This is a genomic window from Sanguibacter sp. 25GB23B1 (assembly GCF_040012415.1).
Classification (GTDB): Bacteria; Actinomycetota; Actinomycetes; order Actinomycetales; family Cellulomonadaceae; genus Sanguibacter.
Genome location: NZ_JBDYKL010000032.1, coordinates 1 through 56083 on the forward strand (window position 1 = coordinate 1; position 56083 = coordinate 56083).

General features: G+C 71.9%; 53 protein-coding genes and 1 riboswitch (1 of these 54 cut by a window edge). Of the genes, 25 read left to right on the forward strand and 28 right to left on the reverse strand.

Annotated features, from left to right (window positions below; translation table 11 throughout):
- Positions 1 to 119: 119 nt before the first annotated feature.
- From arsB to ABKW26_RS15680, 3 genes are read left to right on the forward strand one after another with little or no spacing between them, the layout of a single operon-like run.
- Complete coding sequence (gene arsB, locus ABKW26_RS15670; RefSeq protein ID WP_348594823.1) at positions 120 to 1223, forward strand: ACR3 family arsenite efflux transporter; 1104 nt, start codon at positions 120 to 122, stop codon at positions 1221 to 1223.
- Between the two features lie 9 nt (positions 1224 to 1232).
- Positions 1233 to 2279 (forward strand): metalloregulator ArsR/SmtB family transcription factor, encoded by a 1047-nt coding sequence (locus ABKW26_RS15675; protein WP_348594824.1) that lies wholly within the window; start codon positions 1233 to 1235, stop codon positions 2277 to 2279.
- Positions 2276 to 2728, forward strand: coding sequence for an arsenate reductase ArsC (locus ABKW26_RS15680; RefSeq protein ID WP_348594826.1), 453 nt, complete (start codon positions 2276 to 2278; stop codon positions 2726 to 2728). Before ABKW26_RS15675 ends, ABKW26_RS15680 begins: the two co-directional genes overlap by 4 nt.
- A gap of 55 nt (positions 2729 to 2783) precedes the next feature.
- Here ABKW26_RS15680 and ABKW26_RS15685 read toward each other — a convergent pair whose 3' ends face one another.
- Complete coding sequence (locus tag ABKW26_RS15685; protein ID WP_348594828.1) at positions 2784 to 4169, reverse strand: FAD-dependent oxidoreductase; 1386 nt, start codon at positions 4167 to 4169, stop codon at positions 2784 to 2786.
- 87 nt (positions 4170 to 4256) lie between these two features.
- On the opposite strand from ABKW26_RS15685, the gene ABKW26_RS15690 reads away from it, so the two are divergent.
- On the forward strand, positions 4257 to 4979 hold the full coding sequence (locus ABKW26_RS15690) for a metalloregulator ArsR/SmtB family transcription factor (protein ID WP_348594830.1): 723 nt from the start codon (positions 4257 to 4259) through the stop codon (positions 4977 to 4979).
- 12 nt (positions 4980 to 4991) lie between these two features.
- Here ABKW26_RS15690 and ABKW26_RS15695 read toward each other — a convergent pair whose 3' ends face one another.
- The 6 genes from ABKW26_RS15695 to ABKW26_RS15720 form a co-directional block, all read right to left on the reverse strand.
- A complete protein-coding gene (locus ABKW26_RS15695) occupies positions 4992 to 6773 on the reverse strand; it encodes a SpoIIE family protein phosphatase (protein WP_348594831.1) in 1782 nt (593 codons plus the stop codon).
- 75 nt (positions 6774 to 6848) lie between these two features.
- The gene (narI, locus tag ABKW26_RS15700) at positions 6849 to 7595 is read right to left on the reverse strand and encodes a respiratory nitrate reductase subunit gamma (protein WP_348594833.1); all 747 of its coding nucleotides are present in this window, start codon (positions 7593 to 7595) and stop codon (positions 6849 to 6851) included.
- On the reverse strand, positions 7595 to 8302 hold the full coding sequence (gene narJ, locus ABKW26_RS15705) for a nitrate reductase molybdenum cofactor assembly chaperone (RefSeq protein WP_348594835.1): 708 nt from the start codon (positions 8300 to 8302) through the stop codon (positions 7595 to 7597). Before narJ ends, narI begins: the two co-directional genes overlap by 1 nt.
- On the reverse strand, positions 8302 to 9966 hold the full coding sequence (narH, locus tag ABKW26_RS15710) for a nitrate reductase subunit beta (RefSeq protein ID WP_348594836.1): 1665 nt from the start codon (positions 9964 to 9966) through the stop codon (positions 8302 to 8304). Before narH ends, narJ begins: the two co-directional genes overlap by 1 nt.
- A complete protein-coding gene (locus tag ABKW26_RS15715; RefSeq protein WP_348594838.1) occupies positions 9966 to 13721 on the reverse strand; it encodes a nitrate reductase subunit alpha in 3756 nt (1251 codons plus the stop codon). Before ABKW26_RS15715 ends, narH begins: the two co-directional genes overlap by 1 nt.
- Before the next feature lie 56 nt (positions 13722 to 13777).
- Positions 13778 to 15127 carry a nitrate/nitrite transporter gene (locus tag ABKW26_RS15720; protein WP_348594839.1) on the reverse strand — a complete coding sequence of 450 codons (1350 nt, stop codon included), beginning with the start codon at positions 15125 to 15127 and terminating at the stop codon, positions 13778 to 13780.
- Between the two features lie 176 nt (positions 15128 to 15303).
- Here ABKW26_RS15720 and ABKW26_RS15725 point away from each other — a divergent pair, with 176 nt between their 5' ends.
- Genes ABKW26_RS15725 through ABKW26_RS15740 form a run of 4 tightly spaced genes read left to right on the forward strand, consistent with a single transcriptional unit; the run spans position 15304 to position 19468 of the window.
- Entirely contained in the window at positions 15304 to 16116 is an 813-nt protein-coding gene (locus ABKW26_RS15725) for a CPBP family glutamic-type intramembrane protease (RefSeq protein WP_348594841.1), read from the forward strand.
- Between the two features lie 40 nt (positions 16117 to 16156).
- The gene (locus tag ABKW26_RS15730; protein WP_348594843.1) at positions 16157 to 16624 is read left to right on the forward strand and encodes a helix-turn-helix transcriptional regulator; all 468 of its coding nucleotides are present in this window, start codon (positions 16157 to 16159) and stop codon (positions 16622 to 16624) included.
- A 5-nt stretch (positions 16625 to 16629) separates the two neighbouring features.
- Positions 16630 to 17040 (forward strand): VOC family protein, encoded by a 411-nt coding sequence (locus tag ABKW26_RS15735; protein ID WP_348594844.1) that lies wholly within the window; start codon positions 16630 to 16632, stop codon positions 17038 to 17040.
- Positions 17041 to 17062: 22 nt separating this feature from the next.
- Positions 17063 to 19468: an excinuclease ABC subunit UvrA gene (locus ABKW26_RS15740; protein WP_348594846.1), complete on the forward strand. Its 2406-nt coding sequence runs from the start codon at positions 17063 to 17065 to the stop codon at positions 19466 to 19468.
- 148 nt (positions 19469 to 19616) lie between these two features.
- Here ABKW26_RS15740 and ABKW26_RS15745 read toward each other — a convergent pair whose 3' ends face one another.
- From ABKW26_RS15745 to ABKW26_RS15760, 4 genes are read right to left on the reverse strand one after another with little or no spacing between them, the layout of a single operon-like run.
- Positions 19617 to 19871: a DUF6457 domain-containing protein gene (locus ABKW26_RS15745; protein WP_348594847.1), complete on the reverse strand. Its 255-nt coding sequence runs from the start codon at positions 19869 to 19871 to the stop codon at positions 19617 to 19619.
- Complete coding sequence (locus ABKW26_RS15750; protein ID WP_348594849.1) at positions 19868 to 20665, reverse strand: NTP transferase domain-containing protein; 798 nt, start codon at positions 20663 to 20665, stop codon at positions 19868 to 19870. The genes ABKW26_RS15745 and ABKW26_RS15750 overlap by 4 nt, the downstream gene beginning before the upstream one ends.
- 7 nt (positions 20666 to 20672) lie before the next feature.
- Complete coding sequence (gene glp, locus ABKW26_RS15755) at positions 20673 to 21905, reverse strand: gephyrin-like molybdotransferase Glp (protein WP_348594850.1); 1233 nt, start codon at positions 21903 to 21905, stop codon at positions 20673 to 20675.
- Positions 21906 to 21949: 44 nt separating this feature from the next.
- Complete coding sequence (locus ABKW26_RS15760; protein ID WP_348594852.1) at positions 21950 to 22642, reverse strand: helix-turn-helix domain-containing protein; 693 nt, start codon at positions 22640 to 22642, stop codon at positions 21950 to 21952.
- Positions 22643 to 22740: 98 nt separating this feature from the next.
- On the opposite strand from ABKW26_RS15760, the gene ABKW26_RS15765 reads away from it, so the two are divergent.
- From ABKW26_RS15765 to ABKW26_RS15775, 3 genes are all read left to right on the forward strand, one after another.
- Positions 22741 to 23412: a maleylpyruvate isomerase family mycothiol-dependent enzyme gene (locus tag ABKW26_RS15765; protein WP_348594853.1), complete on the forward strand. Its 672-nt coding sequence runs from the start codon at positions 22741 to 22743 to the stop codon at positions 23410 to 23412.
- On the forward strand, positions 23409 to 24077 hold the full coding sequence (locus tag ABKW26_RS15770) for a maleylpyruvate isomerase family mycothiol-dependent enzyme (protein ID WP_348594855.1): 669 nt from the start codon (positions 23409 to 23411) through the stop codon (positions 24075 to 24077). The genes ABKW26_RS15765 and ABKW26_RS15770 overlap by 4 nt, the downstream gene beginning before the upstream one ends.
- A 91-nt stretch (positions 24078 to 24168) precedes the next feature.
- A complete protein-coding gene (locus ABKW26_RS15775; protein WP_348594856.1) occupies positions 24169 to 25182 on the forward strand; it encodes a VOC family protein in 1014 nt (337 codons plus the stop codon).
- Positions 25183 to 25201: 19 nt separating this feature from the next.
- On the opposite strand, the gene ABKW26_RS15780 is transcribed toward ABKW26_RS15775, so the two are convergent.
- The 4 genes from ABKW26_RS15780 to ABKW26_RS15795 form a co-directional block, all read right to left on the reverse strand.
- Positions 25202 to 26215, reverse strand: coding sequence for a LacI family DNA-binding transcriptional regulator (locus ABKW26_RS15780; protein ID WP_348594858.1), 1014 nt, complete (start codon positions 26213 to 26215; stop codon positions 25202 to 25204).
- Between the two features lie 93 nt (positions 26216 to 26308).
- Positions 26309 to 27211, reverse strand: a complete 903-nt coding sequence (locus ABKW26_RS15785) for a carbohydrate ABC transporter permease (RefSeq protein WP_348594859.1) — start codon at positions 27209 to 27211, stop codon at positions 26309 to 26311.
- Position 27212: 1 nt separating this feature from the next.
- The gene (locus ABKW26_RS15790; protein WP_348594861.1) at positions 27213 to 28142 is read right to left on the reverse strand and encodes a sugar ABC transporter permease; all 930 of its coding nucleotides are present in this window, start codon (positions 28140 to 28142) and stop codon (positions 27213 to 27215) included.
- A 97-nt stretch (positions 28143 to 28239) separates the two neighbouring features.
- Entirely contained in the window at positions 28240 to 29553 is a 1314-nt protein-coding gene (locus ABKW26_RS15795) for an extracellular solute-binding protein (RefSeq protein ID WP_348594862.1), read from the reverse strand.
- A gap of 321 nt (positions 29554 to 29874) precedes the next feature.
- Between ABKW26_RS15795 and ABKW26_RS15800 the strand changes: the two genes are divergently transcribed.
- Together ABKW26_RS15800 and ABKW26_RS15805 are read left to right on the forward strand one after the other, a co-directional pair.
- The gene (locus ABKW26_RS15800) at positions 29875 to 32004 is read left to right on the forward strand and encodes a beta-galactosidase (RefSeq protein WP_348594863.1); all 2130 of its coding nucleotides are present in this window, start codon (positions 29875 to 29877) and stop codon (positions 32002 to 32004) included.
- Between the two features lie 89 nt (positions 32005 to 32093).
- Entirely contained in the window at positions 32094 to 32738 is a 645-nt protein-coding gene (locus ABKW26_RS15805; protein ID WP_348594865.1) for a hypothetical protein, read from the forward strand.
- Between the two features lie 67 nt (positions 32739 to 32805).
- Here the strand turns inward: ABKW26_RS15805 and ABKW26_RS15810 are convergent, their stop codons facing one another.
- Both ABKW26_RS15810 and ABKW26_RS15815 read right to left on the reverse strand, forming a co-directional pair.
- Positions 32806 to 34332: a serine hydrolase gene (locus ABKW26_RS15810; RefSeq protein ID WP_348594867.1), complete on the reverse strand. Its 1527-nt coding sequence runs from the start codon at positions 34330 to 34332 to the stop codon at positions 32806 to 32808.
- 123 nt (positions 34333 to 34455) lie between these two features.
- Positions 34456 to 35892, reverse strand: coding sequence for a serine hydrolase (locus ABKW26_RS15815; protein ID WP_348594868.1), 1437 nt, complete (start codon positions 35890 to 35892; stop codon positions 34456 to 34458).
- 161 nt (positions 35893 to 36053) lie between these two features.
- Between ABKW26_RS15815 and ABKW26_RS15820 the strand changes: the two genes are divergently transcribed.
- Positions 36054 to 36620 carry a hypothetical protein gene (locus tag ABKW26_RS15820; RefSeq protein WP_348594869.1) on the forward strand — a complete coding sequence of 189 codons (567 nt, stop codon included), beginning with the start codon at positions 36054 to 36056 and terminating at the stop codon, positions 36618 to 36620.
- Between the two features lie 59 nt (positions 36621 to 36679).
- Here ABKW26_RS15820 and ABKW26_RS15825 read toward each other — a convergent pair whose 3' ends face one another.
- The 5 genes from ABKW26_RS15825 to ABKW26_RS15845 all read right to left on the reverse strand — a co-directional run bounded on the left by ABKW26_RS15825 (position 36680) and on the right by ABKW26_RS15845 (position 39100).
- The gene (locus ABKW26_RS15825) at positions 36680 to 37096 is read right to left on the reverse strand and encodes a YbaB/EbfC family nucleoid-associated protein (protein ID WP_348594870.1); all 417 of its coding nucleotides are present in this window, start codon (positions 37094 to 37096) and stop codon (positions 36680 to 36682) included.
- A gap of 4 nt (positions 37097 to 37100) precedes the next feature.
- Entirely contained in the window at positions 37101 to 38021 is a 921-nt protein-coding gene (locus tag ABKW26_RS15830) for a hypothetical protein (protein WP_348594871.1), read from the reverse strand.
- A complete protein-coding gene (locus tag ABKW26_RS15835) occupies positions 38018 to 38341 on the reverse strand; it encodes a type VII secretion target (RefSeq protein ID WP_348594872.1) in 324 nt (107 codons plus the stop codon). Before ABKW26_RS15835 ends, ABKW26_RS15830 begins: the two co-directional genes overlap by 4 nt.
- Entirely contained in the window at positions 38338 to 38709 is a 372-nt protein-coding gene (locus tag ABKW26_RS15840; RefSeq protein WP_348594874.1) for a YbaB/EbfC family nucleoid-associated protein, read from the reverse strand. The genes ABKW26_RS15835 and ABKW26_RS15840 overlap by 4 nt, the downstream gene beginning before the upstream one ends.
- Before the next feature lie 130 nt (positions 38710 to 38839).
- Positions 38840 to 39100 carry a DUF4235 domain-containing protein gene (locus tag ABKW26_RS15845; protein WP_348594875.1) on the reverse strand — a complete coding sequence of 87 codons (261 nt, stop codon included), beginning with the start codon at positions 39098 to 39100 and terminating at the stop codon, positions 38840 to 38842.
- Between the two features lie 78 nt (positions 39101 to 39178).
- Positions 39179 to 39283: riboswitch (TPP riboswitch) on the forward strand.
- A gap of 56 nt (positions 39284 to 39339) precedes the next feature.
- Between ABKW26_RS15845 and ABKW26_RS15850 the strand changes: the two genes are divergently transcribed.
- The 4 genes from ABKW26_RS15850 to ABKW26_RS15865 all read left to right on the forward strand — a co-directional run bounded on the left by ABKW26_RS15850 (position 39340) and on the right by ABKW26_RS15865 (position 43874).
- Complete coding sequence (locus ABKW26_RS15850) at positions 39340 to 40452, forward strand: thiamine ABC transporter substrate-binding protein (RefSeq protein ID WP_348594876.1); 1113 nt, start codon at positions 39340 to 39342, stop codon at positions 40450 to 40452.
- 4 nt (positions 40453 to 40456) lie between these two features.
- A complete protein-coding gene (locus tag ABKW26_RS15855; protein WP_348594878.1) occupies positions 40457 to 42232 on the forward strand; it encodes an iron ABC transporter permease in 1776 nt (591 codons plus the stop codon).
- Positions 42232 to 43311, forward strand: coding sequence for an ABC transporter ATP-binding protein (locus tag ABKW26_RS15860; protein ID WP_348594880.1), 1080 nt, complete (start codon positions 42232 to 42234; stop codon positions 43309 to 43311). Before ABKW26_RS15855 ends, ABKW26_RS15860 begins: the two co-directional genes overlap by 1 nt.
- Positions 43312 to 43394: 83 nt before the next feature.
- Positions 43395 to 43874 (forward strand): TetR family transcriptional regulator C-terminal domain-containing protein, encoded by a 480-nt coding sequence (locus tag ABKW26_RS15865; RefSeq protein ID WP_348594882.1) that lies wholly within the window; start codon positions 43395 to 43397, stop codon positions 43872 to 43874.
- A gap of 61 nt (positions 43875 to 43935) precedes the next feature.
- On the opposite strand, the gene ABKW26_RS15870 is transcribed toward ABKW26_RS15865, so the two are convergent.
- Positions 43936 to 44760: an HNH endonuclease family protein gene (locus tag ABKW26_RS15870; RefSeq protein ID WP_348594884.1), complete on the reverse strand. Its 825-nt coding sequence runs from the start codon at positions 44758 to 44760 to the stop codon at positions 43936 to 43938.
- A 122-nt stretch (positions 44761 to 44882) separates the two neighbouring features.
- On the opposite strand from ABKW26_RS15870, the gene ABKW26_RS15875 reads away from it, so the two are divergent.
- A complete protein-coding gene (locus ABKW26_RS15875) occupies positions 44883 to 45167 on the forward strand; it encodes an acylphosphatase (protein ID WP_348594886.1) in 285 nt (94 codons plus the stop codon).
- A 104-nt stretch (positions 45168 to 45271) separates the two neighbouring features.
- The gene (locus tag ABKW26_RS15880; protein ID WP_348594887.1) at positions 45272 to 46051 is read left to right on the forward strand and encodes a hypothetical protein; all 780 of its coding nucleotides are present in this window, start codon (positions 45272 to 45274) and stop codon (positions 46049 to 46051) included.
- 28 nt (positions 46052 to 46079) lie between these two features.
- Here ABKW26_RS15880 and ABKW26_RS15885 read toward each other — a convergent pair whose 3' ends face one another.
- From ABKW26_RS15885 to ABKW26_RS15905, 5 genes are all read right to left on the reverse strand, one after another.
- Positions 46080 to 47114, reverse strand: coding sequence for a bile acid:sodium symporter family protein (locus tag ABKW26_RS15885; protein ID WP_348594888.1), 1035 nt, complete (start codon positions 47112 to 47114; stop codon positions 46080 to 46082).
- Positions 47111 to 47935, reverse strand: a complete 825-nt coding sequence (locus ABKW26_RS15890; RefSeq protein WP_348594890.1) for an isochorismatase family cysteine hydrolase — start codon at positions 47933 to 47935, stop codon at positions 47111 to 47113. Before ABKW26_RS15890 ends, ABKW26_RS15885 begins: the two co-directional genes overlap by 4 nt.
- Positions 47932 to 49650 (reverse strand): amidase, encoded by a 1719-nt coding sequence (locus tag ABKW26_RS15895; RefSeq protein WP_348594892.1) that lies wholly within the window; start codon positions 49648 to 49650, stop codon positions 47932 to 47934. The genes ABKW26_RS15890 and ABKW26_RS15895 overlap by 4 nt, the downstream gene beginning before the upstream one ends.
- A gap of 78 nt (positions 49651 to 49728) precedes the next feature.
- On the reverse strand, positions 49729 to 50355 hold the full coding sequence (locus ABKW26_RS15900; RefSeq protein WP_348594894.1) for a pyridoxamine 5'-phosphate oxidase family protein: 627 nt from the start codon (positions 50353 to 50355) through the stop codon (positions 49729 to 49731).
- Positions 50352 to 51011 (reverse strand): XRE family transcriptional regulator, encoded by a 660-nt coding sequence (locus ABKW26_RS15905; RefSeq protein ID WP_348594895.1) that lies wholly within the window; start codon positions 51009 to 51011, stop codon positions 50352 to 50354. The genes ABKW26_RS15900 and ABKW26_RS15905 overlap by 4 nt, the downstream gene beginning before the upstream one ends.
- A 202-nt stretch (positions 51012 to 51213) precedes the next feature.
- On the opposite strand from ABKW26_RS15905, the gene ABKW26_RS15910 reads away from it, so the two are divergent.
- The 5 genes from ABKW26_RS15910 to ABKW26_RS15930 form a co-directional block, all read left to right on the forward strand.
- Positions 51214 to 52203 carry an MBL fold metallo-hydrolase gene (locus tag ABKW26_RS15910; RefSeq protein WP_348594897.1) on the forward strand — a complete coding sequence of 330 codons (990 nt, stop codon included), beginning with the start codon at positions 51214 to 51216 and terminating at the stop codon, positions 52201 to 52203.
- Positions 52200 to 53615 (forward strand): amidohydrolase family protein, encoded by a 1416-nt coding sequence (locus ABKW26_RS15915; protein ID WP_348594899.1) that lies wholly within the window; start codon positions 52200 to 52202, stop codon positions 53613 to 53615. The genes ABKW26_RS15910 and ABKW26_RS15915 overlap by 4 nt, the downstream gene beginning before the upstream one ends.
- 5 nt (positions 53616 to 53620) lie before the next feature.
- A complete protein-coding gene (locus ABKW26_RS15920) occupies positions 53621 to 54403 on the forward strand; it encodes an ABC transporter ATP-binding protein (RefSeq protein ID WP_348594900.1) in 783 nt (260 codons plus the stop codon).
- Positions 54400 to 55308, forward strand: a complete 909-nt coding sequence (locus ABKW26_RS15925) for an ABC transporter permease (protein ID WP_348594901.1) — start codon at positions 54400 to 54402, stop codon at positions 55306 to 55308. The genes ABKW26_RS15920 and ABKW26_RS15925 overlap by 4 nt, the downstream gene beginning before the upstream one ends.
- Before the next feature lie 163 nt (positions 55309 to 55471).
- Positions 55472 to 56083, forward strand: partial view of a hypothetical protein gene (locus tag ABKW26_RS15930; protein ID WP_348594902.1) — the 5' portion only. 570 nt of this gene lie beyond the right edge of the window; 612 of the gene's 1182 nt are visible here — the first part of the coding sequence; it begins with the start codon at positions 55472 to 55474; its stop codon lies beyond the right edge, outside the window.

Here is a 56083-nt window from a genome sequence, read left to right on the forward strand (position 1 = left end):
CAGGCCATCACCGCCGCCGGATCCGGCTGCGCCGCGGCCATCGACGCCCAGAACTACCTCGGCGACCTCGTCCACGAAGCCGCCTCACCCACCCACATCGTCGACGCCCTGGAGGCACTGTGAGCACCACGACCGAGGCGCCCGCGGGCACGACGCCCGCACGCCTGTCGACCCTCGACCGCTGGCTCCCCCTGTGGATCGGGCTCGCGATGGTCGCGGGACTGGTGCTCGGCAACCTCGTCCCCGCGCTGTCCGACGCGCTATCCGCGATGGAGGTCGGCGGGATCTCCGTGCCGATCGGCATCGGCCTGCTCGTCATGATGTACCCGGTGCTGGCGAAGGTCCGCTACGACCGCGTCTCCGCCGTCACGGGGGACAAGCGCCTCCTCGTGAGCTCGCTCCTGCTCAACTGGCTCGTCGGCCCCGCGCTCATGTTCGCGCTCGCCTGGATCTTCCTGCCCGACCTCCCCGAGTACCGCACCGGGCTCATCGTCGTCGGCCTCGCCCGCTGCATCGCCATGGTCGTCATCTGGAACGACCTCGCGTGCGGCGACCGCGAGGCGGCCGCCGTCCTCGTCGCGATCAACTCGGTGTTCCAGGTCGTCGCGTTCTCCCTGCTCGGGTACTTCTACCTCACGGTCCTGCCCGGCTGGCTCGGCCTCGACACGCAGGGGCTCGACGTCTCCATGGGGCAGATCGCGCTCAACGTGCTCGTGTTCCTCGGGGTACCGCTCGCTGCCGGCTTCGCGTCCCGCTGGATCGGTGAGCGTGCCAAGGGCCGCGACTGGTACGAGGAGACGTTCGTCCCGCGCATCGGCCCGTGGGCGCTCTACGGACTGCTCTTCACGATCGTCCTGCTCTTCGCCCTCCAGGGCGAGGCAGTGACGTCCGCTCCGCTCGACGTGGTCCGCATCTCGGTACCGCTGCTCGTGTACTTCGGCCTCATGTGGGGCATCGGCATGGTCACGGGACGGTCGATCGGCCTCGGGTACGCCCGGTCGACGACCCTCGCCTTCACGGCCGCCGGCAACAACTTCGAGCTCGCCATCGCTGTCGCGATCGGCACGTTCGGCGCGACCTCGGGGCAGGCTCTTGCCGGCGTCGTGGGTCCGCTCATCGAGGTCCCGGTCCTCGTCGGCCTCGTGTACGTCTCGCTGTGGATGGGGCGCCGGTGGTTCGCCGGAGACCCCACCGCGCCGCCGGTCCGCGGCGGAACCCTCTAGGAGGTTGTCATGACCACCATCGACACAGACTGCGCCCCGGCCCCCGAGGCGCACACCATGGGGATCGACGCCGCAGAGCGCGTCGGCTCCACCCTCAAGGCGCTGGCCGAGCCGGTGCGCCTGAGGATGCTCTCGCTCATCACGACGTCGGCGACGGGCGAGGCGTGCGTGTGCGACATCACCGCGATCACGGAGATCTCGCAGCCCACGGTCTCCCACCACCTCAAGGTCCTCAAGGACGTCGGGGTGCTCACCTCCGAGCGGCGGGGGACGTGGGTGTACTACCGGGTGGCGCCGGCGCTCCGCGGCGCCGTCTCCACGCTGCTCGAGGCGTTCGCCCCGGCGACGCTCGACGCGGGTCGCAGCGAGCACGCCCCGACCTGCCTCACCGACGTCGACCACGCGCTCACCCGCATGGCCGACGAGCTGGCGGAGCGCTTCCCCGGTCTCGGCCACGACGCCGTGCTGCGGACGGTCCGGGAGTCGTACACGGCCCTCGCGCGACGCTCGACCGTGCGGACCCACCTCGTCGTCACGACGGAGCGGTTCGCCCGGCAGCGCCTGGCCGACCTGACCCGCACGGCGGCAGCAGCCGCGGGTGCCGCCGGCTCGACCGGCACCACCGACCACCGTCCTCAGGTCCTCTTCGTCTGCGTCGCCAACGCCGGCCGGTCCCAGCTCGCTGCGGCCCTGCTGCACAGCTACGCCGGGGACGCCGTCGTCGTCCGATCGGCCGGCTCCGCCCCGGTGGGCGAGGTGCACGCCGGGGTCCGACCCGCGCTCGACGCGCTCGGCGCTCCGGACGCGTTCCCGAAGCCGCTCACCGACGACGCCGTCCGCGCCGCGGACGTCGTCGTGACGATGGGCTGCGGAGACGCGTGCCCCATCCTGCCCGGGAAGCGCTACGAGGACTGGGTCGTCGGAGACCCCGCCCTCGCCTCGCCGGAGGGTGTCGACGCGATCCGCGACGAGCTCGACCGGCGGGTGCGCGGCCTCTTGGCCGAGATCCTTCCGTCCTTCACCCCAGCACCGACCCACACCCAGGAGAACTCATGACCACGACCGAGACGACCACCGAGCAGACCCGGCCGAGCGCCCTCTTCGTCTGCGTCCACAACGCCGGCCGCTCCCAGATGGCCGCGGGGTTCCTCCGTGAGCTCTCGGGCGGCACCGTCGAGGTCCGTTCGGCCGGTTCCATGCCGGCCGACCAGATCAACCCGACCGCCGTCGAGGCCATGCTCGAGGTCGGTATCGACATCCGCACCGAGTCCCCCAAGGTCCTCACCACGGAGGCCGTCCAGGCGTCCGACGCCGTCATCACCATGGGCTGCGGCGACGTGTGCCCGATCTTCCCCGGCAAGCGCTACGAGGACTGGCAGCTCGACGACCCGGCCGGCCAGGGCATCGAGTCCGTGCGCCCGATCCGCGACGAGATCCACCAGCGCGTCCTCGCCCTGCTCGACCAGCTCGGCGTGGCAGCGGTCCCGCTGCGTACCGACGCCTGATCCTGCGAGCGGCGTCTGATCCTGTGCTCGGAGACCAGGCGCCGCTCGCACCCGTCTAGGAGTCGCCCGACCGCCCGTGGCTCACCCCGGTCGCGAAGCCCAGGGCGGGTGCACCGACGCCCAGCGTGACGAGCTGGGGCTCGCTCGAGGTGCCGCAGCACGCGGACCCGCTCCCGTCCTCGGCGACGTCGGTCGAGCACACTCCCGTCGCGGGAAGGTCGAGGTGGACGACGTCGGCGGCTGCGCGGTCTCCGGCGAGGGCGGCGGCGATCGACCGCACCTGCTCGTAGCCGGTGGCGAGGAGGAAGGTGGGGGCTCGGCCGTAGCTCTTCATCCCGGCGATGTAGAAGCCGGCGTCGGGGTGCGCCAGGAGCGCTTCTCCGTGCGGCGGAACGGTCCCGCAGGAGTGGAGGTCCGGGTCGATGAGCTCGGCGAGGCCGCGCGCACACTCGAGCGCGGGGTCGAGGTCGAGCCGGATCTCCCGGGTGATGTCGAGGTCGGGTCGGAACCCGGTCGCGTTGACGATCCGGGAGACCGTGAGGTCGAGGGTGTCGTCGCGAGACCGGCCGAGCACCCGGACGCCGTCGGCGCTCGGGACGACCTGCTCGATGGAGGCCCAGCGGACGAGCGTGACGAGCCCGGACTCCGTCGCATCCTTGAGGCGTGTGCCCAGGAGTCCGCGTGCGGGGAGCTCGTCGTCGGTGCCGCCGCCGAAGAGGCGGCGGGCGGAGCCACCGCGGATGGCCCAGGTGATCTGGGTGCCGGGTGCGCTCTCTGCGAGCTCGACGAGCGCCAGCAGGCTGTTGGCGGCGGAGTGGCCCATGCCGACCACGAGGGTGTGGCGACCGGCGAAGTCGGCGCGGTCCGCCCCGAGCACGTCGGGGAGCGGCCCGGCGAGGGTGTGGGTGGCGTCCGCTTCGCCAGGGGCGGGGAGGCCGCCGACGCCGAGGGGGTTGGAGTGCCCCCAGGTGCCGGACGTGTCGATGACGGCGCGGGCCAGCACGTCCTCGACCGCACCGTCGGTCAGGACGCGCACGCGGTAGGGCTTGCGGTCGCGACCCAGCGAGCGGGTCTTGTCCGCACCGTCGCGGGTGATGCCGAGGACGCGGGCCCCGGTCCGGAGGCGGGGTGCGATCGCGGCGGTCTCGGAGAGCGGGCGGAGGTACTGGGTGACGAGCTCGGTGCCGGTCGGGAGCGCCTCCGGGTCGGGGCTGACCCATCCGGTGGGCTCGAGGAGGCGCTGCGCGGCCGCGTCCAGGTCGTAGCGCCACGGGGAGAAGAGGCGGACGTGGCCCCAGGCCGACACGGCGGACCCGGCGTGGTCGCCCTGCTCGAGGACGAGGGGTTCGAGGCCGCGCTCGAGGAGGTGGGCGGCAGCCGCCAGGCCGACCGGGCCGGCTCCGACGACGACGACGGGGAGGGGGGTGGGCGGCTGGTTCATGGGTGCTCCGGTTCTCAGCGGGCGGGCGCGGTGCGGTCGATCAGGCCGGCTGGATCGAAAATAACCGATCCATGCGACGATTGTTGCATGACCGACGATCTGAGCACCATGTGCTGCGCCCCGGCTGTGCGGGACTCCCTCGATGCGCACGAGGCCGAGCGGATCGCCGCGGGGTACCGCGCTCTCGGCGACGCGACACGGCTCCGCCTCCTCGCCCTCGTCTCGGCCGGCGAGGACGGGACGGCGTGCGTGTGCGACCTCACCGGACCGGTGGGTCTCAGCCAGGCGACGGTGAGCCACCACCTGAAGATCCTCGTCGACGCCGGCCTCCTCACGCGGGAGAGGCGCGGGACCTGGTCGTACTACTCCGTCGTCGCGACGCACCTCGACGCGCTGGGACGCCAGCTCCTCAGCGTGCCGACGCCGACCGTCCTGTTCGTGTGCGTCCACAACGCCGGGCGCTCCCAGCTCGCGGCCGCACTGGCCAGCGCCTACGCGGGAGACTCCGTCCGGGTGCTCTCGGCCGGCACCGACCCGGACGACGCCGTCTCCGGGACGGTCCTCGAGTCGCTCGCGGAGCTGGACATCGACCACAGCGCGGCCGTCCCGACGAGGATCACCGCCGAGATGGTCGCCCGCGCCGACGTGGTCGTCGCGCTCAAGCCCGACCTCGACCTGCCGGGCGACCCCCAGGTCGAGACCTGGCCGCTCCCTGATCCGGCCGGCTGGGACGTCGACGGCATCCGGCCCCTCCGCGACTACATCGACGGCCAGGTCCGGGAGCTCGTCGACCGCCTCCGGGCGCGCTGAACCCGGCCGGGCTCAGGAGTAGCCGGACTCCGCCGTCGGGTCCGGTGGGGCCGTGTCGGGCACGACCGTCTCGCCGGCCTCCGCGGGCCGCGGGCGGTCCTGGCGGTGGAGCCGCACGGCGACGATCGCGATGTCGTCCTGTCGCTCGGGCGGCAGCATCCTCAGGAGCATCTCGTCGCAGAGCTCCTCGAGCCCGAGCTCGGCGACGCTCTCCAGCGCGGCGACGAGCGCCGCCTGCCCGTCGCGCATCGACCGGTCACGTCGTTCGACGAGGCCGTCCGTGTAGAGGAAGACGGTCGCGCCGGCCTCGAGGTCCACCGTGGACTCCGTGCGCTGCGTGGTGAGCGTGATCCCCAGCAGGAGGTTCATCGTGTCCGCGACGAGCGGTGTCACCGACCCGTCCGTGTGGATGACCATCGGCGGTGGGTGGCCTGCGTTCGACCACCGCACGGTCCGTTCCCCGCGCTCGACCTGCTCCTCGGTCTGCTCGATCCGGGCCACCACGGTGGTGGCGACCACCTCCGACTGGAGCGTCTCGAGGGTCGCGTCGATCTCGCGGAGCAGGTCGGCGGGTGACGCGCCCGTCGCGACGGCGATGCCACGCAGCATCGACCGGATCTCGCCCATCTTCGCCGCCGCCGCGATGTCGTGACCGACCACGTCACCGATGACGAGGACCGTCTCGCCGGTGCGCTGCAGGAACGCGTCGTACCAGTCGCCGCCCACCTGGGCGGCCTCGGTCGCAGGCACGTAGCGGACGGCGATCTGCAGGTGGTCCGGCTGGACGGTCGCGGTGAGGAGCGAGCGCTGCAGCCCCTCGGCTAGCTGGCGCTGCTGGCGGTACAGCCGCATGTTGTCGAGCGCGAGCCCCGCCCGTGTCGAGACCTCCTGCGCCACGACGAGGTCGTCCGGGCTCAGCGCGCTGCGCCCCGGCCCGTTGAAGAGCGTCACGAGGCCCATCGTCCGGCCGCGACCCTCGAGAGCGAGGACCGCGCCGCTCTCGGGCGCCAGCTCGTCGAGGATGTCCCGCGCCTCGCCGGGATTGAGGACGGCCCGGATCGCCTCGGTCGCACCGCTGGGGATGTGCGTCACCCCGCCGTGCTGCAGCGCGTGCGCCACGAAGGACCCTGGGGTGAGCGCCGCCAGGCGCAGCGTCGAGTAGCGCGTGACGAGCGGGAGGGCGGCGGGGTCCACGTGCGCGCACCCGAGGTCCCGCAGGCGCTTCGGGTCGCCGTCCTCGTCCTCGACGAGCGTCACCACGCACCAGTCGGCGAGCGCCGGGACGAGCACACGGGCGAGCCCCGCGAGGGCCTGCTCGGCATCGAGCGTCTCGGCCAGGCAGGAGCCGACCTCGGACAGCAGGGCGTCGCGCCGGGCGTTGTGCTCGGCGGCCTGCTCCGTCTTGCGCCGCTGCGTGATGTCCTGGAAGTACACGCCGAGGCCGTCAGGACCGGGCCACGCATGCACCTCGTACGTCATGTCGAGCGGGGGCGGATAGTGCGCCTCGAAGGTGACCGGGGTACCCGTGCTCATCGCGCCGCGGTAGTGGGTCTCGAAGTCCGAGCCGAGAGAACCGGGGAACAGCTCCCAGATGGAACCACCGAGCATCTCGGCGCGGGTGCTCGACAAGAGTCGCTCTCCGGCCGCGTTGACGTACGTGAAGCGCCAGTCGGCGTCGAGGGAGAAGTAGGCGGTGGGCATCACCTCGAGCTGCTGCACGGCGGGCAGGCCGTCGTGACGACCGGGCGTCGCACCGTCCGGCGGTCCGGTGGTGTCCGTGGGCGAGGCAGCCATGGGGGGTTCCTTGCTCTCGGGCGACGCGTGTCGCCGACGCTCAGGAGTCTAGAAGATCCGTACCCCTCGACCGAACTACTTCCGCCGACGAGGGGTCTCGGACGCCTCCCATCCGCGTCGCGTCGTGTGGGTGGGCAGCGCCGCGTCACGCGATCGATACACGATGTAGGGGCGGAACGGGTAGGCCACCGGGGCCGAGAACGCGTGGACCAGACGGGTGAACGGCCACAGCGCGAAGAGGAGGTTCGCCACCGTGATGTGCACGGCGAACGCGAGCGGGACGCCGGTCATGAGGTCGGGCTGCGGAGAGAGCAGCCACAGGGACCGGAACCACACCGAGATGGTCTCCCGGTAGTCGTAGCCGTGGTCCGCAGCGAAGAGCTGCGTGGTCAGCGTCGCCCAGGTCCCCACGAGGATCGACGCGGCGAGGAACACGTACATGACCTTGTCCATCCGCGTCGTGGCGAGGAACACAGGACCCGTGACGCGCCGCCGGTACACGAGGATGAGGAGGCCCGCGACGAGCATGACGGCCGCGAGCGTCCCGAGGTAGGTCGCCACGAAGTGGTAGGCCGTCTCGCTGATCCCCACCGTCTCCGTCCACGACTTCGGGATCGCGAGGCCGAGGAGGTGCCCCCCGACCACCATGATGAGACCGAAGTGGAACAGCGGAGACCCCAGGCGCAGCAGCCGGTTCTCGTAGAGCTGCGAGGACCGCGTGGTCCACCCGAACTTGTCGTAGCGGTAGCGCCACGCGAGCCCGACGACGAACGTCGCGAAGCACACGTACGGCACCACGACCCAGAGCAGGACGTTCCCCATCACACCCTCGTCTCGGTCTGCGCGCCCACGGGCACGAACGGTTCCAGCGGTCCGAACGACTGCAGGCCCACGAGCTCGCTCGGCGGCCCGGAGGACACGAGCTCGAGGTACCGCCGCTCGGTGTCCGCGTCGATCGGCGGGAGCGTCAGGCACACCGCCTCGATGACGGACGCGTAGAGGCTGCCGAAACCCGTCAGCGCGGAGCGCAGGACCTCGATGCCGCCGCGGTTCGTGGACAGGAGGCCGGCGGCGATGATCGGCGCACCCTCGCCCGAGATCTCGCGCGCCGAGAACTCCAGCACCACCGGCAGGTAGTCCGGCAGCTCGTCGCTGTCGACCGCCCACCCGGCCGCCTGGTACGCCTGGACGAACGACACGAGGGCGAGACCGCGGTTGCGCGTGTCGCCCGCCACGAAGTACGTGAGGTACATCGAGCACTTCCGGCGCAGGTCGAACGTCGCGACGTAGTGGACCGCGAGCGCCTCCGGGTCTCGTGCCGTCATCGCGTCCGCCGCGTCGAGGAAGTCCGTGAAGCGCTCGCGGACGGCCCCGGGCAGGGTCTGGACGGCCGACCGGACCGCGGGGAACGTCGCGATCTCATCCGGTCCGGGGTACCCGAGGAGGATCGACGCGGCCATGTGGGCGGTGGCCCGGTCGGCGGCGGACATCCGCACGGGGACGAGCGGGTCGAGGACGGGGGAGCGCATCAGCGGTCTCCCTGCTCGGACGCGGCGGCGTCTCCGGGGAAGAGGCCGTCGGGGCGGCCGCGACCGTCCCAGTTGAGGAGGTTGACCCGGCTCGGGCTGCTCGGGGTGTGCGGGGAGTCGGCCGTCTGCCGGGCCTGGAGCACGTGGAAGTTCTCCACGGCGACGGGCGTCACCGGCCCGGACGAGGACCCGAACGGTCCGCCACCGCCCATGCCGGGGCCGCCGTCGAAGTCGAGGGAGCAGGCGAGCTCCTCGAGCTCGCGCGCGGTCTCGGTGTGCGCGGGCGGGATGACGTAGCGGTCCTCGTACTTCGCGATCGCGAGGAGCCGGTACATCTCCTGGACCTCGGCGCCCGTCATGCCGACGGCCGACGCGATCTCCTCACGGGGGTCGTCGCCGAGGTTGATGTCCCGCATGTACGTGCGCATCGCGGCGAGCCGGCGCAGGACGCGCTCGACGGGCTTGGTGTCGCCCGCCGAGAAGAGCCCGGCGAGGTACTCGAGCGGGATGCGCATCTGGCTGATCGCCGCGAAGAGGGTGCGGGCGTCCTCGCCGTCGTTGCCCGACGCGGTGACGACGTCGACCATCGGCGAGAGCGGCGGGATGTACCAGACCATCGGCATCGTGCGGTACTCCGGGTGCAGCGGGAGCGCCACCTCGTACTTGTTGATGAGCGCCCAGATGGGGGAGCTCTGCGCCGCGGTGACCCAGTCGCGCGGGATGCCGGCCTTCTCGGCCTCGCGGACCACCTCCGGGTCGTGCGGGTCGAGGAAGACCGAGCGCTGGGAGGCGAGGAGCTCGTGCTCGTCCTCGACGGCGGCGGCCTCGCTCACCTTGTCCGCGTCGTAGAGGACGAGGCCGATGTAGCGCAGGCGACCCACGCACGTCTCCGAGCACACGGTGGGCTGGCCCACCTCGATGCGCGGGTAGCAGAAGGTGCACTTCTCGGCCTTGCCGGTCTTGTGGTTGAAGTAGACCTTCTTGTACGGGCAGCCCGAGACGCACATGCGCCACCCGCGGCACTGGTCCTGGTCCACGAGGACGATGCCGTCCTCGGCCCGCTTGTACATGGCGCCGGACGGGCAGGACGCGACGCACGACGGGTTGAGGCAGTGCTCGCAGATGCGCGGCAGGTAGAACATGAACGTGTCCTCGAACGAGGCCGCGACGTGCTCGCTCATCGACTGGAGGATCGGGTCGTCCTGCATGGTCTCGGTGGACCCCCCGAGGTCGTCGTCCCAGTTGGCCGACCACTCGATCTTCATGTCCTTGCCTGTGAGCAGAGACTTCGGCCGTGCGACGGGCGTGTGCTGGCCTGCCGGTGCCGAGAGCAGCATGTCGTACTCGTACGTCCACGGCTCGTAGTAGTCCTGGATGGACGGGAGCTTGGGGTTGGAGAAGATCCGGGCGAGCTTGGACCAGCGCCCGCCGCCGCGCAGCGTGAGCTTGCCGCGCCGGTTGCGGACCCAGCCGCCCTTCCACTCCTCCTGGTCCTCGTACCTCCGGGGATACCCGAGGCCGGGGCGTGTCTCGACGTTGTTGAACCACACGTACTCGACACCGGTGCGGTTGGTCCACGCCTGCTTGCACGTCACCGAGCACGTGTGGCACCCGATGCACTTGTCGAGGTTCATGACCATCGACATCTGCGCCATGACCTTCATCAGTACGTGACCTCCTGGTTGCGGCGTCGTATGACCGTGACCTCGTCGCGCTGGTTGCCCGTGGGGCCGAGGTAGTTGAACGCGAAGGCCAGCTGGGCGTAGCCGCCGATGAGGTGGCTCGGCTTGAGCAGCACCCGGGTGAGGGAGTTGTGGATCCCGCCGCGCAGCCCGGAGGTCTCGGCGAGGGGCACGTCGATGGTCCGGTCCGTCGCGTGGTGCATGAAGACGGTGCCCTCGGGCATGCGGTGCGAGACGACCGCGCGGGCGACCACGACGCCGTTGCGGTTGTAGGACTCGATCCACTCGTTGTCGCGGACGCCGATCTTCTCCGCGTCCTGCGGGCTCATCCAGATGTTCGGCCCGCCGCGGGAGAGCGAGAGCATGAAGAGGTTGTCCTGGTACTCCGAGTGGATGGACCACTTCGAGTGGGGTGTGAGGTAGCGCACGGCGACCTCGGCGTGGCCGCCCGACGCCGGGAAGCCGCTGGGGTCGCGGTCACCGAGGACGGGGGAGTCGGCGAAGAGCCGGTGCATGTCGAGCGGCGGGCGGAACACCGGGAGCTGCTCACCGAGGTCGGTCATCCAGTCGTGGTCGAGGAAGAAGTGCATGCGGCCGGTGAGGGTGTGCCACGGCTTGAGGCGCTCGACGTTGATGGCGAAGGCCGTGTAGCGGCGGCCGCCGTGCTCTGACCCGGACCACTCGGGCGACGTGATGACGGCGACGGGCCGCGCCTGGACGTCCGCGAAGGTGATCCGCGTGCCCTCGGACTCCCGAGAGAGGTCCGCGAGCTTCTGACCCGTGTGCTCCTCGACCTGCTCGAAACCCTGGGTGGCGAGCCGGCCGTTCGTCGTGCCGGAGAAGCCGAGGATCATCTCGCAGACCTGCGTGTCCTTGTCGAGACGCGGACGTCCCACGTAGCGGCCCGTGGTGACGAGACCGTTCTTGCGGGCGAGCGCGCTGATCTCCTGGTCCGGCGTGTACTTCACGCCCTTGGTCGCCATGCCGAGCTTCTCCGTGAGCGGGCCGAGCGCCCCGAGCTGGTCGGCGATCGCCGGGTAGTCACGCTCGACGACCGTGATCTTCGGCATCGTCACGCCGGGGACGAGCGGCATGTCCCGGACGTCGCCGACCACCCCGTGGGGGGTCGCCATCGCGTCGGGGGTGTCGTGCATGAGCGGTGTCGCGACGACGTCCTTGCGCACCCCGAGGTGCGTCTCGGAGAGCTCGGCGACCTTCTTCGCGATCGTGTGGAAGGTGTCGAAGTCGGTGCGCGTCTGCCACGGCGGCGTGATCGCCGGGTTGAACGAGTGGATGAACGGGTGCATGTCCGTGCTCGAGAGGTCGTACTTCTCGTACCAGGTCGCCGCGGGCAGGACGACGTCGGAGTAGAGGGTCGTCGACGTCATGCGGAAGTCGAGCGTCGTGAGGAGGTCGAGCTTGCCCTCGGGCGCCTCCTCGCGCCACACCATGTCCCGCGGGCGCCGCTCGGGGCCGGCCTCCTCGGCGAGGACAGCGGAGTCGGTCCCGAGCAGGTGCTTGAGGAAGTACTCGTTGCCCTTCCCGGAGGACCCGAGGATGTTGGCGCGCCAGATGGTCACCACGCGCGGGAAGTTCTCTGGAGCGTCCGGGTCCTCGCACGCGTACTTCAGCGACCCGTCCGTGAGGGAGTCCACCACGTACTGGGCGGCGTCCTTGCCCGCAGCCTCGGCGTCGTCGGCGAGCTGCAGCGAGGACCTGTTGAAGGTGGGGTAGCTCGGCATCCAGCCGCGCTTCGTCGACTCGACGAGACAGTCCGCCGTGGTGCGGCCGGCGAACGCGCCGCGGGCGAGAGGCGTCGCGAGGGCGTCGGCGGGCAGGCCGTCGTAGCGCCACTGGTCGGTCGCGAGGTACCAGTACGCGGTGCCGATCATCTGGCGGGGCGGGCGCATCCAGTCGAGACCGAACGCGTACTGGGCCCAGCCGGTCTGCGGACGGAGCTTCTCCTGCCCGACATAGTGGGCCCAGCCACCGCCGTTGACCCCCTGGCAGCCGGTCATGGTCGTCAGCGCGAGGAACGCGCGGTAGATCGTGTCGGAGTGGAACCAGTGGTTGGTCCCGGCACCCATGATGATCATCGACCGGCCGCCGGACTTCTCGGCGTTCTCCGCGAACTCCCGGCCGATGCGCTCGGCTGCGGGGGCGGGCACGCCGGTGATCTCGGCCTGCCACGCGGGGGTGCACGGCGACGACGCGTCGTCGTACCCGGTGGGCCACTCGCCGGGCAGGCCCTCGCGACCCACGCCGTACTGGGCGAGGAGGAGGTCGAAGACGGTCGTCACGAGCCGGCCGCCCACCTCGCGGACGGGCACCCCGCGCCGGATGGTCCCGGCGCCGCCGGTGTGCGCCCCGAGGTCGCCGGGGGAGGGCTGGACGTCGAAGCGGGGAAGGTCCACGGCGACGGCGCGCCCGTCGTGGTCCGCGGCGTCGAGGAGCGAGAGGAGCGGGTCCACCCCCTCGAGGTCGAGGTTCCACCTCCCGCGATCGTCCGCGGAGAACCGGTGCCCGAGCGACCCGTTCGGCACGACGACGGTGCCGTCGGAGTCGAGCAGGACCGGCTTGAAGTCGGCGTTGGCGGAGCGGAAGCCCGGCAGCCCGGCGCCCGCGAGATCCGCGGCCGTGACGAACTTGTCCGCGACGAACGCGTCCCCGCGCGGCACGAGCGTCACGAGGTACGAGGAGTCGGAGTACGTCTTGAGGTATTCCTCGAAGCGCGGTGTGCGCCGCTCGACGAGGAACTCGCGGAGGATGACGTGGCCCATCGCGAGGGCGAGCGCCCCGTCCGTCCCGGGGTGGACGGCGAGCCACTCGTCGGCGAACTTCGTGTTGTCCGCGTAGTCGGGCGAGACCACCACGACCTTCTGGCCGCGGTACCGCGCCTCCGTCATGAAGTGGGCGTCCGGGGTGCGGGTCACCGGGATGTTCGAGCCCCACATGATGCAGTACGTGGAGTTCCACCAGTCGGCCGACTCGGGGACGTCCGTCTGGTCGCCGAACACCTGCGGGGACGCGACCGGGAGGTCGGCGTACCAGTCGTAGAACGAGAGCATCGTCCCGCCGAGCATCGTGATGAAGCGGTTCCCCACCCCGTGGGACACCATCGACATCGCCGGGATCGGCGAGAAGCCGGCGATGCGGTCCGGGCCGTAGGTCTTGATCGTGTGGACGTGGGCGGCCGCGACGATCTCGGCGGCCTCCTCCCACGTGGTGCGGACGAGGCCGCCTTTGCCGCGTGCGGACTTGTACGCCTTGGCGGTCTCCGGGTTGCCCGTGATCTCTGCCCACGCGAGGACCGGGTCGCCCGTGCGGGCCTTCGCGGCGCGGTACATCTGCGCGAGGACGCCCCGGACGTACGGGAAGCGCACGCGGGTGGGCGAGTACGTGTACCAGCTGAACGCCGCGCCGCGCGGGCAGCCGCGCGGCTCGTACTCGGGGGAGTCCGGCCCAACCGACGGGTAGTCCGTCTGCTGCGTCTCCCACGTGATGATGCCGTCCTTGACGTACACCTTCCACGAGCACGAGCCGGTGCAGTTCACACCGTGCGTCGAGCGCACCACCTTGTCGTGCGACCACCGGTCCCGGTAGAAGACGTCGCCCTCGCGTCCGCCCTCGAGGTAGACCTGCCGCAGGTCCGCCGACGTCTCACCGCGTCGCAGGTGCTTGCCGAGCGAGAGCAGCAGGTCCTGTGCGGACCGGCCGCCGGTCTCCGTCGTCGTCATGGGGCTCCTTGCTCGTGCTGCGAGAGGTGATGCGGGACGTGCTCGGGTCGGGCAGGTCAGCTCGGGTTGGGTGCGCCGGGGCGCGCGTAGAAGTACCAGGTGAGCCCGGCACAGAAGACGCAGAACACGGCGACGCCGACGAAGAAGGTCGCGGGTGCGATGACGGAGAGGGACATCCCGACGAGGAACGGCCCGAACGCCGCGACCGACGAGGTCCAGCCGATGACACCGCCCGCCTGGCGCGGGGGCAGGATCATCGGCATCTGCTTGAACGTCCCGGCGTTGCCGATCCCGGCGAAGAGGAAGATGAGGAACAGGCACGCGAGGAAGCCCTTGAACTCGTCCGGGTCCTCGGGCGTGAGGAAGAAGACCGCCGCCCCGGTGCTCATCGCCATCCCGACCCCGGCGAGGAACGTCCACCGGGCACCGCCGTACCTGTCGCACAGCGGTCCGAACGCCACACGGGCGGCAGAACCGATGAGCGGGCCGATGAACGCGTACGTCAGCCCCCGCGGCAGGTCGTCCATCCCGGCGAACTCGCTCGCGCTGCCGTAGACGTTGTTGATGATGAGCGGGGTCTGGGCCGCGAGACCGCTGAACGCCCCGAAGGTCATGAGGTAGATCGTCGTGAGGATCCACGTGTGCTTGTTGTCGAAGATGTCGAGCTGCTGCCTGAAGTTCGCGGTGATCGGCACGCTGCGCAGGAAGACGAACGCGAGGATCGCGGCCAGCACGGCCCACGGGATGAGGACCAGGCCCACGTTGTGGAGGTAGATCTCGCCCTCCTGCGTGCTCTGCGGCGTGAGCGCCGCGGTCCCGAGGAGGCCGAAGCCCACGATCCACGGTCCGAGCAGCTGGATGAGCGAGACGCCGAAGTTCCCGATCCCCGCCTGGATCCCGAGCGCCGTCCCGGCCATCCGCTTGGGGAAGAAGTAGCTCGTCGAGGGCATGTACCCCGAGAACACGCCGCCGCCGATGCCGGTCGCGGCCGCGAGGGAGAGGAGCAGCCAGTAGGGCGTCGAGGGGTCGTGGACGACGACGGCCCACCCGACCATCGGCAGGATGAGCAGCACCGACGACCAGCCCACGAGGCGCTTGGTGCCGAGCAGGGGCGGCATGAACATCCACACGATCCGCAGCAGACCGCCCGCGAGACCGGGGATCGCGGCGAGCCAGTACAGCTGGCCCTTCGTGAGGTCGTACCCGATGTCCGTCAGCCGCGGCGCGATGGCGGAGACGAGGTACCACGTGGCGAACGCGAGCGTGAGGCTGTAGGTCGAGATCCACAGGGTCCGCCAGGCGATCTTCGAGTCCCAGGTCTCCGGGTCCTCCGGGTTCCAGTTCGAGAGGTCGGGTGCGAGGCGTGATGCCTCGGACGTCGCGGGCGCGGTCTCTCTGGCGTGCATCGATCCCCCTGGTCTGCAGGAACTCGTGTGCCGAGGCGTCGTTGCCTCCGGTCGAACCTCCCACACATCGGGACGAAAAGCACCACCTTCGCGATGTTCGCCGGGTGAACTGCCGGTGCTGCGGCGGGAGCGCCTCCGAGGGGCGCCGGCTCGTCGCCGACGCTAGGGTGCCGTGCATGACCTCAGCGACCGTCTCGTCCACGGGGCTGTCCCTCAAGCTCCTCCCGGCCGCGGGGGTGTCGGCGTCGGCGGTCCTGCTCTTCGGGGTGCACCTGCGCCCGCTCGGCTACGTCGTGCTCGTGCTCAGCCTCGTCGCGGCCTTCCTCGTCGAGCGCGGTCTCGGCCAGGACCTCCTGCTCATCGGGATCGGCATCGGGATCGTCAGCACCACGTCGATGGAGGCGGACGTCTCGTGGCCGCGGTTCGTCGCCATCGGCACGGCGCTCACCCTCGCGGTCCTCGTGCCGTTCCTCGTCGACCGCTTCGTGTTCCGCCGCAAGGCCATCCGGTTCCCGTGGCGGACGGGCAAGAGCTGGCCGACGATCGAGAAGGCCTACATCGTCGCCGTCCCGGTGCTCGGGTGGGCGATCCTGCCGTTCTACTTCATCCGGTCCGGTGCGTACGAGAACTGGCCCGAGCTCACCGAGACCGACCAGCTCGCCCGGTTCTTCGTCGGCGTCAACGGCGTGGGGACGTGGGACGAGCTGTTCTTCATCTGCACGTGCTTCGCGCTCCTGCTCCGCCACTTCCCGCCGTGGCAGGCGAACCTCCTCCAGGCGGCGATCTTCGTCTCCTTCCTCTGGGAGCTCGGCTACCGCTCGTGGGGACCGCTGCTGACGATCCCGTTCGCGCTGCTCCAGGGCCTGATCTTCACCCGGACCGGCTCGCTGACGCTCGTCCTCGTGGTCCACCTGCTCTTCGACGCGATCGTCTTCATGGCGATCGTCCACGCGAACGACCCGTCGCTCTTCGCGATCTTCGTCTACTGAGGCCTGGGCACGGCGGGTCCCACGTGGCACGATCACGAAGATGACCAGCAGGACGTCCGACGAGCAGCGTCTGAGCGACCTCGCGCGACTGCGCCGCGTCAAGGACCGGATCGACCGGGAGTACGCGCAGCCGCTCGACGTCGAGGCGCTCGCCGTCGGCGCGCACATGTCCGCCGGGCACCTGAGCCGCGAGTTCCGGGCGGCCTACGGCGAGTCGCCGTACGCGTACCTCATGACGCGGCGCATCGAACGGGCGATGTCCCTCCTGCGCCGCGGCGACCTCAGCGTCACCGAGGTGTGCTTCGCGGTCGGCTGCTCCTCGCTCGGGACGTTCAGCACGCGCTTCACCGAGCTCGTCGGTGTGCCGCCGAGCGTCTACCGCCGCGAGGCGGCGCGCGGTTCCGAGGGCTCGCGCGGCACGGACGGGATCCCGTCGTGCGTCGCGAAACAGGTCACGCGACCGGTCAGGAATCGAGAAGCGTCTGCCGGGGCGACGCGCCTAGCGTGAGAGCCATGAACCTCACCATCCACTCCACGTTCCTCACCCACACCGACCCCGAGGCCTCGTTGGCCTTCTTCCGAGACGCGCTCGGCTTCGAGGTGCGCCTCGACGTCGGGTACGACGGCATGCGCTGGATCACCGTCGGTCCCGCAGACCAGCCCGACACCTCGATCGTCCTCACACCGCTCGCTGCCGACACCGGCATCACCGACGACGAGCGCCGCATGATCGGCGACATGATGGCCAAGGGCACCTATGCCACGATCATCCTCGGGACCGACGACGTCGACGCCACGTTCGACCGCGTGCAGGCCGCCGGCGGCGAGGTCGTCCAGGAGCCGACCGACCAGCCCTACGGCGTCCGCGACTGCGCCTTCCGCGACCCCGCGGGCAACCTCGTCCGGATCAACGAGGTAGCCTGACCGCCCGACAGAGGGAGACACGATGAGCACCTCCACCCGGACTGACGCCTCCTCGTCCGCGGCGCACGTCGCCGACGCCCACGACCTCATCCGGGTGCAGGGCGCCCGCGAGAACAACCTTCAGAACATCAGCATCGAGATCCCCAAGCGGCGCCTGACCGTGTTCACCGGTGTCTCGGGCTCGGGCAAGAGCTCGCTCGTGTTCAGCACGATCGCCGCGGAGTCCCAGCGGATGATCAACGAGACGTACAGCGCGTTCCTCCAGGGCTTCATGCCGAACCTCGCGCGGCCGGACGTCGACCACATGGAGGGGCTGACGACCGCGATCATCGTCGACCAGGAACGCATGGGCGCGAACTCCCGCTCGACGGTCGGCACGGCCACGGACGTCAACGCGATGCTGCGGATCGTCTTCAGCCGGCTCGGCCAGCCGTACGTCGGCTCGCCGCAGGCCTTCTCGTTCAACGTCGCCTCGATCAGCGGGGCTGGCGCGGTGACGATGGAGAAGGCCGGGCAGACCGTCAAGGAGAAGCGCACCTTCAGCATCACGGGCGGCATGTGCCCGCGCTGCGAGGGTATGGGGACCGTCAACGACATCGACCTCACCGCCCTCTACGACGACTCGAAGTCGCTCAACGAGGAAGCGTTGACCATCCCCGGGTACACGATGGAGGGCTGGTACGGCCGGATCTTCCGCGGCTGCGGTTTCTTCGACCCCGACAAGCCGATCAAGAAGTACACGAAGACCGAGCTCCACGACCTGCTCCACAAGGAACCGACGAAGATCAAGATCGACGGGATCAACCTCACGTACACGGGGCTCATCCCGTCGATCCAGAAGTCGTACCTGTCGAAGGACGTCGACGCCCTGCAGCCGCACATCCGCGCGTTCGTCAACCGGGCCGTGACGTTCACGCCGTGCCCCGAGTGCGAGGGCACGCGACTGAGTGCGGAGGCGCGCGCGTCGAAGGTCAACGGCAAGAGCATCGCGGACATCTGCGCGATGCAGATCAGCGACGTGGTGGCGTGGGTCCGCGAGGTCGAGGAGCCGTCGATGGCCCCGCTCCTGGCGGCGCTGCGCCACACGCTCGAGTCCTTCGTCGAGATCGGCCTCGGCTACCTGTCGCTCGACCGCCCGGCCGGGACGCTCTCCGGTGGTGAGGCCCAGCGCACCAAGATGATCCGTCACCTGGGCTCGTCGCTCACCGACGTCACGTACGTGTTCGACGAGCCGACCATCGGCCTGCACCCGCACGACATCCAACGGATGAACACGCTGCTCCTGCAGCTGCGGGACAAGGGCAACACGGTCCTCGTCGTCGAGCACAAGCCCGAGATGATCACGATCGCCGACCACGCCGTCGACCTCGGCCCCGGTGCGGGCACGGCAGGCGGGACGGTCTGCTTCGAGGGGACGGTCGAGGGCCTGCGGGCCAGCGACACGCTCACCGGACGGCACCTCGACGACCGGGCCACCGTCAAGGAGACCGTCCGCACGCCCACCGGTGCGCTGGAGATCCGAGGCGCGACGGCCAACAACCTCCGTGACGTCGACGTCGACATCCCGCTCGGCGTCCTCGTCGTCGTCACCGGCGTGGCCGGCTCGGGCAAGAGCTCCCTCGTGCACGGGTCGCTCAGCCGTCGGCCCGGGACACCGGGGGAGGGCGTGGTGACGATCGACCAGGCCGCCATCCGCGGGTCGCGCCGGAGCAACCCGGCGACGTACACGGGCCTGCTCGAGCCCATCCGGAAGGCGTTCGCCAAGGCCAACGGCGTGAAGCCAGCGCTGTTCAGCGCGAACTCCGAGGGCGCCTGCCCCGTCTGCAACGGCAACGGGGTCATCTACACCGACCTCGGCGTCATGGCGAGCGTCGCCACGCCCTGCGAGGTGTGCGAGGGCAAGCGGTTCCAGGCCTCGGTGCTCGAGTACCACCTCGGGGGCAAGGACATCAGCGAGGTGCTCGGCATGTCGGTGGCCGAGGCCGAGGAGTTCTTCTCCGCCGGTGACGCGCGCATCCCCGCCGCGCACACCATCCTCCAGCGCCTGGCCGACGTCGGGCTCGGCTACCTCCGCCTCGGGCAGCCCCTCACCACGCTGTCCGGCGGCGAGCGTCAGCGGCTCAAGCTCGCCACCCACATGGGTGAGAAGGGCAGCATCTACCTGCTCGACGAGCCGACGACCGGGCTCCACCTCGCTGACGTGGAGAACCTCCTCGGGCTCCTCGACCGGCTCGTCGACTCCGGGAAGTCCGTCATCGTCGTCGAGCACCACCAGGCGGTCATGGCGCACGCCGACTGGATCATCGACCTCGGCCCCGGCGCCGGCCACGACGGAGGGCTCGTCGTGTTCGAGGGCACGCCCGCCGAGCTCGTCGCCGACCGGTCCACGCTCACGGGCGAGCACCTGGCGGCCTACGTGGGAGCCTGACCCGGCGCGCTGCTGCGGTCACCCACCCGACGGGGCGTGCTCTTGAGGGTGGGGCGTGCTCTCGAGTGCACTCACGGTCCTCAAGAGCACGCCCCGTCGGGACGGCCGCGCCGGCACGGGCGGGCGCGGGCGTGGGTGTGCGGGTGGGTCAGTCGTCGGACCAGGTGGCGGCGAGCTTCGTCGCGACGGCGAAGAGCTCCTCGACGGGGCGGTCGCTGAGACCGGCGGCGTAGCCGACCATGAACGTCGTCACCGGGGCGGCGGGGCGCTCGACGTTGTGGGCGGCGTCCCGTGCGAGGTCGAGGACGGCCGTGAGGTCGACGTCGTCCGGGTCGATGTCGAGCTTCTGCGCGAGGGCGTCGATCCAGTCGGCGAGAGCGGGTTCGGTGGCGGCGTCGGTCATCGGGGGTCTCCTTCGGCGAGGCGGCTGTCGATGCGCTCAACATCGTGCCACGTATCGACGTCCGCGCTCAGGGCTTGCGGGTCCGGGATCGTCCGGAGCGCGAGGTGCCCGACGAGCTGCTTGACGGACGCCCCGTCGATGCCCCGTGCCGCTGCGACAGCTGCGAGGGCACGGCGCAGCGCACGTGCGTCGTAGACCCCGACGAGCCACTGCGCCCGACCGCCCGACTCGACGCAGATCCCGTCCGGTCGGCCCCCGTCGCGCCGTGAGTCACCGTGCGTGGTCTCGGCCTGTGCGGCCGTGCGCGGTGCTGCTTCGTCGTGCGCGGCGGTCCATGCCCTGAGCAGGTCCGGGACGAGTCGGGGGGCCAGCGGCACGTCGCACGCGAGCAGGAGGACCGGCGTCGGAGCGCCGTCCGTGTCCGTGTCTGCCTCCGAGCGCTCCGCGAGCCGGGCGAGGCCGGCCGCCAGCCCTGCGACGGGTCCGCCGAAGGGTGGGTCCTCGCGGGCGACGCTCACTCGACCGGTCGAGGTGACGGGCGTCGAGGCGAATCGTTCTGACGTGACCGGACCGTCCGTGCTGTCACGGGTTGCGAGCAGGTCGTCCGGCCCGACGACGACGACCCGGCGCGCACCCGTCGTCGCCTCGAGCACGTGGTCGAGGAGCCGACGTCCGCCGACGTGGACGTTCGGCTTGTCGCCGCCGAGGCGGGTGGCTCGTCCCCCTGCGAGGACGATCGCGTCGTACGGGGGGACAGCGCTCCCGACGGACGGCTCGTCCGACTGCCCGGTCACCGCAGGCTCACGAGACGAGCATGACGTGCAGCTCATCGCCCTCGGTGACCTCGGTGACGTCCGCGGGCACGATCGCGAGGCCCTCGGCGAGAGCGAGGCTCGCGACGAGGTGGGAGCCGGATCCGCGGCCGGTGGCGGGCACCACGGTGTGGTCGACGAAGCGGACGGGCATGCGCTGCTCTCGACCCTCGGGTGAGCGCCACGAGGCGCCGGCACGGCGCACGAGGACGGGTCGTTCGACGTCGGGGTGACCGGCCATGCGGCGCAGGCCGGGGCGGACGAAGGTCTCGAAGGACACGAAGGCGCTCACCGGGTTGCCCGGCAGCGTGAAGATCGGGACGCCCTGCCAGGTGCCGAGGCCCTGCGGCTTGCCGGGCTGCATCGCGACGGGCGTGAACTCGACGGTCTCGGAGCTCTCGAGGACCTCGCGGACCACGTCGAACGCGCCGACGCTCACGCCGCCGGTGGTGATGATCATGTCGACCTGGGCGGCGAGCTCCGTGAGCGCAGCGGCGAAGGCGTCGGCGTCGTCGGTCACGGCGCCGACGCGCACGGCGATGCCGCCGGCCTCCTCGACGGCGGCGGCGAGGAGGTAGGAGTTGGAGTCCGGGATCTGGCCGCGCCGCAGGGCCGTGCCCGGGGCGACGAGCTCCGAGCCGGTGGACAGGACGCCGACGCGGGGCTTGGGGCGCACGGCGACGACGGCGCTGCCGGCGCTCGCGACGGCTGCGATCGCGCGAGGTGTGAGGCGTCCGCCGGCCGTGAGCACGACGTCGCCGGCCTGCACGTCCTCGCCGGCCCGGCGCACGTGCGCACCGAGCTCGGGTGCCTGACGGATCTCGACGGTCGCGGGGAGCGTGCCCGGGCCGGACGGGACGTCGGTGTGCTCGACGGGGACGACCGCCGTCGCGTGGGTGGGTACCGGCGCACCCGTCATGATGCGGACGGCGCTGCGGGCGGGGACGGCGGGGTCGTCGCCCGACCCGGCCGGGAGGTCACCGACGACCGTGAGGGTCACGGGAGCCTCGGGGGAGGCGTGGGCGACGTCGACGTGCCGGACGGCGAAACCGTCCATGGCGGAGTTGTCGAACGGAGGCGTGTCCGTGCCGGCGAGGACCTCGGCGGCGAGGACGAGCCCGTGGGCGTCGGCGAGCGGGACCCGGTGGGCGGTGAGCGGCTCGCAGAGGGCGAGCGCGAGGGCGTGGTGCTCGGTCACGGTACGCAGCGGGGCGGTAGCCATGGACCCACCCTAGGGGCGACCGCTGGTGCAGTGAACGCCCTGGCTCAGCTCGAGCGGGCTGGAGCGCGCAGCGCCGTCGCCTCGATGAGCTGCCGCACCGCGTCGTCGCTGCCCTCAACGCGAACCGCCGGGAGCTCGGCCAGCGGTATGCCCCCGATGAGGCAGGCCTTCCAGTCCGCGGTCGTTGCCGCCACCTGGGCGTCGGTCGGTCCAGGCTCGTGGCTGCGTTCGACGGTGGTGGCCTCGACCGTCATCCGGGCCAGGTAGGCCACCGGCTCGGCACCGGTGCGTCGGGAGTCCACGAGGCGGAGCTCGACGTGTCGCTCCTCCGAGCCCGCGGGGAGCGGGCGCGCGTGCGCGCGCATCGCGAGGACGACGGTGTCCGGGCTCATGCTCGCCTCCCACGGCAGGGCAGGGGAGGCGACGGCCCACCGCGACAGCGCCGTGTTGACGGCCTCGAGCTCGTAGCCCCACGCGGTGAGCTCGTACACGTCGACGCGCCCGGCTCCGGGGAGCCGGCGGCGCCGGAGGATACCGTCGGCCTCGAGGTCCTGGAGGCGTTGCGTGAGGACTGCGGGCCCGATCCCGAGGACGTCGCGCTGGATGTCCGAGAAGCGCTTGGGGCCGAGGAGGAGCTCGCGGACGACGATGAGCGTCCACCGCTCGCCGACGAGGTCGAGCGCGTGGGCGGCGGCGCAGCCGTCGTCGTAGGAGCCGTACGTCCGCCGATGAGCCATTGACGCAGCGTACTACGGTTGGAGTAGTGTTCACTTCATTATCTGTAGTGAGGTTCTCAGGCGTGCCTCACCCGAACCGGACCCGAGAGGGAGGCGACGTGCGCCCGTCAGCAGCCGAGATCTGGCAGACCGTCCATGCCGAGAGGCGTCGCCTGTCCGACGACCTGAGCGGCCTCCAGGACGAGCAGTGGCTCACGCCCTCGCTCTGCCCAGGGTGGGACGTCCACGACGTCGTCGCGCACCTCGTCGACACGGCGAAGACCGGCCGGTTGTCCTTCGTCCGCGACCTCCTCGCGGCGCGGATGGACTTCGACCGCGCGAACGAGCGCGGCATCGCGCGGGAGAAGCGGCAGGACCCGGGGGCGACCCTCGAGGCGCTCCGAGCCGCAGCCGACCTCGAACGGACGCCCCCGGCGAACCTCGCCACGCGGCTCGTCGAGGCCCTGGTGCACGGCGAGGACGTCCGCAGGCCGCTCGGTCTCGCCGGGGCCTACCCCGAGCCGGCGGTCGTCCAGGTGCTCGCCTACCAGCTGCGCACCCCGGTCTCCTTCGGCGGAGGCCGGGAGCGTGCCGCGGGGCTGCAGCTCGTCGACCGGCGGACCGGGACGGCGTGGGGTGACGGGGACGAGGTGACAGCCGACGCGCTCGACCTGCTCCTCGCGGTCTCCGGGCGACCCGTGCCACGCGAGCATCTCGACGGATTGGGCGCCGACCGGCTGGCCGAGGTCGCAGCGGCCGCACCCGTGTCGCGGAAGCGGCGGGACCGATGAGCGGGAGGTCGAGCGAGAAGGCACGACGGGACCAGCACCTCTGGGCCCTGGCGCACGCGGAACGCGCCGCGCTGGCTGACGACCTCGCAGGTCTCGCTCAGGAGCAGTGGCGGCACAGCACCCTGTGCGGGGACTGGGACGTCGAGGAGGTCGTGGCCCACCTCGTCGCCGCGGCGAGCGTGGGGCCGTGGCGATGGGCGCGGAGCATCGTCGGCGCGCGCTTCCGGCCCGACGTCCACAACCAGCGCCGGATGCTCGAGCACCGCGGCTCGACCCCGGCCGAGACGCTCGAACGGTTCCGCTCGGTCGTCGCGAGCACGACGGCGCCGTCGAGCCACACCCCGGCCTACCTCGGCGAGGTGCTCGTGCACGCCCAGGACATCCGCCGACCGCTCGGGATCCACCGCGAGCCGGCCGTCGACGCGCTCACCGTCGTGGCCGACTTCTACGCGCGCCGCGACTTCACCGTCGCGAGCAAGACGCACGCCAGGGGCCTGCAGCTGCGCGCGGACGACGGACCGTTCGCCGCAGGCTCGGGACCCCTGGTCATCGGCTCGACCCTCGCGCTCGTGATGAGCATGGCCGGCCGCACCGCCTACCTCGACGAGCTCGAGGGGCCGGGTGTGCCGTCGCTGCGACAGAGGCTGAAGGGTGCGCAGGGGTGACTCGGGCCGGACCTCCGCATCGGAGTCGACTGTAGATGCTTGACCTTTCAAGTATTGAATGGTGAACTAGTTCCATACAGAAGGAGCCACCATGAGCCGCACGATGATCGTCCCCGGCGCCGCGAGCGGCGCAACCACCCCCGACGCCCCAGCGCCCTCGACCGAGACCACACTCCGGACGGCATCAGGCGACCTCATGGCAGCCGGCACGTCCATGGACGCCGTGACTCTCTACGTCCACGACATCGACGCGATGGTCGACTTCTACACCCGCGCCATCGCGCTCGACGTCGTCGAAACCACCCCCGGCTCCGGCAGCGCCTCGACCGCCGCCGACCGCCGCGAGGGGATCGTCACCCTCGGCCGCGGTCGTACGCCGCTCGTCGTCCTGCGCCACGCACCGGACATGCCGCACGCGCAGCGCGGCCAGGCCGGACTCTTCCACACCGCGATCCTCTTCGAGAACCGGGCCGCTCTCGCCGCGACCATGCTCCGCGTCGCCCAGCACGCGTCCGGGCTCTACACCGGCAGCGCCGACCACCTCGTCTCCGAGGCGTTCTACCTCGACGACCCCGAGGGCAACGGCATCGAGCTCTACGTCGACCGTCCGCGCGACCAGTGGAGCTGGAACGGCACGCAGGTCGTCATGGACAGCCTCCCCCTCGACCCCAACGCTTTCGTCAGCACCCACATCACCTCCGAGACGGCCGACGCCCCCGCGGCGGAGCCCGCCGTCGTCGGGCACGTCCACCTCCAGGTCGGCGACGTCCCCGCCGCCCGCCGCTTCTACGTCGACACCGTCGGGTTCGAGGCCACCGCCGAGATGCCCAGCGCCCTGTTCGTCTCCGCCGGCGGCTACCACCACCACCTCGCGATGAACACGTGGCGGTCCATGGGTGCCGGTCCCCGCCCCGTCACGCTCGGGCTCGGCGAGGTCTCCATCGTCGTGCCGTCGACCGACGACGTCGCGGCGCTCGCCGACCGGCTCGACCACCACGGCGTCGCGACGAGCTACGACCGCGGCGCGAGCGCCGGCGAGGCCGAAGCCGCCCTGCGCTTCGACGACCCGTGGAAGAACCGCATCGCGGTCTCGGTCGCGGCGTGAGCTGAGCCGGCGCGCCCGGTCAGGTGCTCGCGCGCTCGACCAGCGTCGTCGGCAACGTCACCGCGGCCGGGTCCTGCCCCTCGATGACCTCGAGGAGCAGGCGGACCATCTCGAAGCTGATGCGCTCGAACGGCTGGCGCATCGTCGTCAGCGGGGGATCGAGCGTCGCCGCGAGCCCGGAGTCGTCGAAGCCGCCGACGGCCACGTCGCCCGGGATGCTCCGGCCCGCGTCGCGCAGCGCCGTCATCGCGCCCGCGGCCATGAGGTCGGACGCGACGAAGACCGCGTCGAGGTCGGGTGCCCGCTCGAGGAGGGCCGCCATCGCGCGCGTGCCACCCTCGCGCGAGTAGTCGCCGTGCGCGACGAGCGCCTCGTCGAAGCGGTCGCCGAGCGCGTCCCGGTAGCCCTCGAGGCGGATCTTCCCGCCCGGGGTGTCCATGGGGCCGGTGATCGTCGCGACCCGCGTGCGCCCCCGGTCGAGCAGGTGCTGGGTCATCTTGCGCGCCCCGCCGAGGTCGTCGGCCGAGACGTACCCGATCGACGTCTCGTAGCCCATCGGCACACCACAGGCGATCGTCGGGACGCCGTTGCTCAGCAACGACTTCACCATCGGGTTCCCCTGGTGCGACGAGATGAGCAGCACGCCGTCGACGTGACCGGCGGTGATGTACTCCGTGATGCGCCGTCGCTCCTCGGGCGTGCCCGCGACCATGAGCAGCAGCGGCATCTCGCGCTTGCCGAGCGCCTGGGCGGCGCCGCGGAGCAGGATCGAGAAGGTCGGGTCCTCGAAGAGCAGGTGCTGCGGCTCCGTGAGGAGGAACGCGATCGAGTTCGAGCGCCCGGTCGCCAGCGAGCGCGCGTGCTGGTTCATGGAGTACCCGGTGGTCCGGATGGCCTCCTGGACCGCCGCGAGCGCCTCGGGCGACACCCAGTGGCCGCCGTTGATGACGCGCGAGACCGTGCCGCGGGAGACGCCCGCCGCCGCGGCCACGTCGCGGATCGTCGGACGCTTGCGCGCCGTCACAGACTCCACCCCAGGCTCCACGTCCCAGACTCTAGGCCACGGCGGCCCCGCGTCGCGGCTCCGCGCCCGGGCGTGCGCGCAGGCACGCGCTCGGGCACGCGCTCAGGCCTTGACGGCACCGGCGGCAAGATCCACCTGCCAGTAGCGCTGCAGCGTGAGGAAGAGCGCGATGAGCGGGATGATCGACAGGAGCGCCCCGGTGATGACGGAGGTGTACATCGCCGGCTGCGACGCACCCTGGTTGAGGAGCCCCGAGAGGCCGACCGTCAGCGGGAAGAGGCGGTCGTTGCCGAGCATGATGTACGGCAGCATGTAGTTGTTCCAGATGCCGACGAACTGGAAGAGGAACACCGTCACGAGACCGGGCAGCATCATCGGCATCGCGATCGACCGGAAGATGCGCAGCTCCTTCGCGCCGTCGGTGCGGGCCGCCTCGATGACGTCGTCGGGCACGGACGCCGCGGCGTAGATGCGGGCGAGGTAGATGCCGTACGGGCTGATGATGCTTGGGAGGAGCACGGACCAGTACGTGTTCGTCAGGCCCACCTGGGCGAAGAGCAGGTACTGCGGGATCGCGAGCACGACCGCCGGGACGAGGACGCCTGCGAGCAGCACGTTGAAGACGAGCTTCTTGCCGGTGAAGTGGTACTTCGCCAGGCCGTAGCCGGCCATGGCGGACACGATCGCCGAGAGCAGCGCGCCGACGCCCGCGTAGAGCGCGGTGTTGAGCATCCAGCGCCAGAAGATGCCGTCGCGGTAGGCGGAGAGGTCCGCGACGTTGTCGACGAGGTACGTCGACGGCGCGAACGTGAAGGTCGAGAAGAGCTCTGCGGCGCTCTTCGACGAGGCCATGAGCACCCACGCGACGGGGAGCAGGCAGTACAGGGCGCCGACGATGAGGATGATCGTCGCGGGCCAGCTGATGCGGTTGCGCCCGGTGCGGGACGACGAGGTCGGGGCGCTCGTGGTCGGCGAGGTGGTGCCGGTGAGGGTCGTGGTGGTCATGTCAGTTCTCCTGGCCGAAGGCACGGTTCTGGACGAGGCGCAGGAAACCGAACGAGAGGACGAAGGTCGCGGCCGCGATGATGATCGACGTCGCCGCGGCCGAGTAGATGTCGTCGCGCGTGAACGCGTCGCGGTAGACCTTCATGAGCGGGGACCACGAGGTGGAGATCGTGTTGGTCAGCGGGCGCAGCGTGACGGGCTCCGCGAAGACCTGGAGCGTCGCGATCATGGAGAAGACGAACGTCATGATGAGCGACGGTGCGACGATCGGGACCTTGATCCGCAGGGCGATCATGCGCTCGGTGGCGCCGTCGATGCGGGCCGCCTCGTAGATGTCCGTGGGGATCGCCTTGAGGGCCGTGTAGATGACGATCATGTTGAAGCCGACGCCGCCCCACAGGGCGATGTTCGCGATGGCGAACATGACGAGGTCGGAGGACAGCAGCGTCGGGGCGTCCCAGCCGAGCCTGTCGAAGACGTAGTAGAACGGGCTCACCGCGGGCAGGTAGAGGAAGCCCCACAGGAGCGAGGAGATGACCGCGGGCACCGCGTAGGGCAGGAAGATCGAGACGCGCGAGAAGCTCTTCGCGCGCGTGTGCTTCGAGTCGAGCAGCAGCGCGAAGAGCAGCGCGAGGATGATCATGGTGGGCACGAGCACGAGGCCGTACAGACCCACGCGGCCGACGCTGGCGACGAACTCGGGGTCGCTCAGCGCGCGGGAGTAGTTGGACAGCCCGGCCCACACCTCGGTGCGGGAGCCGGAGCCGAGGCCGAGGCCGCTCACCTGGACCTTGCGCAGGCTGAGGTAGGCCGCGTAGCCGATCGGCAGCGCCATGAACAGGACGAACAGCGTGATCGCCGGGGCGAGGAAGCCCCACGGGGCGAGCGCGCGCCGGGAGGCGGTGGGGGACCTGCGGGAGGGCGACGGCATGTGCGTGCTCCAGGTGTGGGAGGTGGGGCGCGGGCGCACGGGAGAGAGCCCGCGCCCCACCGGTCGGAGGGTCGTGCGTGCGACGACTCGGGTGCGACTACTCGGTGACGGAGAAGCCGGCGTTCTCGAGGTCCTCGAACGTGACCTCCTGCATCGTCGCCACGGCCGCGACGAAGTCGGCCTGCGACTTGGCCTCGGCGGCCTTGCCGAACGCGTCGTTGTAGGCCGAGTAGGCGACGTTGACGTTGGGTCCGTACGTGAAGGACCCGGCGGTCGCGGCGGTCTCGGCCGCGATGTCGTAGAAGTCGGCCTGGTTGGAGAAGAACTCCGGCGGTGCGGTGAGCGCCTCGGCCTGGCCGGGCGTGCTGGCCGGGTAGACGGCCGAGATCGTGGCGAGCGCCTCGACGCCCTCGCTCGAGCTGTTGAGCCAGGTGATGAACTCGACGGCCTCGGCCTCGTGCTCGGACTGCGTGGTCACGGCGGTGGAGGAGCCGCCCCAGTTGCCGGTGGAGGGCTCGGTGGCGTCCCACTGCGGCATGGGGGCCATCTGCCACAGGCCGGCCGTGTCGGGGGCGTTCCCGGCGAGGACGCCCGGTGCCCAGACGGCGCTGAGCCACCCGATCTGGCTGCCGTCGTTGAGGGCGGCGTTCCACTCCGGGGTGTACATCGGCTTGTTGTCGATGACGCCGGACTCGACGAGACCGCCCCAGTACTCGGCGACCTTGAGGGTGGCCTCGTCGTCGACGGAGACCTTCCACGTGTCGCCCTCGATGCTCCACCAGGAGGCGCCGGCCTGCTGGGCGAGGCCGGTGAACCAGCCCGCGTCCGTCGCGGAGAACGTGCCGAGATGCTTCGTCGGGTCGGCTGCCTGTACGGCGGCTGCGACGTCGGCGTACTCCTCCCACGTGGTGGGGACCTGGAGGCCGAGCTCGGCGAAGATGTCTGCGCGGTAGTAGAACTGCATGGGCCCGGAGTCCTGCGGCACCGCGTAGACCGCGTCGGAGCCGAGGGTCACGGAGTTCCACACGCCCTCGGGGAACTGGCCGGCCACGTCGTCGCCGACGGTGTCGGAGATGTCGGCGAGCGCTTCGGCGGACACCATGGTCGGGATGGCCTGGTACTCGGCCTGCATGATGTCGGGCGCGCCGCTGCCTGCCTTGATGGCGGTGAGGAGCTTGGTGACCGCGGCGTCGCCGCCGTCCTGCTTGTTGACGACGACCTGGATGTCGGGGTTCTCGGCGTTCCAGATGTCGACGACGGCCTCCATCTCCGGGGCCCAGGTCCAGAAGGTGAGCTCGACGGGTCCGTCGCTCCCGGCGCTGCTGTCGTCGCCCGAGCAGGCGGCGAGGGTGAACGTGAGTGCTGCCGCGGCCGCCGTTGCGGCGATGCGGGTGCCTGCTGTGAGGCGCATGGTTCCTCCTTGGTCGGTAACCACCGCATCGTCGCGGGGGCCGGCACGGCAGTGTGCGTCAAAGACGACAGTGTGCCTGTGACCGGTCACAGTACAGGCATTCACCGGAGGCTTGTCAACCGTTCAAAACTAGTGTTATCTCGTTGTTGCATCGTCCCGTTGATGTCTGTGAGCGCGCACAGTTGCCGCTCGAGCATCCCCACAGGTCGGAGCCGCCACCGTGCGTAGAGCCACTGTCCGTCCCACCACTGTCCGGTCGATCGTCGGCCGTCCCCTTGCCGCCCGGCGGCAAGCTACCGCCGCACGCCGGCAAGGAGTGTCATGAGCCAGTCATCAGCCGTCCTGGGGTCCGTCCGGGGAGCGGGGGAAGCGCAGCCGGAGCCCCTGCGCGCGGACAGGTCGTGGCTGCCCGGCGTCGACACCCTCTGCTACGGCGGCGACTACAACCCCGAGCAGTGGCCCGAGGAGGTCTGGGAGCAGGACGTCGCACTCATGCGGGACGCCGGGGTCAACCTCGTGAGCGTCGCGATCTTCGCGTGGGCACGCCTCGAGCCCGAGCCCGGCCGGTTCGACTTCGGCTGGCTCGACCGCCTCTTCGACCTCCTGCACTCCGCCGGCATCCGCGTCGACCTCGGCACCCCGACGGCCGCCCCGCCGGCCTGGTTCTACGCCGCGCACCCCGACTCCCGGGTCGTCACCCGCGACGGGGTCGTCCTCGCGCACGGGTCCCGCGGCATGGCGAGCCCGTCGTCCCCCGCGTACCGCGAGGCGTGCCTGCGGATCACGGCCGCGCTCGCCGAGCGCTACGGCTCGCACCCGGCCCTCGCCCTGTGGCACGTGCACAACGAGTACGGCGCGCCCGTCTCCGACAGCTACGACGAGCACAGCGTCCGCGCCTTCCGCACGTGGCTGCGCCGCCGCTACACGACGCTCGACGCGCTCAACGCCGCCTGGGGCACGGCGTTCTGGGGCCAGGCCTACGGCGACTGGGAGCACATCGGTGCGCCGGCCACGTCCGCGAGCGTCGTCAACCCCGCGCAGCGCCTCGACTTCGCACGCTTCACGTCCGACGCGCTGCTCGAGTGCTTCGTCGCCGAGCGTGACGTCCTCCACGCCGCGACACCCGGCATCCCCGTGACGACGAACTTCATGGCCACCTCCTGCCCGTCCATGGACCTGTGGGCGTGGGCGCGCGAGGTCGACATCGTCAGCAACGACCACTACCTGTGGGCCGCCGACCGTCGCAACCACGTGGGCCTCGCGATGGACGCCGACCTCACGCGGTCCCTCGCCGGCGGCAAGCCGTGGATCCTCATGGAGCACTCGACCTCGGGCGTGAACTGGCAGGCCCGCAACGTCTCCAAGCGGCGCGGCGAGATGGCGCGCAACGCGCTCTCCCACCTCGGCCGCGGCGCCGACGCGATCATGTTCTTCCAGTGGCGCGCCTCCCGCTCCGGTGCGGAGAAGTTCCACTCCGCGATGCTCCCGCACGCGGGCACCACGAGCCGTGTGTGGCGCGAGGTCGTCGAGCTCGGAGCGACGCTCGCGGCCGTCGACGAGGTGCGCACCTCCCGCGTGCACGCCGACGTCGCGATCCTCTGGGACTGGGAGAGCTTCTGGGCGCAGGACCTCGAGTGGCGACCGAGCGAGGACCTCTCGCACCGCGAGCGGATCAGCGCGTTCTACGACCAGCTGTGGCGCGACAAGATCGCCGTCGACTTCGTCCACCCCGAGGCGTCCCTCGACGGCTACCGTCTCGTGCTCGCGCCGGCCTCCTACCTGCTCACGGGCCGTGCCGCCGCGAACCTCGCGGACTTCGTCGAGCAGGGTGGGACGCTCGCCGCGTCGTACTTCTCCGGTGTGGTCGACGAGAACGACGCCGTGCGCCCCGGCGGGTTCCTCGCCTCGCTGCGCGACGTCCTCGGTGTCGACGTCGAGGAGTTCCTGCCGTTGCGCGAGGACGAGCGCGCAGAGCTCGTCGGCGGCGGCTTCGACGGGCTGCGCACCGACGTCTGGGCCGACGACCTCGTCGTCGGGACGGCCGAGGTCGTCGCGTCCTACGCCGCCGGCACGACCGGCGGTCCCGCCGCAGGCCAGGCAGCCATCACCCGCAACACCCACGGCGCAGGCACGGCGTGGTACGTCTCGACCCGCGTGACCGACGACGCGCTCGCCACCCTCGCCGACCGGCTCTACGCGGACGCCGGGCTCGTCCCGGACCGCACCGTGCCCGCGGACGTCGAGATCGTACGGCGCAGCGCCGCGGCCGGCGGTCACACGACCGGCGGTGCGGCCGAGACGATCGACTACACGTTCGTCCTCAACCACACCGGGACGGACACGACGCTTCCTCTGGCAGGAGCCGACCTCGTGAGCGGAGAGACGACGGGCGGGGTCACGACCGTCCCCGCCGGAGGCTTCCGCATCGTCCGGTCGGTGCGCGAGGGCTGAGTCCGCGATCGGTGCCGGAACCGTCCGGCACCGATCGCAGCCGGCGCCGGCCCTGTCGCGATCCGGCGCCAGCCCCTACGCTGCATGCCATGCGCGACGAAGCGAGCCCGACCGCCCGGCCACCGGCTGACCTGCCGCCGGCGGTTCTCCCACCGACCGCTCCGGCCCAGGCACTGCTGCCACCGGTCGAGCTCCGGCCGTCGCTCCTCCTGCGCGTCGGTGCGACGGTGCTGCTCGCGGCACTCCTCGTCGTCCTCGTCGTGACGGTCGTCGGCCCGTCCGTCGCCGGGCGCCCCGACGCGCCCGGGCCGGTGCCGTCGACCGTGGCCGTCGTCCTCTCGATCGCCGCCGTGGTCCTGCTCGCCGGGTGCTGGCGCGTACGGCTCTCCGCGACGAGCGCCGACGTGACCCGTGTGGGTCTGTTCTCCGACGCGCAGACCATCACGCTCGACGACGCCCGTCGGATCGAGGTCTCGACGGCGCTCGCCGAGGATCCCCCCGAGCCGGCGGAGGCGACGGACGCCGGACCGGTGGGCATCCCCGGCGCGAGCTCGATCCTGCCCACCATCGTCCTCACCGGCCGGGGTGACATGACGATCACCTCGCGCGAGAACCGGCGCGAGGCCGACACGATCCTGCCGACCCTCCTGGTCTGGTCCCGTCAGCGCCCCGAGCTCGTCAAGGACGCGCACACGCTCCGCTTCCTCACGGCCTACGGCCGCGCGAACCCCTGACGGCAGCCTGCCCACAGCCCGGCCGGCCGGCGAAACCCACCAGCCGGGCAGGCCGGCCGCGTCGGGATCACTCCGCCGCGAGCGTGAGCGCCGCCTCCGAGAGGTCGACGAAGGTCCCGATGCTCGGCAGCGTCGCGGGATCGCTCGACGCGAGCTGCACGCTGACGACCACCGCAGCGCCCTCGGCGTCCTCCGCGTACCAGGACCCGGCCACGACGCCCGGCGTGCTGCCGCCCTTGAACCCGACGTACGGCCACGCGGCGGTGTCGACCTCGACGCCGGGGTTCGCGGCGAGGATCTCGCGGACCGGTCCACCCGTCCCGGTGCCGGCGGCGTCCTGGAGCGCGACGTGCACGGCGCAGAGGTCCGTCGCGGTCGCGAACCAGTCGACCCCGTCCTCCCACACGGCGGTCGTCACCGCGGCGGGGTCGACGACGATCGGCCCGCCGGGGAGCGCCGCGACGGCCGCAGCCTGCTCGGTCTCGGAGAGGGAGTCCCACGCCGGGGCGTCGGCTGCGCCGGCCCACCCGAGACGGAAGAGGTCGCGCGTCATGAGGAAGGGGGTGTTGAGCGACGGGTCGCTGTGCCCGGTGGCGGTCATCGTCGCGAGCACGGCATCGCGGCCGACGGTCGCGACGAGGAGGTCCGTCGCCGTGTTGTCGCTGATCGCGATCATCGCGCCTGCCGCGTCGCGCACCGTGACGACGGTGCCGGTCGGCTGGTCCTGGAGGGTGCCGGACGGGAGCGAGCGCACGTCGTCCGTCAGCGTGAGCGGCGTGTCCCACGTGAGGGTGCCGGCCTCGACGGCCTCGGCGACCGCTGCGAGGACGTAGAGCTTGACGATCGACGCGACCGGCATCGCCGCCTCGGTGTCACCCGCAGCATGGACGGGCTCGCACCGCTCGCCCGGGGCCTGCGACGGACCGCTCGCCTCGGCCACCCGCGAGACGAGGACGCTGGCGTCGACCTCTCCGAGCTCGTCGAGGCGCTCGTCGAGCTCGTCCCACGACGTCGGCGCGGGTCGGTCCGGGTCGGTGCCGGGCGTGAGGAGGAGACCGGCCATGAGCCCGTCGGCATCGACGACGAGCTGCACGTCGAGGAAGGTCCCCGCGGTGTCCTCGATGGTCATGACGGCCTCGGCATCCGAGCCGTCGAACGCGACCGGAGTCCACGGACCGGTTGCGCGCAGCGACTCGAGCCCCGCGAGGATCTCGTCTGCGCCGACCTGGTCGAGCATCGCCTGGGAGAACCGCGCGGCCGCGGTCTCTGCGTCGTCCAGCGGGTCCGTGCTCACCTGACCGACGAGCCACCGGGCGTGGTCCCCCAGCGGCCCGGCGGGCAGCTCGACAGCGACCGGGGTCTCGTCGGCCTCGGCGGGCGCGGATGCGGTCGGCTCGGCCGGGGCGTCCTCGTCGGACGCCGTGCACCCCGCGAGCAGGAGCGAGAGTCCCGCTGCGGCCGAGGCCGCCGCGCGAGCAGACCCGGACCAGCGGCGCGCGGACGGACGCGACACAGCCGGACGCGAGCTGGACCCACGCGCTGCGGACGCGCGGTCGGTGGACAGGAGAGGCAGGTGCGGGGCGGTGCGGCTCATGTGTCCACTGTGGTGCCGGGAGCGGTCGGGCACATCCGTCGCCGGTACCGAGCACCTCCGTCGGAGGGAGGAACGTGCCAGGGCCCACGGCACCGGTGATCCCGCCGCGAGCGTCGCTCCTGCTCAGCCGGCGGCGAGGGTGAGCGCAGCCTCCGACAGCTCGTCGAAGGCGTCCGTGCTCTGGAGCGTCGCGGGGTCGCTCGACGTGAGGAGCACGGTCACGACGACCGCACTGCCGTCCACGTCCTGCGCGTACCAGGAGTCGGTCAGGACGCCCGGCATGCCGCCGCCCTTGTAGGCGAGGTACGACCAGGCGTCGGTCTCGATCTCCGTCCCGGGGTTGGCGGCGAGGATCTCGCGGACCGGACCGCCCGTGGGGGTGCCCGCGGCGTCCTGGAGCGCGACGTGCACGGCACAGAGGTCTGCGGCGCTCGCGAACCAGTCGAGCCCGTCCTGCCAGACGGGCGTCGCCGTGGCGTCGGCGTAGATGCCGATCCGCCCGCCGGGCAACGCCGCCACGGTCGCTGCTTGCTCGGGCTCGGACAGTGCGTTCCACGCCGGGGTCTCCGGGCCGCCCGGGGCGACCGCCCAGCCGAGGCGGAGGACGTCCCGCGTCATGAGGAACGGGGTGTTGAGCGACGGGTCGCTGTGCCCGGTCGCGGTCATCGTCGCGAGCACGGCGTCGCGCCCGACGGTCGCGACGAGGAGGTCTGCGGCCGTGTTGTCGCTGACCTCGATCATCGCGCCGGCGGCTTCGCGCACCGTCACCACGGTTCCCGCGGGCTGGTCCTGGAGCGTGCCGGAGGAGAGGGACCGCACGTCGTCCGTCAGCGTGAGCGGTGTGTCCCACGTGAGCGTGCCGGTCTCGACGGCCTCGGCGACCGCCGCGAGCACGTAGAGCTTGAAGACCGAGCCCAGTGGCATGGCCGCGTCCACGTCGCCCGTGCTGTGGACGGGCTCGCAGCGTGCACCCGGTGCCTGCGAGGGGTCCGTCGCGTCGGTGACCCGCGAGACGAGCACGACTGCGTCGACGTCGACGAGCCCGCCGAGGCGTTCGCCGAGCTCGTCGACGCGCTCGTCGAGCTCTTCCCACGACGACGGGGCAGTACGGGCAGGGTCGGTGCGAGGTGTGAGCTGCAGACCCGCGACGAGCCCGTCGGCGTCGACCGCGATCCGAGCGTCGAGGAACGTCCCGGCGGTGTCCTGGATCGTCACGCCCGCTTCCGCTTCCGAGCCCGCTTCCGCTTCCGAGCCGTAGAACTCGACCGGCGTCCACGGACCGGTCGAGCGCAGCGACTCCAGCCGCAGGAGGATCGTGTCCGCCCCCACCTGGTCGAGCATCGTCTGCGAGAAGCGTGCGGATGCCGCGGTCGCGTCGTCGACGGGATCGGTGCTCATCTGCCCGACGAGCCAGCGGGCGTGGTCACCGAGCGGCCCGGCAGGCAGCTCGACAGCGGCCGGCGCCTCAGCGGCCTCGGAGGGAGTGGACCTGGGTGCCTCGGTAGCTGCCGGCGTCTCGCCGCTCGCCGTGCACCCGACGAGGAAGAGTGACAGGGTCACCGCGGCCGCAGCGTATCGAAGGTGGGACGAGGGCCGGAGCGGGAGGTGGGGGCGCATGCGCCTACTGTGCCGTGTCGCACCATCTCGCCGCATCCCCTGCGCCTACCTGTCGAGCTCCGTCGGAGAGAGGAGGTCGACTGCGGGGGACCTACGATGAGCGGGTGAAGCGAGCACCGAAGCACGTCGTCCGAGTCCCGCTCGTCGTCCGGGTGATCGGCACCATCCTCCTGCTCGCCCCCCTGCTCACGCTCCGCAACGCGATGACCGACCCCACGATCTTCTCCGAGAACGGCGCCTCCGTCCCTTTCCAGTGGACGGTGACCGTCGTCATGTCGATCGGGGCGGTCCTCGTCCTGGTCATGGTCTGGCGGTCGCGGCTCGTCGTCGAGCCGGACCGGATCACGCGGTACCGCTACCTGCGCAAGCCGGTGCGCATCACACGGGACGGCGCGTGGAGCATCACGGTCGAGCCAGATCCCGAACGGGCCGACGTCGCGGGGACGTACGAGTCCTCGGACGAGCCGGCCCCGACGATCGTCGTCGTAGGTGCCCCGGGCCGGACGCTCACGTCCGACCGTGCGATCGCCGAGGCACGCGTGCTCTTCCCGTGCCTGCTCGGCTGGACGGTGGACGACCCGCGGCTCATGACCGACCAGAGGACCCGTCAGATGTTCGCGGCCTACGAGAGAGCGCTCCTCGGCCGCGCGCAGCAGAGCCCGTACGCCTGACCGGCTCGTCGCGCGCGGAGCACCGTCCGCGTGCGGAGGGGCTGCCGAGCCCGGAGCCGCTACCGCGAGGGGGGAGTCACGTCGTCGTCGGGAGCGGGCCCGTCGGCACCGAGAGCGCTGCGGTACTCCTGGGAGAGCGACCGGGCGAGCGGGCTGTCCCGGCCCTCGACGTCCACGGCTGCGGCGATCGCCCGCTCGCGGAGCGTGGCACGCGCGCCGCGCACGGTGTCCATGAGAAGACGGCTGAGGGCGTTCGGCCCGAGCTCGAGGGCCAGGTCGGTGACCTCGACGTCGCGGAGCATCCCGGCGTGGTCGACCACGACGCGCAGCTCGCGCCGCGGCGACCAGCGCTCGACGCTGAGCGCCTCGACGCGCCGCTGGACCGCGTGAGCCGCGGCCTCCTGCCGCTGCGCCTGCTCGACCCAGCCGGCGATCTGCCTCTGCGAGGCGAGGTACGCCTCGGACTCGATGCTCACGCGATCACCTGTTCCCCTGGGACTGTTCGCTCTGGTTGTGCGCGTTCGCGCCGTGCCCGGGCGTGGAGATGGGGTGCGGGATCATGTCCGGGCCGAACATGGGGTCGTGCCAGGGCGGCTTCGGCATGGAGCCCGTGGGCCAGCTCGGGAGGTCGAGCCGCGGCTTGGCGAGCATGACGCTCACCACCTCGGACTGGGCCTTGTTCGTGGCCTTGACGCTCGTCCCGATCGTCGTCGTGAGGTCGGAGAGCTTGGCCATCGCGGTGGTGAGGTCGCTCAGCCAGACGCTCACGCGGCTCACCCACTTGGTCACGGCGGCGCAGGCCTGCGGGACCACCCAGCTCGCACCGATGCCGACGGTCAGGGCGATCTCGGCGACCCACTTGATGAGCTTGGCCACGAGGTCGGCGATGAGGTCGCGGACGATCGCGCGCACGGCGGCGACGACACCGCTGGCGATGGCGAGCGCGCGGCCGGTGCCGTCGCAGATCGAGGCGACGCTCCGCATCATCTCCGCGAAGTTGTCGGCGAAGCACTGGTACTGGGTCGCCGTGTCGCCGGTCCAGTCCTGCGCGGTGCCGCGCTGGGCGGTCGTGTAGCCGTCCGCGACGTCGTTGAGACGGGCTGCGACGTTGTACCAGGTGCCGGCGAAGACCTGGATCTGAGCCGGGTCGCCGGCGATCGAGTCGAGCATCTCGGGGAGGGGATGCACGTGCTCCATGAGGAACGCGGCGCCGCTCGCGAGGAGCTCACCGATCGGGTCGATGATCATCGCGACGCCCTCGGCCGCTGCGCCGAGGCCGCTGAGCGAGGCCCCGAGCCAGTCGCCCGCGACGGCCGCGTCGACGGCGGACTTGCCGAAGTCGAGCACCCGGACGCCCGCGGTGATGGAGGTCGTGGGGCTGTCCGGGATGAGGTCGTTCACGGAGCGTCCGTCTGGAAGCGGTTCATGCCGTCGCGTGTCGAGGTGTCGACGAACTCGTACGCGCACATCGTCGTCTCGAGGTTCTCGACGACGGCGTCCATGATGTCGTGCATCGCGGCGACCCCCTCGGCACCGTCCTGCTGCACGAGGGCCATCGGTCCCGCGAGGATGGGGGAGCAGAGGATGCCGTACGCGAAGGTGGGCGCGGTCGTCTGGGCGATGGCCTGAGCTGCCTCCCCGAGATCGTGGGACAGGCCACGGACGACCTCCTTGTGGGCCCGCAACGAGTCGAGGTGGACGTAGACCTCTTGCTCGTTCATCGCTCGCCTCGCATGATGCGCTCGGCGACGTCGAACATCTCGGTCTGCTCGGCGATCGGGCGCGGGTCGGGGTGCAGCGCACCCCGGAGCTCGGCGGCCTGGGCCTGGAGGTCGGCCTGGGCGGCACCGACGGTCTGGAGGATCGCGGTCCGCAGCTGGTCCTTGTCGAGACGCATCGCGGAGTGAGCGAAGGTCACGTCCTGGACGAGCCCTCGGTGGTCGACCTCGGCCTTGACCTCGCCGCGGGAGGAACGGCCCACCCCGCGGAGGTCGGCGAGGTCGGCGGAGACGCGCCGTGCGCGCGCGGCGGCACGGTGCGCGTCGGCGAGCGCGGACTCCATCGTGTCCGCGAGGTCCTGCTCGTTCACCGTGCTCCCTCCGGTCGCCCGACTGCGGTCGTCGGATGGGGCCGACACGTCCAAGCTTCCCTGAGGCTACCGAGTTCTGCGGCGTGCCCCGATGGGGAGAAGTACCCCGGGGAGCATCGGGGACGGCGGCTCAGCGGCGGGCGGCGAGGCGGGCGGCGACCTTCGTCGTGCCGCGGGCAGCAAGAACCCTGGTCAGGGCCGCGGTCGCTCCGGTGACGGCGGCGAAGCCCACCATGCTGACGATCGTCGCGTCGTCGTCGTCGACGAGGCTGCCGGGCTTGCCGGTCGCCTTGAGCCAGATGGTCTTGACGATCTTCTGGGCGAGCAGACCGGCCCCGAACGAGATGGCGAGCGTCGCGAGCTTGACCTGCATGGACTGGTCCTGGGCCACTGTTCCTCCACGTGCGATAGCGATGTGCCCCCACGCTAGCGCCCCACGTCCGGGGCCGCACACCGCGTGTAAACTCGTCCCGAACGACAGGGGAGCGCGAACGAGCGCTGAGAGTGCGGTATACCGCAGACCCTCGAACCTGATCCGGTTAGCACCGGTGTAGGGAGTCGGGAATCTCGCCACGCGCGCGCGTGGAACCCCTCCTCAGGCTTTTCACGGTCCACAGGAGGACGCATCACATGCTGTACACCACCCACCAGCCTGCACGACGCCGGCCCGCACGGACCGGGCTGCTCGTCGCCGGGCTCACCACCAGCATCGCCCTGGTGCTGGCGTCCTGCGCCTCCGAGTCGTCGCAGGACGACGCGACGGGCGAGACGTCGGGAACGTCCGGCACGTCCGGCACGGTCACGGTCGTCGTGCACGACTCGATCATCATCAGCGACGAGAGCAAGGCGGCCTTCGAGGAGGAGAGCGGCCTCACGCTCGAGGTCGTGAGCGCCGGGGACGGCGGGGCGCTCGCCAACCAGCTCGTCCTGACGAAGGACTCGCCGCTCGGCGACGTCGCCTACGGGATCGACAACTCCTTCGCCTCGCGTGCCGTCGAGGAGGGCGTGTTCGCCCCGTACACGTCGCCCGAGCAGGGCGAGCTCTCGGCGCAGCTCGCCGCGGACCCGTCGGGGACGCTCACCGCGGTCGACTACGGCGACGTGTGCATGAATGTCGACACCGCGTGGTTCGACGAGAACGGTGTGCTCGAGCCGGCGACGCTCGACGACCTCACGATGCCCGTGTACGAGGACCTCACGGTGGTGAGCAACCCGGCGACCTCGAGCCCGGGCCTCGCGTTCCTCTTCGCGACGATCGGTGCGTACGGGGACGACTACCTCGAGTACTGGCAGAAGCTCTCGGACAACGGCCTGCTCGTCGTCACCGGGTGGGAAGAGGCGTACCAGACCGAGTTCACGGCGGGCGAGGGCGACGGGGCCCGGCCGATCGTCCTGTCCTACGCCTCGTCCCCGGCGTACACGGTGAGCGAGGACGGCAGCACGACGACCACGACCGCGATGCTCGGCACGTGCTTCCGCCAGGTCGAGTACGCGGGCGTCCTCGAGGGGGCGGAGAACCCGGAGGGTGCGCAGCAGGTCGTCGACTTCCTCCTGGGCGAGCAGTTCCAGTCCACGATCGCGACGAACATGTACGTGTACCCGGTCGACCCCGACGCCGAGATCCCGGTCGAGTGGGTCGACTTCGCGCCGCTGCCGGAGAACCCGATCGTGCTCGACCCCACGGAGATCTCGGAGAACCGTGACCAGTGGATCGAGGACTGGACTGCCACGGTGATCGGCTAGCCCGATGACTGCACCGGTCGTCGAGGAGCGGGCGGGCGCCCGGGACGCGGCCCGCGGGCGCGGCCCGGTCCTGGGGCCCGTGCGCGCTCCTCGTGCGCGCCGTGCCGTCCCCCTCGCGCGGTGGTGCGCGTGGGCGGCGGCCGTCGCGGTGCCCGTGACGTTCCTCGCCGTCTTCTTCGCGTGGCCCGTCGTCGCGCTCGTCGGGCGCGGCTTCGTCACGGACGGGGCGCTCGACCTCTCGGGCTTCGCGGAGGTGTTCGCCGCCTCGCGCACGTGGCGCCTGATCGGGCTGACGCTCGGTCAGGCGGTCGTGGGCACGGTGCTCTCCGTGGGGCTCGGCATCCCGGGCGCGTACGTCCTCTACCGCTGCACGTTCCGGGGGCAGGGGGCCGTGCGTGCGCTCGTCACCGTCCCGTTCGTCCTCCCGACCGTCGTCGTCGGCGTCGCCTTCCGCGCGCTGCTCACGGAATCGGGGCCGCTCGGCTTCCTCGGCCTCGACGGGAGCTTCACGGCGATCGTCGCGGCGCTCGTCTTCTTCAACTACTCCGTCGTGGTCCGCACGGTCGGCGGGCTCTGGGAGCACCTCGACCCGCGCGCCGAGCAGGCGGCGCGCGCTCTCGGCGCGTCGCCCGCCCGGGCCCTGTGGACGGTGACGCTGCCCGCGCTCGCCCCGGCGATCGCGTCGGCCGCGGCGGTCGTGTTCCTCTTCTGCGCGACGGCCTTCGGGGTGGTGCTCGTCCTCGGCGACCAGCGGTACGGGACCATCGAGACCGAGATCTGGATGCAGACCGTCCAGTTCCTCGACCTGCGGACCGCCGCCGTCCTGTCCGTCGTCCAGATCGTCGTCGTGAGCAGCGCGCTGTGGGTCGCGGCGCGCGCCCGGTCGCGCCGCGAGCACGCCCTCAACCTCTCCGCGGCGACGCGCTCGACGCACCCGCTGCGCCTGCGTCCCGTCCGCGGCTCGGACCTCGCCGCGACGGTCGTCACCGCGCTCGTCGTGCTCGTCCTGCTGGCGTGGCCGCTCGTCAACCTCCTCGTGTGGTCCTTCCGGACCGCCGACGGGTGGGGGCTCGGCAACTACGTGGCGCTCGGCACGACCGGGGGCACCAACGCCCTGACCGACACCGTCTGGGTCGCGGCCGGGACGTCGTTGCGGACGGCGGCGACCGCGACCGTCATCGCCCTCGTGGTCGGTGGGCTCGTCGCCCTCGTCGTGTCCCGGCGTCCCCGCGCCACGGTGGCGCGCCGCGCCGTGGGCGTCCTCGACTCCGTCTTCATGCTGCCGCTCGGCGTCTCCGCCGTGACGGTCGGCTTCGGTTTCCTCATCACGCTCGACAAGCCGCTCGGCCTCGACGTCGACCTGCGGACCTCCGGCCTCCTCGTGCCGATCGCGCAGGCGGTCGTCGCGACCCCGCTCGTCGTGCGCACCGTGCTCCCGGTGCTGCGGGCGATCGACCCGCGCCAGCGCGAGGTCGCCGCGACGCTCGGCGCACCCCCGCGGCGCGTCCTCGCCACGGTCGACTGGCCCATCGCCGCGCGCTCGCTGGGGCTCGCGATCGGCTTCGCGTTCGCCGTGTCGCTCGGGGAGTTCGGCGCCACGTCGTTCCTCGCGCGGCCCGACGACGCGACGCTGCCGATCGTCATCTTCCGGCTCATCGGACGACCGGGAGCCGAGAACTACGGCATGGCGCTCGCCGCGTCCGTCGTGCTCGCGGCGATCACCGCGACCGTCATGCTCGGCGCCGAGAGGCTCCGCGGAGAACGAACAGGAGAGTTCTGATGGGTGAGCCGGCAGCGGTGGCACGGGGAGCAGCGGCACGAGGTGTGGCGGGGCTGGGTATCGAGGACGTCGTCGTCGAGTATCCCGGGCTGCGACCCGGGACCCGGACGGTCGCCGTCGCGGGCGTCTCGCTCACGGTCGCGCCGGGCGAGGTGGTCGCGCTGCTCGGTCCGAGCGGCTGCGGCAAGTCCAGCCTGCTGCGCGCGGTCGCCGGGCTCGAGCCCGTCGCGGCGGGCCGCGTGGTGTGGGACGGCACCGACATCGGCACGGTCCCCGTCCACGAGCGCGGCTTCGGCCTCATGTTCCAGGACGGTCAGCTCTTCGCCCACCTCGACGTCGCCCGCAACGTCGAGTACGGCCTGCGCATGCAGCGGGTCCCGCGCGGCGTGCGGCGCGCTCGGGTGGACGAGCTCCTCGAGGTCGTCGGCCTGCCCGGCAGCGGGCAGCGGTCCGTCGCGACGATGTCCGGCGGCGAGCGGCAACGGGTCGCGCTCGCGCGTGCCCTCGCGCCCCAGCCGCAGCTGCTCCTGCTCGACGAGCCGCTCTCCGCCCTCGACCGCGGGCTGCGGGAGCGCCTCGCCGTCGACCTGCGTGCGGCGCTCGTGGCGACCGGCACCACGGCGCTGTTCGTCACGCACGACCACGACGAGGCGTTCACCGTCGCCGACAGGGTGGCCGTCATGGCGCGCGGCTCCCTCCTCCAGGTGGCCCCGCCGCGTGAGCTGTGGTCGGCGCCCGCGAGCCGCGAGGTCGCAGAGTTCCTCGGCTACCAGGCCTTCCTGCCGGACGCCGACGGGCTGCGCGCCGTGGGCCCCCGGGGGCTCGTGCTCACGGGGGTCGAGGGCGCGACGACGACCGGCACGGTCGTCAGCTCGGTCTTCCGTCGGGGCCACGCCGAGGTGACGGTCGAGGCCGACCTCGGCGACGGGCTGCGACGGTATGCGGCTCTCGACGACGAGGCCGGCCCCGGCAGTCACGGACGCCCGGGGACGGGCGACGTCCGACGCGGGCACCAGCCGGGGGACGTCGTGGGCGTGACGATCGACGTCGCGCAGACGGTCGCGGTGCCTCTGCGCTGAACGGGAGCGCGCCCGGAGACCGACGACGAGGCTCGCGCGCCGGAGCACCGGTCTCGCGGCCTGGGGAGTCTACGATCCGGAGTATGACCAGCGACCCGCCCCGCGACGTCGCGTCGACGACGAAGGACCAGCTCCTCGTCGATCTCCTCCGCCTGCGCGACGTCGCGGCCGAGGACGCCGCGGTCGGCGACACGCTGCACGGTCTGGCGTTCCTCGACCACCTCGTCGACGTCGCCGTGCGCAACACCGCCCAGCCCGGCAGCACCCAGCTCTACACGGTCCTGTCCGCGGAGTCCGTGACGCTCGACCACCCCGCACAGCCGTGGTTCCGCACCCGCTACGCCGAGCTGCGCACGACGGTCGCGAGCGCGCTCGGCGAGGCACGCGACATCGGCGAGATCCGCGACGACGCGGACATCGAGGAGACGGCCACCGCGATCGTCGCCGTCATGGACGGCCTCCAGGTGCAGTGGTTGCTCGACCCGGACGCGGTCGACATGCCCGCCGTGCTGCGCAGGACGCTCGACGCCCTGCTCGCGGCGCTCGTGCCCGACGAGGACTGACCGCGCCCGACAGGACCGACACCGCTCGACAGGACCGACGAGCGACGGTGACGCCGGTGGCTCAGCCGGCAGCAGCCACCGCCACGGGCAGCGGTTCCTGCGGGCACGTCGAGAGCACGGTGAGCATGGCGTCGCGCTCGGCCTGCGTGACCCACACGTCGTACGCCTGCTTCACCGCGACCTGCCGGGCGACGTACGCGCAGCGGAACGCGCCGTTCGGCGGGAGCCACGTCGCCGTGTCGCCCGCGCCCTTCTGGGAGTTCAACGGTCCGTCGGCCGCGAGGAGGTTGAGCGGGTCGTTCGCGAACGCCTGCCGCGTGGCGTCGTCCCACTGCTGGGCGCCCTTCTGCCACGCGTCGGACAGTGCCACGACGTGGTCGATCTGGACGGCGCTCGACGTGTCCTGGCCGCGCTGGAAGGCGATCGTCGCGCCGCTGTACGGGTCGGCCAGCGTGCCCGTGAGGACGACGCAGTCGTGCGTGCCGGGCTTGAACGTCTCGCCCGTGAGGTCCCGGGCGAGGATGTCGTTGCGGGTGTCGCACCCGTTGTGGTCCACGTCCGCCCAGGCGGGTCCGAACTCGTCGCGGTCGTACCCCGTCTTCGGGGCGCGGCCCTTGACGTCGAGCGTCACGACCGCCGCGAGCGCGGTCGTCGGGTCGGCGGTCGCGGCCGTCGCGGCCACCTCCGCGAGGGCGTCCGGGGCGAGCGGTGCCTGGGGTCCGGCTGCCGGCGCGGCGGGTGAGGTCGTCGGGCTCCCGGTGAGGGCGTCCAGGTCGAGCGTGCCGTCCTTGACGGCACCGGCGCCGAAGGCCAGGACGGCCAGCCCGACGACGACGACGAGGACGGAGCGCAGACGGCTCCAGCGGGACCGGGTGCGGCGTGACATGGTTCTCCTGCGACGAGGGTGAGGACGGGCTGTCGACCAGCGACGATCCCGAACTGTACTGCGTGCGCAGCTCGGTGCGGCTACCGGTTGAGAGCCGGGACGAACAGGGCGACGATGGGGCCATGGTGAGACACAGGGTCCTGATCACCGGACGCGTCCAGGGCGTCGGCTTCCGGTTCTCCGCGCACGCCGAGGCGACGCGGCTCGGCCTCGCCGGCAGCGCGTCGAACCGTCCCGACGGGAGCCTCGAGGTCGAGGTCGAGGTCGAGGGCGACGAGGCGGCTGTCGGGACGATGCTCGAGTGGCTCCACCACGGGCCCCCGGGTGCCCGGGTCGACGGCGTCGAGGTCACGGACCTCGAGCCGACCGGGGCGACGAGCTTCGAGATCGCCCATCCCGCCCGGTAGCCGGCCTCGCAGCGGTCGCCGGGACGGTCATCGACGGCGTGGCGTCACCCGACCGATGCGGGGTCGTGACATCGGTGTGACGTCCTGCAGGTAGCGTCGGCCGCGTGATGCCTCGACGACGCGGTCTCGTAGCTGCTCTGCTCCTCGCTGGTGCTCTCGGCGTGGCCGGGTGCGGGGCGGATCCCGCTGAGCCCGATCTGCCCGGCACACCGACGGCGGCCGAGCAGCCGAGCGCGGAACCTGAACCGTCCGAGGAACCGACGCCCGCACCGTCCGGGGCGCCCCCGACGAGCGTGCCGGACGCCGACCTGCCGGGAGACGCCTGGGACTCGGGCCCGACCGCGGGTGACGAGCTCTCCGTCGTCGGCGTCGCTGCTGACGACGTGCTCAACGTGCGCACCGGACCCGGCGTGGGGTTCCCCGTCGTCGAGGAGCTCGAACCCCTGGGATCGGCCGAGGCGACGGGCCGGGGTCGACTGGTCGACGGTGGGGTGTGGGTCGAGGTCACCGGCGCCGAGGCCACCGGCTGGGCCTACGTGCGCTATCTCGCATACCTCGGTGACGTCACGGACGTCACGTCCGAGCTCCGTGGGCTCGGCGCGCTGCCGAGCGGGACGGACCTGGCGGACCTGGCCCGCGCAGTAGCGGACCTGCGCAGCGCTGGTGCGTCCGGGGAGGTCCGCCCGCAGGTCGTCGTGGTCGACGGACCGCACCTGGGTGACCTCGGCGAGGTCACCGTCGATGTGACCGGCATGGCCGACGACTCGGTGCTCGGCGTGCGGCTGCACGTCTTCGCCCAGCCCGAGGGCTCGACCTTCTTCGTGCGCACCGTCGAGCAGACCGTCCTGTGCGCCCGGGGCGTGGACGCCGGGCTCTGCGTCTGAGGGAGGTCGTGTCGAGGCTGAGGGCCTGCTACCCGCCGGGAGGCACCGCGGGCTGCGGTTCGGCCTGCTCGCCCATGCGGCGGGCGATGACGGAGCAGACGATGAGCTGGAGCTGGTGGAAGATCATGAGCGGCAGCACCATGTAGCCGAGGGTCGCCGCCGGGAGCAGGACGGTCGCGATCGGTACGCCCGTCGCCAGCGACTTCTTCGACCCGCACATGAGGAGCACCACGCGGTCGGCGCGCGAGAATCCGAGCCGGTGGCCGAGGAAGGTCGTCAGCCCGAGCACCACGGCGAGGAGGACGCCGCTGATGACGACGAGGGCGATGATCGACCCGAGCGAGACGCTCGTCCAGATGCCGTCGACGACGCCGTGGCTGAAGGCCGAGTAGACGACGAGCAGCACGGAGCCGCGGTCGGTCACCGTGGTGAGGCGCTTGTGCCGCAGGACCCAGGGGGCGAGCCACCGGCGCAGCAGCTGGCCGGCGATGAAGGGCGCGAGGAGCTGGAGACCGATCCTGCCGATCGAGTCGGCCGAGAACCCGACCGTGCCGCCGAGCAGCAGCGCCACGAGCAGCGGTGTGACGACGACCCCCGCGAGGTTGGAGAAGGACGCCGCGACGACGGCTCCGGCGACGTTGCCGCGAGCGATCGACGTGAACGCGATCGACGCCTGGACCGTCGAGGGGAGGAGCGTGAGGAAGAGGACTCCGCGGGCGAGGTCGACCGGGATGACCGCGGGTGCGAGGAGCTGGGTCGCCAGGCCGAGGAGCGGGAACACGAGGAAGGTCACGCCGAGGACGCTGCCGTGGAGCTTCCAGTCCCGGACCGCCGCGAGCGCGTCCGCCGTCGGGAGGCGCACGCCGTAGAGGAAGAACAACCACCCGACCGCGACGATCACGACATAGCCGAGCACCTCTGCCGCGTCGCCGCGGGCCGGGAGGAACGATGCGAGCAGGACGGCGCAGAGCATCCCGACGATGAAGGGGTCGATGCGGGACAGGACACGGCGCCCGAGGCTCGGCCGGCGTGCTGGCTCGTCGGGGGAGTGCGGGTTCGTCACGGAGCTGACTTCCTGGGTGCGGGCGGGGCGGTGTGGGCCGGTGGGAGCGAGGCGAGCAGGTCGCCGGACAGCGCGGTGAAGCCGAAGCACTGTCTCACGTTGTAGATGGTGGCCTCCATGCAGAAGGTCGGCGAGGTCGTCGCGACGGCGTCCTCGAGCATGACGACGTCGTACCCGATGTTCGCCGCGTCCATGAGCGTCGCGAGGACGCACTGGTCGGCGTTCACCCCGGCGAGCAGCACGGTGTCGACGCGGAGGTTGCGCAGCACCGAGTCGAGCGGGGTGTCGACGAAGCCGCTCATGCGGTACTTGTCCACGTGGAGGTCGTCGTCGAAGCCGGGTGCGCCGGAGAGCTCGTCGACGACGGCTGCGGCCCAGGACCCGGCCTCGAGCACCGGTGACCCGGCGGCGTTGCTCGGGCTCCCGATGCCGACTCCGGTGCCTTCCGGGTCGTACACGTGGAGCACTCCGGGCGGCAGGTTCGCACGGTCGGGACGGTTCCCCCAGCTCACCCACACGACGGGGACGTCGTGGCTGCGCAGCGCGGGGAGGAGCTCGGCGAGCACGGCGACCGGCGCGCGGGCGGGAGTGACGTCGACGCCGATGCCGGCGAGCCACCCGTCGGGGTGGCAGAAGTCGTTCTGCATGTCGATGACGACGACGGCGGTGCGCGCGAGGTCGAGCGTGAGGGACTGCGGCATCGCCTCGACGTGGACGACTCGCGGCTCGAGCGTCGGCCGGCGCAGGTCCGCCCGGTCGGGTGCGAGGTCCCAGGAGTTGCGGGCGACGGCCCGTCCGGGCGAGGGGGCGGGATGCGTCATGAGCGGTCCTCCGTGACGTGAACGGGCGCGGGTGGCGTGGCCGGGGGTGCGGGTGGTCCGGTGAGCAGGGCGAGCAGGCTGCGGTCCTGGCCGGGACCGGCCGTGAGGCACAGGCCGACGGGGAGCGTGCCGACGCGGCCGGTCGGCACCGAGAGCGCCGGGAGGCCGCCGGTGCCGGCCACGCACGTGAGGCGGAGCGTCCCCGCCCGGGCGGTGTCGATCTCGGCGGCGCCCGCGTCGCGGCGCAGCGCGGGTGTCGACGAGCTCGGCAGCGCGAGGACCGTCCCGGGTGGGAGGAGGTCGACGAGCGCCGCCCGGGCCTCGGCGAGGACGCCGCGCGCGGCGGCCTCCTGAGCCGTGGTGATGTCCTGCCCGGCGCGGAACCGCGCCGCCACGGCGGGCTCGAGGCTGTCGCCGTGGGCCGCGACGAAGGCGTGGTGCTCGGACCACGCCTCGGCCTGCTGGACGGTCCGGAACGCCTCGAACCACGCCTCGAGCGCAGCACCCGTCAGCGTGTCGACCACCTCGACCGGCACCCCGGTCCGCACGGAGAGAGCGAGGAGTGCGGCCTCGACCGCCAGACGGACGTCCGGGTCCGCCAGTGCCATGAGCACGGGGGACACGACGATCCTCGACGCGGGGACCTCAGGCTGCGCGGGCAGGAGCGCGTCGGCCGCAGCCGCGAGGACGTCGACGGTCCGGGCGAGGACGCCCACCGTGTCGAACGACGGCGCGAGCCCCACGAGCCCGTCGCGGGAGACGGCGCCGTGGGTGGTGCGCAACCCGAACAGGCCGCAGTACGACGCCGGGACCCGGACCGACCCGCCGGTGTCCGTACCGAGCGCGACGTCCGCGAGACCTGCCGCCACCGCAGCGGCGGGCCCGCTCGTCGAACCACCCGTGATGCGGCCCGGCGCCGCCGGGTTCGGCGGGGTGCCGTAGTGCGTGTTCGTCCCCGCCAGGGAGAACGCGAGCTCGTCGGTCTGGGCGACGCCCTCCAGCGTCGCGCCCGCGACGAGCAGCGCCTCGACCGCAGCAGCGCTCGTCGTCTCGACCGGAGCCTGCGCGAGCCACGCCGGGTTGCCGGCGCCGACCCGCTGGCCGGCGACGGCGAAGAGGTCCTTGACCGCGACCCGGAGCCCGGCGAGCGGGCTCGTCGCGTCCGGCTGCGGGACGGGCAGAGGTGTGCCGGACGCGGCCGCCTCCGCAGCGGTGACGCGCCAGATCGTGCGGTCGGTCGGGCCGTCGGGAGGCGTGTCGGCGGACGGCGCAGCGGCGGCGGACGTGTCGGGAGCGGGCGGCACTGTCGAGACGTGCGCCGTGGTCACGGCCCAGGAGCCCGCTGTCCGGGACCACACCTGCGTCTGCACCCCGGTCCCGCCGTCGGCGCGCTCCGACTCGGCGACGACCACGGCGTGCTCGGGCGCGAGCCCGCGGACGTGGACACGCACGAGCGTGCGCTGGGGAACCGGTGGGCGCTGCGCACGGAACGCCGCGATGTGGTGGTGCCCGACGAGCGTGGTGCCGCCGTCGCTGCGGACGGTGGTGGCACCCGGCGCGAAGAGGACGTCGAGCTCGGGGACGTCGTTCGTCATGAGCGCGCGCTCGTAGCGCCCGACAGCGTCGAGGAGACCGGCGAGGTGAGCGCGGACGGGCAGGCCGGGCGCGTCCGGCTCGTCGTGGAGGCTGGGGTGACCGGGTGTCGGATCAGGCAACGGGACCTCGCTCAGGGGTGTGGGGACGGTCTCGCGCACCGTAGGCGCGCGATGTTTCCGGGGGCCTTCGGTGCGGCGTCAGGGCAGGATCTCGGTGCGCTGCCACGCCCCGCCGGGTCGCTTGTCGTAGCGGGCCTTGAGCGCAGCGACCTCGGGGCCGACCCCCTGCCACAGGTCGACGCGGTCGGGGACGAACGCGATGGTCGTCCAGGAGCCGGGCATCGGGAGCGTCCCTGGGTCGCGCTCGGCGTGCTGGGCGACGCTCGCGGCGATGCGCCCGTCGGACGTCGGCAGGTCGGACGCCACCGTGCGCGGGGCGAGCGCGCCGGCCTCGGCCAGGACGTCGTCGTAGGCCCACGCGACGAGCTGGAGCTGACGGGGGCGCGTGGGGTACGCGGCCCGTGAGGTCGCCTCGTCGAGCTCTGCGGCGGTGCCGTGGAGGATGACCTGCCGGGACAGCGCGGGCCAGAAGAAGACGGCGCTCGCGCGCGGGTTCTCCGCGAGGTCGCGGGTCTTGGCTGTCGGTCGGGAGGTGTGGAAGCGCACGTGCTCGGCGTCGATGACGGTGCTCAGGACGGTGCGGGCGTGCGGGGAGCCGTCGGCGTCCACGGTCGCGAAGGTGAGCGTGCGCGGGCTCGGGAGCCCGGCGGACTCCGCATCGTCGGCCCAGCGGGCGAGGGTGTCGAGCGGGTTGTCGAGCGTCATCGGGGCTCTCCTTCGGTCAGCGGACGGGTGTGGGCGTGGGCGGTGCCCGGCGGGTCGTCGGGTCCGGAGTGGATGACGAGGACCACGCAGCCGGCGGTGCCGACCCGGCGGTGGCGGTGCGCGGTCGAGCCCGGGTAGCCGATGCTCTGCCGCGGTCCGAGCGCGTGGACCTCGGGAGCGTCGGAGCCGGCCGCGGTGAGCTCGACCTCGAGCTCGCCGGCGACGACGTACACGAGCTCGTAGCGGCCGTGGCTGAAGGAGTCCCCGAACTCGGCGGGGATGTCGAGGAACTCGGTGACGTCGGCGCCGCCCTCGACGTGGCTGAGGAGGCGGGCGGAGCCGGCCTGGACGGGGATCGAGGAGCCTTCGCCCCGGTCGAGCCGGATGCCCGGGACCGTGGACGCGGTGGTCGTCGACGCGGTCGGGGTGGCTGCTGCGAGCAGCGCCTGCTGGGTCGTCTCGAGGGACTGGGCGATGACGAACAGCGACCGCATCGACGGCCGCGTGCGGCCTCGTTCGAGCTGACTGAGGAAGGAGTGGGAGAGCCCGCTGGCGGTCGCGACGTCGACGAGCGTCTTGCCGAGGCGGTGTCGTCGGGCTCGGATCACGGCACCGAGGAGGAGGTCGGTGTCGTCCGTGACGACCGGTGGGGCCACGCCGCCTCGACCCGGACCCTCGGATGGCACGTGGTCCGAATTCGTTGGTATTCCGCGGTTCAGCGGGCTGGTATCCAATGGTCACACATCCGGTGTCTGGTGGTTACGTGCGTGAAACAGTCGGTCCTTAACGTTCTCGATGTTAGTCCTATCAACATTCCCTCCGGTGCAACCGACGGGCGACCGGAAGAGAGCGACGGAGATGACAACCACGACCGCGACGCGTGCCGCAGGCTCGCTCGGAGCACCGCACTTCTGCGCCGACGCCGACGAGTGGTTCCACGTCGCGGAGCTCGGCGACGGAATCGTCCTCATCTCCGAGCCAGGACACGTCAACACCTTCCTCGTCCGCGGGACCGACCGTGCGCTGCTCTTCGACACCGGCCTCGGCATCGCCCCCGTCTCCGAGGTCGTCCGCTCGCTCACGGACCTCCCGCTCGTCGTGGTCAACTCCCACGACCACGTGGACCACCGGGGCGGGAACGCCGATCTCATGGCGCACGCCGACGAGATCGGCCTCGTCGGCATCGGTGCCCACTTCATCGGCGTCGACCCCGGCCTCGGCGGCCCCGCCGGCCACGGACCGGCCGACGCCGCGTTCCTCCGCTCCTACGCCGCCGCGATGGAGGAGGTCCACACCCAGTACGAGGCCTACGCCGCGCTCGACGCGCAGAGCTTCTACACCCTCGCGGGCCTCGGCCGGATGCGCCCGATGCCCGACACGACGCACTGGGCCGTCCCCGCCGTGGCCCCCACGTTCACGCTCGCCGACGGCGACACCATCGACCTCGGGGACCGGACCCTGCGCGTGATCCACACCCCAGGGCACAGCCCCGACTCCATCAGCCTCCTCGAGGAGGACACCGGCATCCTGCTCGCCGGCGACACGATCATCGGCGCCGGGTTCTGGCTCCACCACGACGGAGCGGACCTCGCCGCCTTCGCGCAGTCCACCGCACACCTCGCCGGGCTCCGGCTGCGCCGGATCCTCACCGCCCACAACCTCCTCGCCGAGCAGCCGCCCGCCTACGCCGACGCGGTCGCCCGCGCGGCGGCGGTCGTCCACGCGGGCGGCTCGCACGGCGTCCCGGGCCGGGACATGCTCGGCACCCCCGTCACGCGGCACGACGTCGGGGGAGTCACCCTTCTCCTGCCGGCCCCGACACCCGGCGCCGACGAGGGACGTTCATGACCCGGCCGGTCACGCTCGGTGCGCCGGACGCCGCGCCCTCCATCGCGGGCCGCACCGTCTCCGAGCTGCGCACCGTCCGCCTGCTCGACGGCACGCTGGCCGACCTGACGCTCGCGGACGGCACGATCACGCGGATCGTTCCCGCCCGTGCGCCGAGCTCGGGCATCCGTCCCGACCTCGGGCCGACGGACGCCCGAGGTCAAGCCGACGGCCCGAGCTCGACGGCCGGCTCCGGGGGGATGCCCGCGGGTGACGTCGTCGACGGCACCGGGTGGCGCGTCGTGCCCGCAGCCTCCGAGCCGCACGCGCACCTCGACAAGGCGCTGAGCGGCGAACGCATCGACTACTTCTCGGGGACCGAGCAGAACGACCTCCCCGCGGCGATCGCGCAGTGGCAGCGGCTGCTCCTGACGATCGACGAGGACGACATCCGCGAGCGCGCCACCCGCGCCATCGAGCGCTACGTCGCGAACGGGATCACGAGCATCCGGACGCACGTCGACTTCCCGCTCACCGGCGACCCCCTGCGTGGCTTCACCGCCCTGCAGAAGGTCCAGCGGGCGCTCGAGGGCGTGCTCACGGTCCAGATCGTCGGCCTCGCAGGCTTCCACACGCCGGACGCGGTCCTCGACGAGGCGATCGAGCGGGGCCTCGACGTCATCGGCGGGTGCCCGCACATCTCCCCGGACCCCCACCGGGAGACGACCCGCATGCTCGACCTCGCGGAGCGTACCGGCCTGCCCGTCGACCTCCACACGGACGAGCAGGTCCCGGCGCACGAGCTCGACATCCTCGACCTCGCCCACCAGGTCATCGCCCGCGGGCTCCAGCAGCGCGTCACCGCGAGCCACTGCGTGCGGCTCGGCTCCCTCCCGCCGGAGCGGCTGCGCCCGGTGCTCGAGGTCGTCGCCCGCGCCGGCCTCGGCATCGTCACCCTGCCGATCACGAACCTCTACCTCCAGGGCTGGGACGCGACGCACCTCGCGCCGCGCGGCCTCACCGCCGTCCGGGCGATCCTCGACGCCGGCATCCCGCTCGCCGCCGGCGCAGACAACCTGCGCGACCCCTTCAACCCCGTCGGCCGGGCCGACCCCTTCGAGACGACGTCGCTCCTCATGACCGCGGGTCACCTCACCCCGGTCGAGGCGCTCGCCGCGGTGACGAGCGGTCCCCGGACCGTCCTGGGGCTGCCGCCCGTCGGGACCTCGGTCGGTCACGCGGCCGACCTCGTGCTCGTGCCCGACGTCGACCTCGGTGACGTCCTCGCCGGCGCCGTCGACGCCCGGGTCGTCATCCACCAGGGCCGCGTGCTCTCCGACACCCGGACCCAGCGCTCCCTCCACCTCGCAGCTCCCGACCCCCGCACGGCTGCACCGCCCCGTACCCTCCCTGCACTCGAAACCGTGAGGTGACCACCATGGCAACCGTCGAAGCCCCCGCCGCCGAGCGGATCCAGCACATCTCGAAGACGCGCACCCTCGTCATGGAGGACGTGTCCAAGACCTTCTCGACCGGGACCGTCGCCCTGACCGGCGTGAGCCTCACCGTCGCCGCCGGCGACTTCGTGTCCGTCGTCGGCCCGTCCGGGTGCGGCAAGTCCACCCTCCTGCGGCTCGCCTCCGGACTCGACTCCGCCACGACCGGCCTCGTCGAGGTGAACACCGACTCGACGAGCTACGTCTTCCAGGACCCGACCCTCCTGCAGTGGCGGACCGCCCAGAAGAACGTCGAGCTCATCGGCGAGCTGCGCAGCACGGCGAAGATCGAGCGGCGCAAGGCCGCCCAGGAGGCGCTGTCGCTCGTCGGGCTCGACGGGTTCGAGAAGCAGTACCCGCGCCAGCTCTCCGGCGGCATGCGGATGCGCGTCTCGCTCGCCCGCGCTCTCGTCGCCGAGCCGGACCTCTTCCTCTTCGACGAGCCCTTCGGCGCGCTCGACGAGATCACGCGGCTCAACATGCAGACCGAGCTGCAGCGCCTCTTCGCCCTCAAGCAGTTCGCCGGGCTCTTCATCACGCACTCCGTCTCGGAGGCCGTGTACCTGAGCACCCGCGTCATCGTCATGAGCGGGCGCCCGGGAACGGTCGTCGCCGACCTTCCTGTCCCGTTCTCCTACCCCCGCCCACCCGAGCTGCGGTTCGACCCCGCCTTCGCCGAGCTGACCGGCAAGGTCTCGGCAGCCCTGGAAGGAGACCACCGATGAGCACCCCGACGACCACCCGGCCCGGCACTGCGGAGACCGCTCCGACGTCCGCGTCCACCCCGACCGACGCCGGGACGACCACGCCCGAGCAGCTGCCCTCGACGAAGGTCTCGACAGGGCCGGGGGTGCTCGCCCGGGTCGTGTCCTCGGTGTGGCCCATCGTGGCGGCCGCGGCGACCGGGCTCTGGTACCTCGTGTCCTACGTCGTCCTCCCGGAGGGCCGCCGGTTCCTCCTGCCACCGCCGCACCAGGTCCTCACCGAGTCGGTGCTCGACTGGAGCAAGGTCCAGCCGATGCTCGACGCCCTCATGCTCACCGCGCAGGTGGCGCTCACCGGCCTCGGCATCGCGGTGGTCCTCGGCATCACGCAGGCCGTCGTCATGAGCCAGGCCGGCTGGGTGGAGAAGTTCCTCTACCCCTACGCGGTCGTGCTGCAGACCATCCCGATCCTCGCGCTCGTGCCCCTCATCGGCCTGTGGTTCGGCTTCGGCTTCACGTCGCGCGTCATCGTCTGCGTCATCATCGCGCTCTTCCCGATGATCTCGAACACCCTCTTCGGCCTGCAGTCGGCCGATCCTGCGGCCCACGACCTCTTCACGCTCAACAAGGCCACGCGGGCCCAGCGGCTGTGGAAGCTCCAGATGCCGGCGGCAGTCCCGTCGATCTTCGCCGGGCTGAAGATCTCCGCCGGTCTCGCGGTCATCGGCGCGATCGTCGGAGACATGTTCTTCCGGCAAGGCGCACCCGGGATCGGGAGCCTGCTCGACGTCTACCGGGCACGGGTCGAGTCGGAGAACCTCCTCACCGCGATCGGTGTCGCCAGCCTCTTCGGTGTCCTCGTCTTCGCGTTCTTCACCGTGATCGACAAGGCCGTCATGGCCCGCTGGTACGGCGTCCGCCGCTGACCTGACCGGCCCCGGGCCGGCCCCCGGCCGGACCAGCCGCACCCAGAACCCCCACCTTCGGCGTCTCGCGACCGCGAGACGTTCTCCCTCCTGCACCCTCGTGCACCCGATGACGACCCGTCTCTCCGTCAACGCTCCCTCCCCCGCCCCAAGGAGTTGCACCATGAAGCGTTCCTCGTCCTTCCGCACCGCCGGCACCGTCCTCACCCTCACGTCGCTCCTCGCGCTCACGGCGTGCTCCGCCGGGGACGACGAGGCGTCGGCTGCGGCGCTCGACGTCCCGGCCGCCGAGGCCGGCTCCGCGCTCGACCTGTCCGACGTCTGTCCGGCGACCGTCGTCATGCAGCAGGACTGGGAGCCGGAGGCCGAGCACTCGGGCATGTACTCCCTCGTCGGGACCGACTACACGGTCGACGCCGACAAGAAGCGCGTCTCGGGCTCGCTCGTCGCGCAGGGCGTGGACACGGGCGTCGACATCGAGGTGCGTCCCGGCGGTGCCGCGATCAGCTACCAGTCGGTCGCGTCGCAGATGTACGTCGACCCGGACATCATGCTCGGCGCGACCACGACGGACGCCGGCATGGCGTCGTCGAAGGACCAGCCCGTCACGGCGGTCGTGGCGCAGCTGAACATGAGCCCGCAGATCATCATGTGGGACCCCGAATCCTACCCCGGTGCCGAGACCATCGCGGAGATCGCCGAGCAGGGTGCGTCGATCGTCGTCTCCGGCGGTGGGAGCAACCTCGGCGCGATGCTCTCCGGCAACGGCACGGTC

Excerpts from the sequence above, each read along its gene's own strand:
- ABKW26_RS15675 (WP_348594824.1), top strand. The coding sequence starts at position 1,233 with ATGACCACCATCGACACAGACTGCGCCCCGGCCCCCGAGGCGCACACC.
- ABKW26_RS15680 (WP_348594826.1), top strand. The coding sequence starts at position 2,276 with ATGACCACGACCGAGACGACCACCGAGCAGACCCGGCCGAGCGCCCTC.
- ABKW26_RS15685 (WP_348594828.1), bottom strand. The coding sequence starts at position 4,169 with ATGAACCAGCCGCCCACCCCCCTCCCCGTCGTCGTCGTCGGAGCCGGC.
- ABKW26_RS15690 (WP_348594830.1), top strand. The coding sequence starts at position 4,257 with ATGACCGACGATCTGAGCACCATGTGCTGCGCCCCGGCTGTGCGGGAC.
- ABKW26_RS15695 (WP_348594831.1), bottom strand. The coding sequence starts at position 6,773 with ATGGCTGCCTCGCCCACGGACACCACCGGACCGCCGGACGGTGCGACG.
- narI (WP_348594833.1), bottom strand. The coding sequence starts at position 7,595 with ATGGGGAACGTCCTGCTCTGGGTCGTGGTGCCGTACGTGTGCTTCGCG.
- narJ (WP_348594835.1), bottom strand. The coding sequence starts at position 8,302 with ATGCGCTCCCCCGTCCTCGACCCGCTCGTCCCCGTGCGGATGTCCGCC.
- narH (WP_348594836.1), bottom strand. The coding sequence starts at position 9,966 with ATGAAGGTCATGGCGCAGATGTCGATGGTCATGAACCTCGACAAGTGC.
- ABKW26_RS15715 (WP_348594838.1), bottom strand. The coding sequence starts at position 13,721 with ATGACGACGACGGAGACCGGCGGCCGGTCCGCACAGGACCTGCTGCTC.
- ABKW26_RS15720 (WP_348594839.1), bottom strand. The coding sequence starts at position 15,127 with ATGCACGCCAGAGAGACCGCGCCCGCGACGTCCGAGGCATCACGCCTC.
- ABKW26_RS15725 (WP_348594841.1), top strand. The coding sequence starts at position 15,304 with ATGACCTCAGCGACCGTCTCGTCCACGGGGCTGTCCCTCAAGCTCCTC.
- ABKW26_RS15730 (WP_348594843.1), top strand. The coding sequence starts at position 16,157 with ATGACCAGCAGGACGTCCGACGAGCAGCGTCTGAGCGACCTCGCGCGA.
- ABKW26_RS15735 (WP_348594844.1), top strand. The coding sequence starts at position 16,630 with ATGAACCTCACCATCCACTCCACGTTCCTCACCCACACCGACCCCGAG.
- ABKW26_RS15740 (WP_348594846.1), top strand. The coding sequence starts at position 17,063 with ATGAGCACCTCCACCCGGACTGACGCCTCCTCGTCCGCGGCGCACGTC.
- ABKW26_RS15745 (WP_348594847.1), bottom strand. The coding sequence starts at position 19,871 with ATGACCGACGCCGCCACCGAACCCGCTCTCGCCGACTGGATCGACGCC.
- glp (WP_348594850.1), bottom strand. The coding sequence starts at position 21,905 with ATGGCTACCGCCCCGCTGCGTACCGTGACCGAGCACCACGCCCTCGCG.
- ABKW26_RS15760 (WP_348594852.1), bottom strand. The coding sequence starts at position 22,642 with ATGGCTCATCGGCGGACGTACGGCTCCTACGACGACGGCTGCGCCGCC.
- ABKW26_RS15770 (WP_348594855.1), top strand. The coding sequence starts at position 23,409 with ATGAGCGGGAGGTCGAGCGAGAAGGCACGACGGGACCAGCACCTCTGG.
- ABKW26_RS15775 (WP_348594856.1), top strand. The coding sequence starts at position 24,169 with ATGAGCCGCACGATGATCGTCCCCGGCGCCGCGAGCGGCGCAACCACC.
- ABKW26_RS15785 (WP_348594859.1), bottom strand. The coding sequence starts at position 27,211 with ATGACCACCACGACCCTCACCGGCACCACCTCGCCGACCACGAGCGCC.
- ABKW26_RS15790 (WP_348594861.1), bottom strand. The coding sequence starts at position 28,142 with ATGCCGTCGCCCTCCCGCAGGTCCCCCACCGCCTCCCGGCGCGCGCTC.
- ABKW26_RS15795 (WP_348594862.1), bottom strand. The coding sequence starts at position 29,553 with ATGCGCCTCACAGCAGGCACCCGCATCGCCGCAACGGCGGCCGCGGCA.
- ABKW26_RS15800 (WP_348594863.1), top strand. The coding sequence starts at position 29,875 with ATGAGCCAGTCATCAGCCGTCCTGGGGTCCGTCCGGGGAGCGGGGGAA.
- ABKW26_RS15805 (WP_348594865.1), top strand. The coding sequence starts at position 32,094 with ATGCGCGACGAAGCGAGCCCGACCGCCCGGCCACCGGCTGACCTGCCG.
- ABKW26_RS15810 (WP_348594867.1), bottom strand. The coding sequence starts at position 34,332 with ATGAGCCGCACCGCCCCGCACCTGCCTCTCCTGTCCACCGACCGCGCG.
- ABKW26_RS15835 (WP_348594872.1), bottom strand. The coding sequence starts at position 38,341 with ATGAACGAGCAAGAGGTCTACGTCCACCTCGACTCGTTGCGGGCCCAC.
- ABKW26_RS15850 (WP_348594876.1), top strand. The coding sequence starts at position 39,340 with ATGCTGTACACCACCCACCAGCCTGCACGACGCCGGCCCGCACGGACC.
- ABKW26_RS15855 (WP_348594878.1), top strand. The coding sequence starts at position 40,457 with ATGACTGCACCGGTCGTCGAGGAGCGGGCGGGCGCCCGGGACGCGGCC.
- ABKW26_RS15860 (WP_348594880.1), top strand. The coding sequence starts at position 42,232 with ATGGGTGAGCCGGCAGCGGTGGCACGGGGAGCAGCGGCACGAGGTGTG.
- ABKW26_RS15865 (WP_348594882.1), top strand. The coding sequence starts at position 43,395 with ATGACCAGCGACCCGCCCCGCGACGTCGCGTCGACGACGAAGGACCAG.
- ABKW26_RS15870 (WP_348594884.1), bottom strand. The coding sequence starts at position 44,760 with ATGTCACGCCGCACCCGGTCCCGCTGGAGCCGTCTGCGCTCCGTCCTC.
- ABKW26_RS15875 (WP_348594886.1), top strand. The coding sequence starts at position 44,883 with ATGGTGAGACACAGGGTCCTGATCACCGGACGCGTCCAGGGCGTCGGC.
- ABKW26_RS15890 (WP_348594890.1), bottom strand. The coding sequence starts at position 47,935 with ATGACGCATCCCGCCCCCTCGCCCGGACGGGCCGTCGCCCGCAACTCC.
- ABKW26_RS15900 (WP_348594894.1), bottom strand. The coding sequence starts at position 50,355 with ATGACGCTCGACAACCCGCTCGACACCCTCGCCCGCTGGGCCGACGAT.
- ABKW26_RS15910 (WP_348594897.1), top strand. The coding sequence starts at position 51,214 with ATGACAACCACGACCGCGACGCGTGCCGCAGGCTCGCTCGGAGCACCG.
- ABKW26_RS15915 (WP_348594899.1), top strand. The coding sequence starts at position 52,200 with ATGACCCGGCCGGTCACGCTCGGTGCGCCGGACGCCGCGCCCTCCATC.
- ABKW26_RS15920 (WP_348594900.1), top strand. The coding sequence starts at position 53,621 with ATGGCAACCGTCGAAGCCCCCGCCGCCGAGCGGATCCAGCACATCTCG.
- ABKW26_RS15925 (WP_348594901.1), top strand. The coding sequence starts at position 54,400 with ATGAGCACCCCGACGACCACCCGGCCCGGCACTGCGGAGACCGCTCCG.